Annotated in this window: 55 protein-coding genes and 2 tRNA genes (2 of these 57 cut by a window edge); 35 read left to right on the top strand and 22 right to left on the bottom strand. The window is 59.3% G+C overall.

What is annotated here, in order from left to right:
- Positions 1-112, bottom strand: the 5' end (the start) of a protein-coding gene (locus tag ABJZ52_RS18195) for a site-specific integrase (protein ID WP_348192488.1). 1,577 nt of this gene lie to the left of the window's left edge; the window shows 112 of its 1,689 coding nt (coding positions 1-112); its start codon is at positions 110-112; its stop codon lies beyond the left edge, outside the window.
- A 93-nt stretch (positions 113-205) separates the two neighbouring features.
- Positions 206-280: transfer RNA gene (locus ABJZ52_RS18190), tRNA-Thr, on the bottom strand.
- A gap of 494 nt (positions 281-774) precedes the next feature.
- Here ABJZ52_RS18190 and ABJZ52_RS18185 point away from each other — a divergent pair.
- Positions 775-969: a hypothetical protein gene (locus ABJZ52_RS18185; RefSeq protein ID WP_348192485.1), complete on the top strand. Its 195-nt coding sequence runs from the start codon at positions 775-777 to the stop codon at positions 967-969.
- 176 nt (positions 970-1,145) lie between these two features.
- Positions 1,146-2,435 carry a UDP-N-acetylglucosamine 1-carboxyvinyltransferase gene (gene murA, locus ABJZ52_RS18180; protein ID WP_348192482.1) on the top strand — a complete coding sequence of 430 codons (1,290 nt, stop codon included), beginning with the start codon at positions 1,146-1,148 and terminating at the stop codon, positions 2,433-2,435.
- Positions 2,436-2,437: 2 nt separating this feature from the next.
- Here murA and ABJZ52_RS18175 read toward each other — a convergent pair whose 3' ends face one another.
- Positions 2,438-2,971: a DUF3124 domain-containing protein gene (locus ABJZ52_RS18175; RefSeq protein WP_348192479.1), complete on the bottom strand. Its 534-nt coding sequence runs from the start codon at positions 2,969-2,971 to the stop codon at positions 2,438-2,440.
- A gap of 291 nt (positions 2,972-3,262) precedes the next feature.
- On the opposite strand from ABJZ52_RS18175, the gene ABJZ52_RS18170 reads away from it, so the two are divergent.
- From ABJZ52_RS18170 to ABJZ52_RS18130, 9 genes are all read left to right on the top strand, one after another.
- Positions 3,263-3,700 (top strand): DUF2948 family protein, encoded by a 438-nt coding sequence (locus ABJZ52_RS18170; protein ID WP_348192476.1) that lies wholly within the window; start codon positions 3,263-3,265, stop codon positions 3,698-3,700.
- Positions 3,701-3,750: 50 nt separating this feature from the next.
- Entirely contained in the window at positions 3,751-5,046 is a 1,296-nt protein-coding gene (gene hisD, locus ABJZ52_RS18165) for a histidinol dehydrogenase (protein ID WP_348192473.1), read from the top strand.
- A 17-nt stretch (positions 5,047-5,063) separates the two neighbouring features.
- Entirely contained in the window at positions 5,064-5,558 is a 495-nt protein-coding gene (locus ABJZ52_RS18160) for a UPF0262 family protein (RefSeq protein WP_348192470.1), read from the top strand.
- Between the two features lie 5 nt (positions 5,559-5,563).
- Positions 5,564-6,016 (top strand): protein-tyrosine-phosphatase, encoded by a 453-nt coding sequence (locus ABJZ52_RS18155; protein ID WP_348192467.1) that lies wholly within the window; start codon positions 5,564-5,566, stop codon positions 6,014-6,016.
- 130 nt (positions 6,017-6,146) lie between these two features.
- Entirely contained in the window at positions 6,147-6,365 is a 219-nt protein-coding gene (gene infA / locus ABJZ52_RS18150; protein WP_006939340.1) for a translation initiation factor IF-1, read from the top strand.
- A 41-nt stretch (positions 6,366-6,406) separates the two neighbouring features.
- The gene (locus tag ABJZ52_RS18145) at positions 6,407-7,033 is read left to right on the top strand and encodes a Maf-like protein (RefSeq protein ID WP_348192465.1); all 627 of its coding nucleotides are present in this window, start codon (positions 6,407-6,409) and stop codon (positions 7,031-7,033) included.
- A 46-nt stretch (positions 7,034-7,079) separates the two neighbouring features.
- Positions 7,080-7,283: a DNA gyrase inhibitor YacG gene (gene yacG, locus ABJZ52_RS18140; protein WP_153771088.1), complete on the top strand. Its 204-nt coding sequence runs from the start codon at positions 7,080-7,082 to the stop codon at positions 7,281-7,283.
- A gap of 321 nt (positions 7,284-7,604) precedes the next feature.
- Positions 7,605-9,212 carry a bifunctional metallophosphatase/5'-nucleotidase gene (locus tag ABJZ52_RS18135; RefSeq protein WP_348192461.1) on the top strand — a complete coding sequence of 536 codons (1,608 nt, stop codon included), beginning with the start codon at positions 7,605-7,607 and terminating at the stop codon, positions 9,210-9,212.
- 363 nt (positions 9,213-9,575) lie between these two features.
- Positions 9,576-9,651 (top strand) — tRNA-Phe (locus ABJZ52_RS18130).
- Between the two features lie 181 nt (positions 9,652-9,832).
- Here ABJZ52_RS18130 and ABJZ52_RS18125 read toward each other — a convergent pair.
- Complete coding sequence (locus tag ABJZ52_RS18125) at positions 9,833-10,177, bottom strand: hypothetical protein (RefSeq protein WP_348192458.1); 345 nt, start codon at positions 10,175-10,177, stop codon at positions 9,833-9,835.
- A 241-nt stretch (positions 10,178-10,418) separates the two neighbouring features.
- Complete coding sequence (locus ABJZ52_RS18120; RefSeq protein ID WP_348192455.1) at positions 10,419-10,919, bottom strand: lactoylglutathione lyase family protein; 501 nt, start codon at positions 10,917-10,919, stop codon at positions 10,419-10,421.
- Positions 10,920-11,019: 100 nt separating this feature from the next.
- On the opposite strand from ABJZ52_RS18120, the gene ABJZ52_RS18115 reads away from it, so the two are divergent.
- The 4 genes from ABJZ52_RS18115 to minE all read left to right on the top strand — a co-directional run bounded on the left by ABJZ52_RS18115 (position 11,020) and on the right by minE (position 14,211).
- Positions 11,020-11,919: a LysR family transcriptional regulator gene (locus tag ABJZ52_RS18115; RefSeq protein ID WP_348192452.1), complete on the top strand. Its 900-nt coding sequence runs from the start codon at positions 11,020-11,022 to the stop codon at positions 11,917-11,919.
- A 356-nt stretch (positions 11,920-12,275) separates the two neighbouring features.
- Positions 12,276-13,055 (top strand): septum site-determining protein MinC, encoded by a 780-nt coding sequence (minC, locus tag ABJZ52_RS18110; protein ID WP_348192449.1) that lies wholly within the window; start codon positions 12,276-12,278, stop codon positions 13,053-13,055.
- Between the two features lie 65 nt (positions 13,056-13,120).
- Positions 13,121-13,942 carry a septum site-determining protein MinD gene (gene minD, locus ABJZ52_RS18105; protein ID WP_348192446.1) on the top strand — a complete coding sequence of 274 codons (822 nt, stop codon included), beginning with the start codon at positions 13,121-13,123 and terminating at the stop codon, positions 13,940-13,942.
- Positions 13,939-14,211 (top strand): cell division topological specificity factor MinE, encoded by a 273-nt coding sequence (gene minE, locus ABJZ52_RS18100; protein WP_348192443.1) that lies wholly within the window; start codon positions 13,939-13,941, stop codon positions 14,209-14,211. The genes minD and minE overlap by 4 nt, the downstream gene beginning before the upstream one ends.
- A 228-nt stretch (positions 14,212-14,439) precedes the next feature.
- Here minE and ABJZ52_RS18095 read toward each other — a convergent pair whose 3' ends face one another.
- The 4 genes from ABJZ52_RS18095 to ABJZ52_RS18080 form a co-directional block, all read right to left on the bottom strand.
- Positions 14,440-14,955: a redoxin domain-containing protein gene (locus ABJZ52_RS18095; protein ID WP_348192440.1), complete on the bottom strand. Its 516-nt coding sequence runs from the start codon at positions 14,953-14,955 to the stop codon at positions 14,440-14,442.
- 132 nt (positions 14,956-15,087) lie between these two features.
- Positions 15,088-15,786, bottom strand: coding sequence for a pseudouridine synthase (locus tag ABJZ52_RS18090; protein WP_348192437.1), 699 nt, complete (start codon positions 15,784-15,786; stop codon positions 15,088-15,090).
- Between the two features lies 1 nt (position 15,787).
- Complete coding sequence (locus tag ABJZ52_RS18085) at positions 15,788-16,828, bottom strand: class I SAM-dependent methyltransferase (protein WP_348192435.1); 1,041 nt, start codon at positions 16,826-16,828, stop codon at positions 15,788-15,790.
- A 147-nt stretch (positions 16,829-16,975) separates the two neighbouring features.
- Positions 16,976-17,623 (bottom strand): class I SAM-dependent methyltransferase, encoded by a 648-nt coding sequence (locus ABJZ52_RS18080; protein ID WP_348192432.1) that lies wholly within the window; start codon positions 17,621-17,623, stop codon positions 16,976-16,978.
- A gap of 101 nt (positions 17,624-17,724) precedes the next feature.
- Here ABJZ52_RS18080 and ABJZ52_RS18075 point away from each other — a divergent pair, with 101 nt between their 5' ends.
- Complete coding sequence (locus ABJZ52_RS18075) at positions 17,725-18,672, top strand: LysR family transcriptional regulator (protein ID WP_348192429.1); 948 nt, start codon at positions 17,725-17,727, stop codon at positions 18,670-18,672.
- On the opposite strand, the gene ABJZ52_RS18070 is transcribed toward ABJZ52_RS18075, so the two are convergent.
- Both ABJZ52_RS18070 and ABJZ52_RS18065 read right to left on the bottom strand, forming a co-directional pair.
- Positions 18,650-19,240 carry a GDYXXLXY domain-containing protein gene (locus tag ABJZ52_RS18070; RefSeq protein WP_348192427.1) on the bottom strand — a complete coding sequence of 197 codons (591 nt, stop codon included), beginning with the start codon at positions 19,238-19,240 and terminating at the stop codon, positions 18,650-18,652. The two genes, ABJZ52_RS18075 and ABJZ52_RS18070, sit on opposite strands and share 23 nt — an antisense overlap.
- Positions 19,237-20,589, bottom strand: coding sequence for a DUF2157 domain-containing protein (locus tag ABJZ52_RS18065; RefSeq protein ID WP_348192425.1), 1,353 nt, complete (start codon positions 20,587-20,589; stop codon positions 19,237-19,239). Before ABJZ52_RS18065 ends, ABJZ52_RS18070 begins: the two co-directional genes overlap by 4 nt.
- Positions 20,590-20,720: 131 nt before the next feature.
- On the opposite strand from ABJZ52_RS18065, the gene ABJZ52_RS18060 reads away from it, so the two are divergent.
- From ABJZ52_RS18060 to ABJZ52_RS18045, 4 genes are all read left to right on the top strand, one after another.
- A complete protein-coding gene (locus tag ABJZ52_RS18060; protein WP_348192422.1) occupies positions 20,721-22,058 on the top strand; it encodes a flagellar biosynthesis protein FlgA in 1,338 nt (445 codons plus the stop codon).
- Positions 22,059-22,327: 269 nt separating this feature from the next.
- Positions 22,328-23,338: an ABC transporter substrate-binding protein gene (locus tag ABJZ52_RS18055; RefSeq protein WP_348192419.1), complete on the top strand. Its 1,011-nt coding sequence runs from the start codon at positions 22,328-22,330 to the stop codon at positions 23,336-23,338.
- A 107-nt stretch (positions 23,339-23,445) separates the two neighbouring features.
- Positions 23,446-24,237 (top strand): ABC transporter ATP-binding protein, encoded by a 792-nt coding sequence (locus tag ABJZ52_RS18050; protein ID WP_348192417.1) that lies wholly within the window; start codon positions 23,446-23,448, stop codon positions 24,235-24,237.
- Positions 24,234-25,001, top strand: coding sequence for an ABC transporter permease (locus ABJZ52_RS18045; protein WP_153771129.1), 768 nt, complete (start codon positions 24,234-24,236; stop codon positions 24,999-25,001). The genes ABJZ52_RS18050 and ABJZ52_RS18045 overlap by 4 nt, the downstream gene beginning before the upstream one ends.
- A gap of 76 nt (positions 25,002-25,077) precedes the next feature.
- Here ABJZ52_RS18045 and ABJZ52_RS18040 read toward each other — a convergent pair whose 3' ends face one another.
- Together ABJZ52_RS18040 and ABJZ52_RS18035 are read right to left on the bottom strand one after the other, a co-directional pair.
- Complete coding sequence (locus tag ABJZ52_RS18040; protein ID WP_348192414.1) at positions 25,078-27,606, bottom strand: DUF3141 domain-containing protein; 2,529 nt, start codon at positions 27,604-27,606, stop codon at positions 25,078-25,080.
- 13 nt (positions 27,607-27,619) lie between these two features.
- Positions 27,620-28,312: an SDR family oxidoreductase gene (locus ABJZ52_RS18035; RefSeq protein ID WP_348192412.1), complete on the bottom strand. Its 693-nt coding sequence runs from the start codon at positions 28,310-28,312 to the stop codon at positions 27,620-27,622.
- A 374-nt stretch (positions 28,313-28,686) separates the two neighbouring features.
- Between ABJZ52_RS18035 and ABJZ52_RS18030 the strand changes: the two genes are divergently transcribed.
- Positions 28,687-29,337, top strand: a complete 651-nt coding sequence (locus tag ABJZ52_RS18030) for a pyridoxamine 5'-phosphate oxidase family protein (protein WP_348192409.1) — start codon at positions 28,687-28,689, stop codon at positions 29,335-29,337.
- Between the two features lie 46 nt (positions 29,338-29,383).
- Here ABJZ52_RS18030 and ABJZ52_RS18025 read toward each other — a convergent pair whose 3' ends face one another.
- The gene (locus tag ABJZ52_RS18025; protein ID WP_348192406.1) at positions 29,384-30,304 is read right to left on the bottom strand and encodes an alpha/beta hydrolase; all 921 of its coding nucleotides are present in this window, start codon (positions 30,302-30,304) and stop codon (positions 29,384-29,386) included.
- A gap of 328 nt (positions 30,305-30,632) precedes the next feature.
- On the opposite strand from ABJZ52_RS18025, the gene ABJZ52_RS18020 reads away from it, so the two are divergent.
- Complete coding sequence (locus ABJZ52_RS18020) at positions 30,633-31,337, top strand: ParA family protein (RefSeq protein WP_348192403.1); 705 nt, start codon at positions 30,633-30,635, stop codon at positions 31,335-31,337.
- Between the two features lie 84 nt (positions 31,338-31,421).
- Here the strand turns inward: ABJZ52_RS18020 and ABJZ52_RS18015 are convergent, their stop codons facing one another.
- Positions 31,422-32,924, bottom strand: coding sequence for an aldehyde dehydrogenase family protein (locus ABJZ52_RS18015; RefSeq protein ID WP_348192400.1), 1,503 nt, complete (start codon positions 32,922-32,924; stop codon positions 31,422-31,424).
- A gap of 283 nt (positions 32,925-33,207) precedes the next feature.
- Here ABJZ52_RS18015 and ABJZ52_RS18010 point away from each other — a divergent pair, with 283 nt between their 5' ends.
- The 3 genes from ABJZ52_RS18010 (at position 33,208) to ABJZ52_RS18000 (ending at position 36,402) form a co-directional block, all read left to right on the top strand.
- Complete coding sequence (locus tag ABJZ52_RS18010; protein WP_348192397.1) at positions 33,208-33,729, top strand: isoprenylcysteine carboxylmethyltransferase family protein; 522 nt, start codon at positions 33,208-33,210, stop codon at positions 33,727-33,729.
- A 202-nt stretch (positions 33,730-33,931) separates the two neighbouring features.
- The gene (locus ABJZ52_RS18005; protein WP_348192394.1) at positions 33,932-35,518 is read left to right on the top strand and encodes a peptide chain release factor 3; all 1,587 of its coding nucleotides are present in this window, start codon (positions 33,932-33,934) and stop codon (positions 35,516-35,518) included.
- A 230-nt stretch (positions 35,519-35,748) separates the two neighbouring features.
- On the top strand, positions 35,749-36,402 hold the full coding sequence (locus ABJZ52_RS18000; protein WP_348192392.1) for a class I SAM-dependent methyltransferase: 654 nt from the start codon (positions 35,749-35,751) through the stop codon (positions 36,400-36,402).
- A gap of 1,443 nt (positions 36,403-37,845) precedes the next feature.
- On the opposite strand, the gene ABJZ52_RS17995 is transcribed toward ABJZ52_RS18000, so the two are convergent.
- Together ABJZ52_RS17995 and ABJZ52_RS17990 are read right to left on the bottom strand one after the other, a co-directional pair.
- Positions 37,846-38,508, bottom strand: a complete 663-nt coding sequence (locus ABJZ52_RS17995; protein ID WP_348192389.1) for an FAD-binding oxidoreductase — start codon at positions 38,506-38,508, stop codon at positions 37,846-37,848.
- Between the two features lie 70 nt (positions 38,509-38,578).
- Entirely contained in the window at positions 38,579-40,396 is a 1,818-nt protein-coding gene (locus tag ABJZ52_RS17990; protein ID WP_348192386.1) for an ATP-binding cassette domain-containing protein, read from the bottom strand.
- Positions 40,397-40,607: 211 nt separating this feature from the next.
- Here ABJZ52_RS17990 and ABJZ52_RS17985 point away from each other — a divergent pair, with 211 nt between their 5' ends.
- The 5 genes from ABJZ52_RS17985 (at position 40,608) to ABJZ52_RS17965 (ending at position 46,692) form a co-directional block, all read left to right on the top strand.
- Positions 40,608-41,084, top strand: a complete 477-nt coding sequence (locus tag ABJZ52_RS17985; RefSeq protein WP_348192384.1) for a BA14K family protein — start codon at positions 40,608-40,610, stop codon at positions 41,082-41,084.
- Between the two features lie 210 nt (positions 41,085-41,294).
- Complete coding sequence (locus ABJZ52_RS17980) at positions 41,295-42,881, top strand: peptide ABC transporter substrate-binding protein (RefSeq protein WP_348192382.1); 1,587 nt, start codon at positions 41,295-41,297, stop codon at positions 42,879-42,881.
- A 115-nt stretch (positions 42,882-42,996) separates the two neighbouring features.
- A complete protein-coding gene (gene oppB / locus ABJZ52_RS17975) occupies positions 42,997-43,920 on the top strand; it encodes an oligopeptide ABC transporter permease OppB (protein WP_348192380.1) in 924 nt (307 codons plus the stop codon).
- An 11-nt stretch (positions 43,921-43,931) separates the two neighbouring features.
- Positions 43,932-45,059, top strand: a complete 1,128-nt coding sequence (locus ABJZ52_RS17970; RefSeq protein ID WP_348192378.1) for an ABC transporter permease subunit — start codon at positions 43,932-43,934, stop codon at positions 45,057-45,059.
- 10 nt (positions 45,060-45,069) lie between these two features.
- Positions 45,070-46,692, top strand: a complete 1,623-nt coding sequence (locus ABJZ52_RS17965) for an ABC transporter ATP-binding protein (RefSeq protein WP_348192376.1) — start codon at positions 45,070-45,072, stop codon at positions 46,690-46,692.
- A gap of 41 nt (positions 46,693-46,733) precedes the next feature.
- Here the strand turns inward: ABJZ52_RS17965 and ABJZ52_RS17960 are convergent, their stop codons facing one another.
- Positions 46,734-47,480: a GntR family transcriptional regulator gene (locus ABJZ52_RS17960; RefSeq protein ID WP_348192374.1), complete on the bottom strand. Its 747-nt coding sequence runs from the start codon at positions 47,478-47,480 to the stop codon at positions 46,734-46,736.
- 470 nt (positions 47,481-47,950) lie between these two features.
- Positions 47,951-49,024: a dipeptidase gene (locus ABJZ52_RS17955; RefSeq protein ID WP_348192372.1), complete on the bottom strand. Its 1,074-nt coding sequence runs from the start codon at positions 49,022-49,024 to the stop codon at positions 47,951-47,953.
- Between the two features lie 216 nt (positions 49,025-49,240).
- On the opposite strand from ABJZ52_RS17955, the gene ABJZ52_RS17950 reads away from it, so the two are divergent.
- Positions 49,241-49,996, top strand: a complete 756-nt coding sequence (locus ABJZ52_RS17950; protein WP_348192370.1) for a L,D-transpeptidase — start codon at positions 49,241-49,243, stop codon at positions 49,994-49,996.
- A gap of 118 nt (positions 49,997-50,114) precedes the next feature.
- Here the strand turns inward: ABJZ52_RS17950 and ABJZ52_RS17945 are convergent, their stop codons facing one another.
- Entirely contained in the window at positions 50,115-50,765 is a 651-nt protein-coding gene (locus tag ABJZ52_RS17945) for a hemolysin III family protein (protein WP_348192368.1), read from the bottom strand.
- Positions 50,766-50,954: 189 nt separating this feature from the next.
- Here ABJZ52_RS17945 and ABJZ52_RS17940 point away from each other — a divergent pair, with 189 nt between their 5' ends.
- On the top strand, positions 50,955-52,598 hold the full coding sequence (locus ABJZ52_RS17940; RefSeq protein ID WP_348192365.1) for an AIPR family protein: 1,644 nt from the start codon (positions 50,955-50,957) through the stop codon (positions 52,596-52,598).
- A gap of 169 nt (positions 52,599-52,767) precedes the next feature.
- Here the strand turns inward: ABJZ52_RS17940 and ABJZ52_RS17935 are convergent, their stop codons facing one another.
- A complete protein-coding gene (locus ABJZ52_RS17935) occupies positions 52,768-53,328 on the bottom strand; it encodes a MarR family winged helix-turn-helix transcriptional regulator (protein WP_348192362.1) in 561 nt (186 codons plus the stop codon).
- Positions 53,329-53,385: 57 nt separating this feature from the next.
- Between ABJZ52_RS17935 and ABJZ52_RS17930 the strand changes: the two genes are divergently transcribed.
- From ABJZ52_RS17930 to ABJZ52_RS17920, 3 genes are all read left to right on the top strand, one after another.
- A complete protein-coding gene (locus ABJZ52_RS17930; RefSeq protein WP_348209027.1) occupies positions 53,386-54,666 on the top strand; it encodes a YHYH protein in 1,281 nt (426 codons plus the stop codon).
- 356 nt (positions 54,667-55,022) lie between these two features.
- Entirely contained in the window at positions 55,023-55,442 is a 420-nt protein-coding gene (locus ABJZ52_RS17925; RefSeq protein WP_348192356.1) for a hypothetical protein, read from the top strand.
- A complete protein-coding gene (locus ABJZ52_RS17920) occupies positions 55,439-55,633 on the top strand; it encodes a helix-turn-helix transcriptional regulator (protein WP_348191585.1) in 195 nt (64 codons plus the stop codon). The genes ABJZ52_RS17925 and ABJZ52_RS17920 overlap by 4 nt, the downstream gene beginning before the upstream one ends.
- Positions 55,634-55,728: 95 nt before the next feature.
- On the opposite strand, the gene ABJZ52_RS17915 is transcribed toward ABJZ52_RS17920, so the two are convergent.
- Positions 55,729-55,746: the final stretch of a DUF2867 domain-containing protein gene (locus ABJZ52_RS17915; protein ID WP_348191582.1), read on the bottom strand. The gene runs 474 nt beyond the window's last position; the window shows 18 of its 492 coding nt (coding positions 475-492); the start codon falls outside the window, past its right edge; its stop codon occupies positions 55,729-55,731.

The raw sequence follows: 55,746 nt of genomic DNA, 5'->3' as shown, positions 1-55,746 counted from the left end.
GCAATGAGAAGGTTTCTTCCGCTTTCGGATAGCTGCTCTTGATGTCCACGGGGATTGCCGCGCGGTGATAGAAGGTCGCGCCGCGGCGGTATAGGCGAGGGTGTCCAGACATCTTTTCCATCGCTCCACTGTAACAGTGTGATGGAGCAGCGCGAAGAATAAGTCCTTCGAAACCAACAAGTTATTGATATATCTAGCTTGAAAATGGTGCTGCCGGAGAGATTTGAACTCTCGGCCTCTCCCTTACCAAGGGAGTGCTCTACCCCTGAGCTACGGCAGCATCTGGTGGCAGGCGTCTGGGATGCGGTGCGGTCAGTGTAACTGGAACCGGTTCATGGACGTGTCCAGAACCCCGAATTTCCCAAGGCGCAAGTGCCTGAGCGGTTGATCTTGCCAACCGGAATGCGGGGCTTTTGCCACAGTTGACGGTGGCGTGCAAGCGCCAAGTCGCGGTTTTTAAAAATGCTTCGGCAAAGCGGAAGCTTGTCCTTTGCAGTTGTGTGCCTCCAGCGACGCAAAGGTGGCAATATGGCTGAGGTTTCCAGGTGTCCTGGAGGGCTTTACGTCTTCTGCAACAGCGCTCTTTCCGCCTGTGGAAAGAGCGAAGTGAAGGCGCGCGGCGACGAGCCGGTCATCGCGGGCAATATGAGATGATCCACGACCGCTTTGCGCGCAGCGAGCTCCGCCGTCGGTCTTGTGGCAGGTGCGTCTTGTCATCGTTCCGCATTCAATGGAAAACAGGACCTAAGACCGACGTGATGAGGTGTAGGGAAAATGACCGTGGACAAGTCAGAAAACAGGGATGGAGCCAATCCCGATGCAGAGCCCTCTGAGGGAGCGGACAAGAGTGAGCCGAAAAAGCCCAGGGAGACCAAAGAGGATCGTTTGGCTCAGGCCTTGAGGGCGAACCTGCGCCGGCGAAAGTCCGCCGCCAAGGCGCGCAAGAGCGATGGCAGCGGCAAGGAATAGAAACAGATCCATCGATTCCCGGCGCCTGGCTCTCGAGGTTTTCAGGGGACGGTCGCCTCAAGTTAACCGCCTTGTTGCCTTGCATGGGCCACATCGAGCGTGTAGATGCCGGGTTTCTAGGATTTTCGCGCCACGCGGTAAGGTTTCTGGCGCATATCGATCATCAGGGTGGGACCATGGACAGCATTAAGGTCGTCGGCGGCGCAGAGCTCAACGGCATCATTCCGATTTCCGGCGCCAAGAATGCCGCCCTGCCTTTGATGATTGCATCGTTGCTGACGGACGAAACCCTGACGCTGTCCAATGTCCCGCGCCTGCGCGATGTTGCCCAGCTGACCCAGATCCTGTCCAATCATGGCGTGGACTACTCGGTCAATGGCAAGCGCAGCGGCCAGGACGAGCTGGAAGGTCAGACGCTTCATCTCACGGCCCGCGAGATCGTCGACACGACGGCGCCGTATGAGCTTGTCTCCAAGATGCGCGCCAGTTTCTGGGTCGTCGGCCCACTTGTTGCTCGCATGCATGAAGCACGCGTGTCGCTCCCTGGCGGTTGCGCGATCGGCACGCGTCCGGTTGATTTCTTCATTGATGGTCTGGCAGCGCTTGGCGCTGACATCGAGATCGAGGGTGGCTATGTGGTGGTCAAGGCGCCCGGCGGCCTCAAGGGCAACAGGGTCGAGTTTCCCAAAGTCTCGGTCGGTGCGACACATACCATCATGATGGCGGCAACTCTGGCAGAAGGCGAAACCGAGATCGTCAACGCTGCGTGCGAACCAGAAGTGGCCGATCTTGCGGCTTGCCTGAACGCCATGGGTGCGCAGATCGAAGGGGCTGGCACCTCGACAATCAGGATCCAGGGCGTCAAGCGTCTGCATGGTGCCCATCATGCGGTTGTGGCCGACCGGATCGAGACCGGAACCTATGCCATGGCGGTCGCCATGACCGGCGGCGATGTGCTTTTGAAGGGCGCACGTGCGGATCTTCTGGAGAATGCGCTCAACATTCTGCGTCAGACCGGCGCAGAGATCACTGAGACAAAAGATGGCCTGAAAATCTACCGAAACGGCAATGGCATTCAGCCGGTCGACGTGACGACCGAGCCATTCCCCGGCTTCCCGACCGATCTCCAGGCCCAGTTCATGGCTCTGATGACAAAGGCTGGCGGACAGAGCCGGATCACAGAGACGATCTTCGAAAACCGCTTCATGCACGTGCAGGAGCTGGCGCGGCTGGGCGCACAGATCAGCATCGACGGACGCACCGCCGTCATTGATGGCGTCGGTACATTGCGTGGCGCACCAGTCATGGCGACCGACTTGCGTGCATCTGTTTCTCTTGTGATCGCCGGGCTGGCCGCGGAAGGTGAGACCACCGTCAACCGTGTCTATCACCTTGACCGTGGTTTTGAGCGGCTTGAAGACAAGCTGACCCGCTGCGGAGCGCAGATCGAACGTGTCTCTGGCTGACGTCAGTCGACACTCTGGCGTTCAATGACGCGTCCACGCGATGTGAAGGAGGGGCTGGGTGTGCCCGCCCCACCAGTCATGACGGCTTCTACGATCGGGCTGAGGGCAGGCAGCTCTGACTGCCAGGTCGCAATGAAATTGGCGCCGCGCCCACCAGTCTGGTCATTGATCTGAACCAGAAAATCATGTGAGGCAAAGGGTGCGAGCTTGATGGCCTCGGTGGTCAATACACGCACCTCTTTGCCCGTTTCGTCGTGATAGCTGACTTTCTCGATGAAGATGTCTGTCTGTGGATCCACGTTATGGACGGTCAGCGTTGCGGCAAGCAGGACGGACCGGTCAGAGAAGGTCTGAATGCGCGAATAAGCGGGCACATAGTATGTCTCACCAAGCGAACGGAGGAGCGAGCTGTCCAGGTTCTCTGCCCTGACAGACGGTTCTGAGACGCCGACAGTCATTCCCGCAGCAAGCAAAACCACGCCAAACCAGCGGATCAGCGGCGCAACAGGTTTGCTCATGATGCGTAGCAATTTCATTGTGGCTCTCTGATCATGTGGGTTGATGCCTGTTTTCGACAGGATGGAAGAGGTGTTCTAATCGCAGGTTATGCAAGGTTGAGGCGCGTGTGGAGCACTAATTTGGTGAGAGCCGAGTTTTCCTTTTGCCGGATTGTCAAATCCGGCTTTAGCCGCTAGGTCATCAGATAACTGATGTTCGGTTTGACCGGGCGCTGCAAACCAGTGCAGCCTGGCAGACCAAATGTGGGACAGGCCTAAAGAGGGCCGAAATGGGCCGAAGTGGGCCAAACAGGGAATGTGTCTTTCATCATGGATCAGCTGAAACTTGCCGCTCTGGATGCCGAAGACCTCGAGGTCGTGTCCGCACACATTCAGGACGCGGTTCTGACCGTCGGCGACATTCGCTTTCTTCCCAAGGAGCAGAAAGCGATCTTTGCCATGAATCGCTTCGTCTGGGACAAGGCGGCGGACAAACGCACAAAAGAACATGAACGTCGTCGGGCCGCGCTTGCAGTGTCTCAGGTCAGCTCCATGAAGGCGATCGGCATCCGTCAGGATGCCAAGGCTGCGGTTCTCGAGCTGCTCGCTGTCACCTTCGAGGAAACCGAGGCGCCGGCGGGCCGTCTCCGCCTGGATTTCGCCGGTGGTGGCGTTCTGTTGCTTGAGGTCGCTTGCATTGAGGTGCAGCTCTCTGACTTGGGTGCAGCCTGGGGAACACCCAATCTGCCGACCCACGAACTGGATTAAAAACAACGGTGGCGGCGTCGTCCGTCCCAAAAATGCAAGGAGCTCTGGGCTTGGCGGTACGTCTGTCAGACAAGGATGCGGACTTTGGGGTGCGCTTCCAGACGCTGCTTTCGGGCAAGCGTGAGGTTTCCGAGGACGTCGACCAGGTCGTACGCGCGATCCTCGAGGATGTTCGCGAACGCGGTGATTCAGCGGTTCTGGAATACACGGCAAAATTTGATCGGCTCGATGCGGCTAGCATGGCTGAACTGAAGGTTTCGGAAGCGGAAATCGACGCTGCCATGACTGCGGTGCCGCAGTCGACCATCGACGCACTCATGCTTGCACGCGACCGGATCCAGTCTCATCACGCGCGTCAAATTCCCAAGGACGACCGCTACACTGATCCCATCGGTGTGGAGCTTGGCTCCCGCTGGACGGCGGTTGAGGCGGTCGGGCTCTATGTACCGGGCGGCCTGGCCTCCTATCCAAGCTCTGTTTTGATGAATGCTGTGCCGGCCAGGGTCGCTGGCGTCGAACGCATTGCGATGGTTGTGCCCAGCCCGGATGGGGCGCTTAATCCCCAAGTCCTGGCGGCTGCCCGGATCGCAGGTGTTTCCGAAATTTACAGGATCGGCGGAGCCCAGGCGGTTGCCGCGCTGGCCTACGGGACGAAGACAATTGCTCCCGTCAGCAAGATCGTTGGCCCTGGCAACGCGTTTGTAGCCGCGGCCAAGCGCCGAGTGTTCGGCACGGTCGGGATTGATATGATCGCTGGCCCGTCCGAGGTTCTGGTCGTCGCTGACGCCGACAATGATCCTGATTGGCTGGCGGCCGATCTTCTGGCCCAGGCCGAACATGATGCAGTGGCGCAGTCAATCCTGATCACCGACAGCGCAGATCTTGCGACAGCGGTGGAAGGGGCGGTCGAGCGTCAGCTTAAGACCCTGCCCAAGGCCGAAATCGCCGGTGCCAGTTGGCGTGACTTTGGAGCCGTCATTGTCGTCGAGGACCTGGATGGCGCCATGCCGTTGGTCAATCGGATCGCAGCAGAACATCTGGAGCTCGCCGTGGCTGACCCCGATGCAATGCTGGAAAAGGTTCGCAACGCTGGCGCTGTCTTCCTGGGGCGCTACACACCGGAAGCGGTTGGCGACTATGTTGGTGGCTCGAACCATGTTCTGCCAACGGCCCGATCTGCTCGCTTTTCCTCTGGCCTGTCGGTTCTGGATTTCGTCAAGCGCACCTCAATTTTGAAGTGCAACTCAGAGAACTTGCGGCAAATTGGTCCGGCAGCAATTGCGCTGGGCGAGGCCGAAGGGCTGGATGGACATGCAAGGTCTGTCGCGATACGCCTGAACCTCTAGGGATATGGGGCACACGCATGGCCGAGACGGAAGGTGAAGTCGAAAGTGGCGGAAGGCTGGTGGATGTCGTTCTCGACGAAGCCTCCATCTCCCGTTCGACGCCGGACGTGGAACATGACCGTGCGGTGGCGATCTATGACCTAATCGAGGAGAACAGTTTCTCTCCGGTCGGTCACCCCGCCGGAAACTTCGTTCTGCAGCTTTCTGTTGTCGAAAAGAAGCTTGTCTTCGCCATTGCAGGTGACGATGGCAACCTGCTTGTGACCCATGTTTTGTCGCTGACGCCTCTGCGCAAGATCGTCAAGGACTACGATCTGATCTGCGAGAGTTATTTCGAGGCGATCCGCCATTCGACACCAAGCCAGATCGAGGCCATCGATATGGGGCGGCGAGGGGTTCACAATGAAGGCGCCGAAGTTCTGATGGAGCGGCTGAAAGGCAAGGTTGACGTCGACATGACAACGGCGCGGCGTCTCTTCACGCTGGTCTACGCCCTCCACTGGAAGGGTTGAGCGAAATGGCCGAGCCGGGCATGCGTCCGACTGCGGTGTTGTTTGCTTGCGGCATGAATGCCGTGCGCTCCCCCATGGCCGCAACCATTGCGCGCCATCTTTTCCCCAATCAGATCTATGTCCGCTCCGCTGGTGTTCGTCAGGGTGAACCGGATCCCTTCGTCGATGCGGTCATGGCCGAAATCGGTATGGACACGAGCAGGCATCGGCCCAAAACTTTCGAGGAATTGCAGGAATCCGGTTTCGATCTTGTCTTGACACTGGCACCGGAGGCCCACCACAAGGCGCTTGAGCTGACCAGAACAGAGTCGGTCGATGTCGAGTACTGGCCAACCATGGATCCGACGCTTGCCACCGGAAGCCGGGAGCAGATTCTGGATTCCTACCGAGCGGTCCGCGATCAGCTGATGGCGAAAATCAAGAAGCGCCTTGGCTGGAACCCGCCGCCAAGCGGCTGAATCGGCCTGACCAGACCACGATCTCTGACAGCAGTGATTTAGTTTGAAAAGGCTCAGAAAGAACGGTTCACATTCCTGTCGTGATCCGTTAGGTTCGCCGCTCATCTGAACGCCTTAATCAGGATACCATATGGCCAAGGAAGAAGCTCTGGAGTTTCCGGGCGTCGTCACGGAACTGCTGCCAAACGCGACTTTTCGCGTGAAACTGGAAAATGACCACGAGATCATTGCTCACACTGCGGGGCGCATGCGCAAGAACCGCATTCGTGTTCTCGCAGGCGACAAGGTGCTGGTCGAAATGACCCCTTACGATCTGACCAAGGGTCGTATCACCTACCGCTTCAAGTAAGACGGCCGCGAGCAAGACGGCAGAAAATGGCAGTGGCAGGCATGACGAAAGTTCCCGCACTGATCCTGGCTTCCGCGTCGCCGCGCCGTCTTGGGCTGCTTCAGCAGATCGGTCTCGAGCCTGATCACCTGATGCCGGCCGATATTGATGAGACGCCGAACAAGCTTGAAACGCCGCGCGCGCTCGCCTTGCGTCTTGCAAGGGGCAAGGCGGAGGTCGTGCGCGCCATCGTCGGGCAATCGGAAGATCTCGCCGATTCTGTCATTCTTGCCGCAGATACTGTGGTCGCCGTCGGGCGCCGCTGTCTGCCCAAGGCCGAAATGACCGACCAGGCCCTGGCCTGTCTGTCATTGCTGTCAGGGCGAGGCCATCGCGTCTTTACCGGGGTCGCTGTCATTGCACCCGATGGAAAGCTGCGTTCCAAGGTTGTCGAGACCCGTGTCCGCTTCAAACGCCTGTCGCGCAAGGACATTGACGAATACATGGCGTCGGGCGAATGGCGCGGCAAAGCTGGTGGCTATGCCATTCAGGGTCTGGCGGGGAGCTTTGTTGTCAAACTTGTCGGCTCCTATCCCAGCGTCGTCGGCTTGCCCTTGAGCGAGACCGTCACGCTTTTGTCTGCTGCCGGCTATCCGGTGCACAAGGACTGGCCAACATCGGCGAGCTGACGCAGGATGCGTGGCCGCTGTGTGGCCCACCAAGATGAGCGCTGTCATGAGCGAAACCAAAGAGACATCCAGTCGCCGCATGCGGCCTTGCCCTATCTGCTCCAAGCTGTCGACGGATGCAGATTATCCCTTCTGTTCGCCGCGATGTGCCAAGGTTGATCTCCACCGCTGGTTCTCCGAGGGCTACACCATTCCTGTGGTCGAGACCGACGATCTGGACGATCCCGAGCGAGACAATTTCGACGGCTGATTTCGCCGCCTGTCTCCTCGTCTTGCAAATTTAGCCGACGATGCAATTTGTCATGTTTTTCGCCGTTTAACTGCTGTTTTGATCAAGCAATGGGCAACGTGATAAAAAATATCTCTTGTCGTGAAAAAATATTCACTGCCATAATGATCTCGCAAAACCTGTCATGTACAGGAACCCTGGCGACACCGGGAGGCAGAGGCAGAGATCAGCGCCTCATTCGCCCACCAGGTTTCTGAAGTGACGAAAAACCGTCGCACGGTCGTGTTATTGCGGCGGAACTATACAGGGATCAAGGATCCCGACATCAAAGGCGAGGCACTGATGAGCAAGTTCCTTTTTGGCGCGACTGCGCTGGCCATGACGACGGCGCTGAGCGGCGCTGCAATGGCCGACTACACCCTGACCATCCTGCACACCAACGACGTGCACTCGCGGATCGAGTCGATCAACAAATACGATTCCACCTGTGACGCGGAATCCGAGACCGAAGGCAAGTGTTTCGGCGGCGTCGCCCGGATCAAGGCGAAGATCGACGAGCGTCGCGACGAGCTGTCCGCAGAGGGCGCGAATTTTGTTGTCGTCGATGCTGGCGACCAGTTTCAGGGCTCGCTCTTCTACACGACCTACAAGGGCGCAGCTGCCGCCGACTTCATGAACGGCATTGGCTACGACGTCATGGCCGTGGGCAACCACGAATTCGATGATGGGCCAAAGGCGCTCGCAGGCTTTCTCGACAAGGTGACGTTCCCGGTCATTTCGGGAAACCTTGACCTCGACAACGAGCCGCTTCTCAAGGGCCGCATTCCTGGCACTCTGGTGCTTGAGCGCGGCGGCGAAAAGATCGGTTTCGTCTCCAGCCTTGCTGAAGACACGGCCGAAACCTCATCGCCAGGTGACGGTGTGACTTTCCTGAACTCCGAAGAGGCTCTCAAGGCGCAGGTTGCCGAGCTGGAAGCTGCAGGCGTCAACAAGATCATCGCGCTCACCCATGAAGGCCTGTCCAAGGACAAGATGATCGCGGCGGCCGTGCCCGGTATCGACATTATCGTCGGCGGTCATTCGCACACGCTTCTGTCCAACACGCAGGAGCGTGCTGAAGGTCCGTATCCGGTGCTCGTCAAGAACCCGGACGGCAAGGATGTGCCTATCGTTCAGGCCTATGCCTACAGCAAATATGTCGGCGATCTTGTCGTCACCTGGGATGATGCCGGCAACGTCATCGAGGCCGTTGGAGAGCCGATCCTCCTCGATGCTTCGGTTGAGCCGGACGAAGAGTTTCTGGCGCGTGTCGTCGAAATGGCGGCGCCTCTCGATGAAATCCGCAATGAAGTGGTCGCGCAAACCAGTGGCCTGATCAATGCGGACCGGACGGTCTGTCGTGCCCAGGAATGCGAAATGGGCACCCTGGTTGCAGACGCCATGTTGGCCCGGGTCGCTCCGCAGGGCATCCAGATCGCCATTCAAAATGGCGGCGGGCTGCGCGCGTCGATTGATGCCGGCGAGGTGACCATGGGCGAAGTTCTGACGGTGCTGCCGTTCCAGAACACACTGTCGACGTTCCAGCTCAAGGGGTCCGATGTGATCGCCGCGCTTGAAAACGGTGTGTCCAAACTTGAGGAGGGCGCAGGCCGCTTCCCGCAGGTCGCCGGCCTCAAGTACAGCTTCTCCAAGGCCAAGCCGGCTGGCGAGCGCATCAGCGACGTCGAGGTCATGAACGGCGATGCCTATGCACCGATTGATCCGGACAAGGTCTATGGTGTGGTCTCCAACAACTACATGCGTGGCGGCGGCGACGGCTACAAGGTTTTCGCAACAGCCGGCATGGACGCTTATGACTACGGCCCTGATCTGGCTGACGTGGTTGCCGAGTACCTGGCGACCAAGGGCGATTACACGCCATATGTCGACGGTCGGATCACAGAAAAATAAGACTGGCACCTGTCAGGCGAGGGCCTTTCATCGTCGTGCAAAGTCGAAGCGCGCCGCATCAGCGGCGCACTTTTTTTGGTTCTATCCTTGATGTTGGACCAGGGGAGTGGCGCGCACAGGACGCGGTGTCTCCCTGGTGCAGCGCCAAAGCCATCAAAATGCGCGTCAGGGTAACTTTTCCCCAGCTGATAGAGAGCTGAAAAGCCAAGTAAAACCGGGGTTTTGACAGGGGGTTGGGTGTCTTTGCGAAAAGCCTTGCAAGGGCGGTGAAAAACTTTGCCGGGACGCTGGACAAGCCCGCTTCCAGCTTCTATAAGACCCGAGCTTTCGACGCGGCGACAACATGTCCGCCAGCCGTCAGATGCCCGGATAGCTCAGTTGGTAGAGCAGCGGATTGAAAATCCGCGTGTCGGTGGTTCGAATCCGCCTCCGGGCACCACTCATCTCTTTGAATTGAATAGACTGGAACTCGCGATCCGTATTGCGGACGGGTTGATCGTGACGCGTCTGGGCGAACTGCCGAAACGTCTACATGTTGCGGGCCGGGCGATTGGCCGGCCGGGACAAGGGCATTCAAGTTTGCTGTTCTGAACTGACGCGTGCTTCAGGTCGGAAATAGCCTAGACGAAGACACGCGCCAGAGATGCGACGGCCATTGCCCTTGCTGCACGTTCTGGACCCTTGAGCGGGCAATTGGCGTTTGCCGCCAGCCGGGCAGGTGGAGGGAAGGACAGGCTGTTGAGGTCGGTTGCCTCGAGGTCGTCCAGATCCGTTGCCTTGGCGGCGTCTTCTGCGGCAAAGCGAATGGTGTCGAACAAGGTTACCACCGCCTGCCAGACCTCGATCGGCGGGCTGTCGTTCGTTGTGCACCAGCGAACGATATCGGCAGGTTCAGCCTTCAGATAGGCCGCGGCCTCTTCGGCAGAAAGTCCGAAAAGATCAATAATTGCCTTGAAATTGCTCATGGTTCGCACCGGGTCTCTTCATTCACATTTCAATATTGCACTGCAATATGGCGAAAGTCGAGCCGATAACGGATTGGTGGTTAAGTTGTTCGCTGGTTAAACGCGCCGGAGTGGTCATTTTCACCGCTGAAGACGCCGCCCGTCGGAGCGTCTCCGGGCGATTTGAGGGCGCTGTCCCGAATGTTGGAAAGCCTGGCTCCAAGGCAGGGAGGGGGCCGATGCAGCCAGACATCCAGGTGTCCTAGTGTTCGTAGGCGCCAGCCGAATAGGTCAGCTCGTAACCGTGGCTGTAGATTTCGAACACGATGCCGAACGGATCTTCTACATAGACCATGCGATAGGGCTTCTCATCCGGAAAATACTCGCGCACCGGCATGCGCTGTTTTCCACCTGCCGCGACGATCTTCCTGGTCAGGCCTTCGACATCCGGATCCTGAATGCAGAAGTGAAACAGACCGGTGGTGCGGTAGTCGAGATTGTCAGTGGGCTCCCGGTTTCCCTTGAATTCGAAGATCTCGACCCCGATCCTGTCGGAGGTCGACATATGCGCGATGCGCAGGCTCCCCCAGCCTTCGCCGAAGACGTCGGTGCACATGCGGCCGATGTCGCTGTCGTCTTCCGTGATCTCCGTCGGCGGCATGATCAGGTAGAAGCCGAGTGTTTCTGAGTAGAATTTGACGGCGGCGTCGAGATCTGGAACCGACAGTCCGATGTGTGAAAAGCTCTTTGGATAGGGTGTCATCCTGGACCTCCTTGGCGTTGCGATAACTGCAATTTAGGGATTGAAGATCAGAATAAAAAATTATTATAATTAATGAAAATCATAATAAAAAGTTTTGATCATGCTGAATGCGACCTGGCTCGAAACGTTTGTGGCCCTTGCTGAAGAAGCGAGTTTCACGCGCACGGCGGCGCGCCTGAACATGACCCAGCCCGGGGTCTCCCAACATCTGGCCAAGCTTGAGGCCGCCGTTGGGGTGCCGCTGGTCCAGCGCATCGGCAAGACCATCGTGCTCACGGATGCCGGCAACGCGCTCAGAAACCATGCGCGCGTACGACAGGCGGAAGAGCAGGCGCTGCTGGAACGTATTGGCGAGGACCGCGCGGATGTCGGGTCTGTCGGCATTGGTGCCTCCGGCAGTTTTGCGACCGTGCTCTACCGCCGCTTGCTGCCACATCTGGTCGACGTGCCGGAGCTGATCGTGACCCTCGAAGCTGCGCCCGAGGCACGGGTGATCGAAGCGGTTGCCGCAGGGCGTCTGGACCTTGGGGTGGTGAGCGGGGATCCGCGGCATGCCCGGCTGGAAGCGGAGAAGATCGGAGAGGAAGATCTCTGTCTTGCCTTGCCGGCGGAGACTGGCCCCGCCCAGCCGGATCTTGACGAGTTGCAGGATATGGGCTTCGTCGACCATCCGGATGGTGCCGCTTATGCAGAGATGGTGATGCCGGACAATTTCAAGGGCTTTCAAAGCGCAAAGGCCCTTCGCAGGCGTGGTTTCGTCAACCAGATCAGCCAGATTCCGGCGCTCGTGGCGGCCGGTGCCGGCTATACCATCTTGCCCCGTAGCGGCATCGACGGCTTTGCAGGGGCGGCACCATTGCGGATTGCGGTCTTGCGCCATCCGGTCCATCAGGAGCTGTGGCTGATCCGCAGGGCAGGGCGCCTCATGCCAACGCGGTGCCTCTGGGCCATGACGGAAATCAGAGCCCTCTCCGAAGAGCTTCGCGCCCCGTCGGTCTGATCCTCTCTCGTTTGGCTTTTCGGCGCGCCGATTCCCTGCACGCCGTGCGATTCTTCAGTCTGCGCGTCGTTTCTGGGCAGAACGGCGCGAAAACATGAGGTCGGCGTCCTTCGGCGCTATGCAGTTTGCCGATCGGGCTAGGTGATTGTTGCAGTTGGGTTTCCGCCCACACACCGCCTGTCCAGGGGGCTTTGTTGACAGGTTCCTGATTTGTCCAATTTGCATTCATGTCGGTTTTGCGTCCATTAACAGTGGAAAACAGCGCGCCGCCTAAATGTCCGGCGTCAGGAATGATACCTCTATGGGATCAGAAACAGACCGCGTGTCTCCAGCCTTGAAAGCGCCATGAGCCCCTTATGAAGTTCAAGGGTAAGTCCTTTATCGCCATCGTTCTCACGCCGGAGACGCCCTCCGACGCGTGGTTTGCCGAGCTTGACCGGATCATCTCCCGTACGCCCGGCTTCTTTATCGATCGGCCGATCATTCTGGATGTGCGCGGCCGGAAGATGCCGATCGACGAATTGCAAGACCTGCTTGCAGGTCTTGCTGAACGCTCCATCCAGGTCATGGGGATCGACGGGGTTGCCGGCACGCGTCTGAAACCGGGCATGCCGCCAAGTTTTGGCGGTGGCCGTCTGGCGTCCGACGTCGAGGTGCCCGAGCCTCAACCGGAAGCTTCTGGCGGATCCGAAGAGGGCGAGCCTGAGACGCCAAAGACCAAAGGTGCAAAGGCGCCTGCCAGGAAAGGCAAGAGCGAAGGCAGTTCGGATCAGCCGATCAGAGTGGCGACCGGGCCTGTTCCCGACAGCCAGTCCATCGTTATCACCGAACCCGTGCGCTCGGGCCAGAGTGTCATGCATCCGGCGGGCGATGTGACGATCCTCGGATCGGTCTCCTCCGGAGCGGAGGTCATTGCGGGCGGATCTATCCATGTCTATGGCGCCCTGCGCGGCCGGGCTCTGGCTGGCGTGTCGGGCAACGACAATGCACGGATCTTCTGCTCGAAGCTGGATGCCGAACTGGTCTCGATCAACGGCCTCTACCAGATTGCGGATGATTTTAGCGGCGACGTTCTGAGCAAGGCGGCCCAGATCAGGTTCGAAAACGAGAAGCTGATCTTCGAGCCGCTGGCCTAGGCAGCTGCCGATCAAAGGGTTTTCCGGGGTCGCACCGGGAAAATTGGAAAACAGGAAAGCACACCATGAGCAACGCCACAGTCATCGTGGTCACTTCGGGCAAGGGCGGCGTCGGCAAGACGACCTCGACCGCCGCCATTGCCTCTGCGCTGGCCAAACAGGGATACAAGGTTTGCGCGGTCGATTTTGACGTCGGCCTGCGCAACCTGGATCTGATCATGGGCGCCGAACGCCGGGTGGTCTTTGATCTTGTCAACGTCGTGCGCGGTGAAGCCTCGATCAAGCAGGCGCTGGTCCGCGACAAGAAGCTGGACAATCTCTACCTGCTTCCGGCCTCCCAGACCCGCGACAAGGACGCGCTCACCGACGAAGGCGTTGCCAGCGTCATCAACGAGCTTCGCATGTATTTCGACTGGATCGTTTGCGACAGTCCGGCCGGCATCGAGCGCGGGGCAACCCTGGCCATGCGTTATGCGGATGAGGCGATCATCGTCTCCAACCCGGAAGTCTCTTCCGTGCGCGACTGTGACCGGATCATCGGCCTTCTGGATTCCAAGACCGTGGTTGCCGAAGACGGCGGGCGCATGCCGAAGCACCTTTTGATCACGCGCTACGACGTGGAGCGGGCAAAGCTCGGCGACATGCTTGCGGTTGATGATGTGGTCGACATTCTGTCCGTGCCGCTGATCGGGGTTGTGCCCGAAAGCCGCGACGTCCTGAAAGCGTCCAACGTTGGCCTGCCGGTCACTGTTTCGGACGAGGCATCGCCAGCGTCCAAGGCCTATACAGAGGCCACGCAGCGGCTTCTGGGAGAAGACATTCCGGTCACGATTCCATCCGAAAAGAAGGGTCTGCTCGGCAAACTCTTCAAGGGGAGGGCTGCATGAACATCATGGCCTTCTTCGGCAGGCGCGATGACAGCGCCTCCGTCGCCAAGAACCGACTGAAGATCCTTCTTGAGCACGAACGTGGCGGCAACTCGTCTTCCGACGCCAAGCTGATCTCTTCCTTGCGTGAGGATATCCTTGCCGTCGTTGCGCGCCATATCAACATCGACCCGGACGCGGTGCAGCTGGAGATGGATCGCACCGGCGACACCACGACCCTGGGCATCGACATCGAGCTCCCGGACACCGACATCCGCAAAAGCGCCTGAGCAGAAGCGCCTGAGCAGAGGCGACGAAGCGAGCGGGGCGAAACCTCGCCGCTTTGTCGCGCGATGGCGGTCTTCTGTCATCAAGGCCCGCTCTCCGCTACACCGCCTTCCCGGTTTGCCGCCAAGCGGCAAGACCGCGACACAGTAGCACCTCCGCCCCAAGGGGACGAATGCCTGCGCTGACTGTGCTCCTGCCTGCGCAGGGAAGGCAGAGAAGGTCGGCGTGCGTTACGCCGTGCCTCTGACCGGGCGGTCGTTGGTGATGTTGAAGATCATGCCATCAAGCAGTTCTTCAAGGTCGGGCCGGGCGGCGGGGCCGTTGGAAATATCCACCAGCATGAGCGTTCCATCAGGGCGGATGGCAAAGGCGCCGGGCTCTGCAAAGTTCTCGGTGGTTTCGGCCTCGGACAGCGGTTCGGAGACGTAAAGGCCGAGCGCGCGCATCTGCGCTTCGCTCATGCCGTAGCAGAGCTCGAAATCCCAGCCGAATTCGTCCATATCCGCCCGGGCCTTTTCCTTTGTGTCGGCGGAGACGACGAGGACGTCCATGACCTCGCTCCAGGCAGGAAGGGCGGCGTTGAGCTTGTTCAGGTAGCGCTTGCACCGCGGGCAATGCTTGCCGCGATAGACAAACAGCATGGTCCAGCGGTCCTTGGCTTGGCCGATAGAGATCGTATCTCCCGAAAGAGCCGGAAAGCTGGTCGGTTCAATTGGTGCGCCTACGCGCGGCTTGGACATTGTCATTGCATATCCTTTGGTGCTGGCAAATTCAGATAAAGAGATAGTATCTCTTGACCATCCAGTGCCGCCGCGGACCAGTAACATTTGCGCGAGCTGCCAGCCAGGGAAGTGGACGGCCCCGTCAGGTGAAGAGTTTCAGGCGAAGATTTTCGCGACTTCATCTTCACCCAGCAGCTTCCATTCGCCCTCGGGCACGCCATCTAGGCCAAGCCCGCCGATGTGCGTGCGGGTGAGGGCGGTCACATGGTTGCCGGCGGCGGCGAACATGCGGCGAACCTGGTGATACCGACCCTCGTGCAGGGTGAGGCGCACATGAGTGTCGCTAAGGACTTCAAGCTCAGCCGGTTTCAGCGGCTTGTGCTCGTTTTCCAGCATCATCTCGCCGGAGGCAAAGAGCGCTGCTTCAGAGCCGTTCAGGGGGCGATCAAGCGCAGCCTCGTAGATCTTCGGTACGTCAGCCTTGGGCGAGATCACCCGGTGCAGCAGATCGCCATCGTCGGTGAAGAGCAGGGCGCCCGAGGTTTCCTTGTCGAGCCGTCCGATCGTGGACAGGGCCGGCTTGCGCACCCTGTAGCGGTCCGGCAGCAGGTCATAGACCAGCTTGCCCTGATCCTTCGTCGAGCACGTGTAGCCGAGCGGCTTGTTCATCAGGATCACCATGCCGACGGCCGGGTCCAGAGGTTCATCGTCAAACAGAATATCGTCATGGGCCGTCTTGGCATCGGCCTTGAGCGTGTTGCCGTCCCGGTCGGTCACCCAGCCGTGCTTGATTGCGGTCTGAATTTCCTTGCGGCTGCCGTAGCCGAGGTTCGCGATGAGTTTGACCAGCCGCATGTCACTTCACTTTCCGCTTGATCGCGCGGATGACCTTGTAGCCACCTTCATCTGCGATCATGTCCACCACGCCGAAGACGTCGTTCAGCGTTGCCTCATAGGGCAGGTGCCGGTTGGCGACCATGTAGAAGGTACCGCCGCTGCGCAAACCGCCCGCGGCTGCCCGTATGAAGGCCTGGCCAACGTCGGAACGGTCGGCCTTGCCTGTCTGGTGGAACGGCGGATTGGAGATGATGAAATCATAGGGCCCTTCGATGCCCCTGGTGACATCCGACCAGATGCCGTTGAGCATCTTTTTGCCCTTGAAGCCTGAAAGGTTCTGCTCGGCCAGATCGAGTGCGCGCTTTTCCGCTTCATAGAGGTCCATGGCGGCAACGCCCGGCGCGCGTTCCAGAACGGTGCGAGCGAGATAGCCGAAACCGCAGCCCAGATCAGCTCCCTTGCCCGCGAGTGTCTCCGGCAGGTTGTCGGTCAGGAGTTTGGAGGCCGTATCGATCCGGTCCCAAGCGAAAATACCTGGCCTGCTGACATATGAGCCCTCGAGGATTTCGCGCGGCGCGTCCAGCTGAAGCCATTCGTCGAGCAGTGCAGTGTTGACCGCGTCCGGTGAAACGGTCGCCCAGAAGACGCGACATTTGTTCTTTGACAGTTTGCCGGTCAGACCAGCCAGCGCGCCGAGGTCGGCCTCGGCGGTCTTTGCGCCTTCGGTGTTGGGCGCACAGGCGAGAACTGTGCCACCGGCAGCCGCCTTTTTGACAGCTCGTGCGAGCAAGGCACGCGATTCCTGTCGCTGCCGGGTCGGTAGGGCGAGCACGAGGGCAAAGGCCGTCTCGTCCGTTTCCGCGACGACCTTGTAGCCTGCCTGGTCGAGAGCATCGCGGTCTGGTGCGAAGCTTTGTTCGCACGTGAGCACCGCTGTGGGGATTGCTCTGAGGTCTCTGCCCATCCTCGCGCGCAAGAACAGCGCCTTCGCGCCATCGGCAAGGTCAAGCATGCCTTCTTCAAGAGGCAGCGTCAGGGTTTCAAGCACGGTATCGGTCATTGTCGCCAATCATGATGAGGCGCGCGGACCAGAAGGGCGGCGCGTCCGGGACTTGGCGGAGCTATAGGCATCTTCACCGGCAAGGTCAAAGCCAAGCGGCAAACCGGGCAGAAAAACCGGGCGCTCGGTGCGTTTCAGTCGAAACGCTCATGGGGCAGGCTTGTGCGCGATGATGAATTGGCTCGTAATTTTCGGAAAGGTGATGGTCTCGATGAGCTCCAGGCCATTCTCCGCCATCAGATCATCCACATCGCCGGTGGTCATGAAGCGTACCGTCGTCGGGGCCTTGTTGAAAAGGCGCAGCGCCCAGATCAGAGGGCCGAAAAGGATCTTCTGGTGACCGAGGCAGACGGTCTTTGTGATCAGCAGGCCGCCTGGTCTCACAAGCTGCGTCAGCCGAGAGGTTGTGGCGGCAGGGTCTTCGGCCAGGTGCAGGAAGTTGAAGGCGAGCACAGCGTCGTAGCCACCGTCGGCGCCATTGGCAGCCGGCGCCACGCGCTCGTCGAAGGGATCCGCCTGCACAAAGCGCAGATTGGCCTGAGGGTCCTGCGCGAGCTTCTCGTTGGCGATCTCGATCATCCCGGCGGCAAAGTCGGTGGACAGATAGGACTTCACCGAGGGCGCAAGCAGCAAGGCTGTCGATCCGGTGCCGCAGCCGACTTCCAGAACGTTGCTTTCGGGGCCAACGTGCTCACGCACTCTGGCCAGCCACCGCTCATAGCCGGCCTGATCCCTGATTGGCGTCTTGGCGTAGCGTCGGGCAAGTTTGTCCCAGAAGGGGGCGCTTGAGGTCATGGGGGCTCGGCTCACAGGCTGGTCATAAGATATTGAATAGATAGCTGAGGCGATTTTCTCGGAAAATTGCTAAAAAATGAAGAAGTGATATACATATTTGCATGAATTGGCAGGCGATCTCTTTTGACTGGAACAACGCGCGGGCATTCCTTGCCACCGCCGAAGAGGGGTCTTTTTCGGCTGCTGCCCGCGTGCTTGGGTCGACCCAGCCCACACTTGGACGGCAGGTGGCAGCGCTTGAGACGGAGTTGGGCGTCGTCCTGTTCGAGAGGGTGGGCAGGTCGCTGAAATTGACACCTTTTGGCGCCGATCTGCTGGATCACGTCCGGGGCATGGCGGAAGCGGCGCGTTGTCTCTCGCTGGCCGCCTCAGGTCAGGCCCAGTCGAGCGAGGGCAAGGTCTGCATTTCCGCCAGCGACCTGATGGCGGCCTACCTGTTGCCGGAGCTGATCAGCGAACTGCGCCGACAACAACCGGGCATCCACATCGAGGTGTTGGCGTCCAATGCGCTGAGTGACTTGCGCCAGCGCGAAGCGGACATCGCCCTGCGCCATGTGCGTCCGGATCATCCCGAATTGATTGCCCGTCTGATCCGGGAGATGTCTGCCAGCTTCTATGCCTCGCCGCGGTATTTGGCCGAACATGGACGCCCGGAAACCTTCGACGACATGGCGTCCCATGCGTTGGTGGGGTTTGTCGACGATGGCGTGTTGCTTGACCACCTCAACCGCAGCGGCGTGCCGGTGACTGCTGCCAACATCATCTGCAATTCGGCTGACGGCAATGTTGCCTGGCAGATGGTGCGCGAAGGCCTGGGCATTGGCATCATGGCCGACGATATCGCCGGGCGTTGCCCGGATGTCGAGCGCCTGTTTCCCGGGACCGACCCTTTCCGCTATCCTCTTTGGCTTGTCACGCACCGCGAGCTGAACACCAGCCGCCGGATCCGGCTGGTGTTTGATTTCCTGGCCGATGCCTTCAAGCAACCACGGCCCGTGAAACGCCCCGCGGCTGACAGCGGGAACCTTAAAACGCCTGCTCGGAGTTGAAGGGTTTACCGTCAACAAGCAGCCGGACAGGCAAGGATCGGCCATCGTCGGCGACACGCGCCACAAGCCTGATGCGGGAACTGTCCATGCGTTCGATCTCAAGCCCCGTGCCTTCGGGCACATAAAAGGCATCCAGACCGTAGTCGACCACGATCATGTCCTCGAACACGGAGCGGACGATACCGGCAATGGCCAATGGACCTGCCACGGAGCGGTCTGCCGTGATCAGGGTCGGTTGAGCGGGCTCATCCCCATCTGCTTCCACACCCACATAGACTGTGTCGCCTGGGGAAAGGACTTCGCCGGGGGCAACAAGGCGAACGCCCAGACGGGTGATCGCAAGGTTGATGATGACGTAGTCGCCACGCAGAAGGTCGCGTGGATCGACAGGCCGAACCTCAAGCGTCACTTCACTGCCCGTCATCTGCACATTCAGGCGATCGGCAAGGGGAAATGCGATGAGCGCCAGCTGAAACAGGGCGAGGATCCCCCACTTCAGCCAAGGTGAATGCCACAGAGAGCGGTGAGCCAGGTGATCGGGCGCGTTTGCCATGGATGCGCTGGTCATGACCTTGCCTCCTGCGCTGTGGATTGCTGTGGCGTTCGACGCCGCAACATGCGTGTGACGGCAAAGGCGAGGCCCAGCAGAACCACGCCTGCGATCAGGAAGAAGACCGACTGTCCGAGGAGGCTCCCGACCGTGACGTCGAGGAGCCAGAGAACGGCAGCTGCCAAACCGGCGTAGCCGCACAGCGTCCAGAAACTGTTGTTGTGGAGGGTGCCCATCAGACTGATTGCCACCAGTGCCGCAATGTTCAGGGCGGCGACAAGGATGATATTTGGCGAAATGAGCGGGATCAGAACCGCCAGAAGGGCAAGGAGAACGGCAGCAAACAAGACCCTTGCCTTGCCTGTCTTGAAGGAGAGGAGGAAACCGGCTGCGCTCATGACAACGGCCAGCCCGATCGTCAAGGCAACCGGCGCAGTCGTCAGCGGGGCCTGCAGCCGAGCAGGGTCGAACTCCGAGTGGAAGAGCAGCACAAAGACCAGCAAGCCACAGAGCAGCGCAACGCCCACATCCTGTAAGCAGCTTGCCAGCAGCCAGCGGCCGTGGCTCCTTTGCGGATAGTAGTCCGACCATTTGACCAGAAGTTCGCCGATCTGGCCAAGCTGAACAAGTGAGGCGGCCAGTCCGGCAAAGCCGGTAACCACCATGGCAAACAGGATCGCATCTCCGCCCTGGAGGGTTTCTCCCGTGTCCGCAAGCCAGCGTCCAAAGGTGATCAGCAGCAGGGATGTTGCGGCCCAGCGGCAAAGGCGGTTCGGGTGGACGACCGGATGCAAAAGGATAGCGAGCAGCAATGCGAGCCCGATCAGGCTTTCCAGCAAGGGTGCCGCTCCAATATCCGAGCGCCCGATCTGCCAGGAGATGGCTGCAACGGCTGCAACGATCAGAGAGGTTCTGGAGCCTGCAATCCATGCAGCAGCCAGCGCGCCGAGGCAGACGAGGAAAGCACCGCCCGGCCAATTGGTCGGCAGATGGAAAATCTGGCCAACGAGAGCCAGCGCGCCGACGAAGACGAGAGTTGCGAAGGCCGTTGCCAGATCGGCCAGACCCTTGCGTCCCGAAGCTGAGGACCATGCCGCCAGACCATGGGAGCCGAGTACGCAGAAAACGATGCCGATGAGCTTCACGTTGCGCGGGATCGCGCCCCAATTGGCGGCGATGAAGGCCGCCAGGGCAAGCGCGATGCACAGAACCCCGATGCCGCCAAGCATCATGGGGACCTTCGAACGACCATCTTCAGTCGCTGTGGAGGCAAGGATGTGGGCTGCACCATCAGATGTGAGCCAGCCTTTTTCCACCCAGGTTTCAACGTCGTCGCGCAGGCGCTTCTTGTAAATCAGGTCGAACATCTATTGGGCCATCTTTGTTTTTCGATCGAAGACATACCTCAGTGCCGATCATGTTGACAGCCAAGTTTGTTGAGAGTTCGATGGGGTTGGAGGAATAGGGTTCCGTCCTCCGGAGCCCGGGAGGATAACACATGAACCTATCACGCATGCTTGGTCGTCGGGCCGAGGATGGCCGTCCTGTTCGCGTCGGCCTGATCGGAGGCGGCAAGTTCGGCTCCATGTATCTGACTCAGGCGCGTCTGACGAAGGGCATCCAGATCCTTGGCATTGCCGATCTTGATCCCCAGCGCCTGCGTACCACCTTGAAACGCGCCGGGTGGCCCGAGGAGCAGACCGACACGTCGTCCTTTGCAGCAGCCTATCAGTCCGGCCGGACCTATATCACCGACAGTGCTGATGATCTGATCGCAGCCGACGGCCTGGACGTTCTGATCGATGCGACCGGTGATCCCGCTGCTGGCATTCGCCACTGCCTGGCCGCGTTTCAGCACGGACGTCATATCGTCATGGTCAATGTCGAGGCCGATGCGCTGGCTGGCCCATTGCTGGCAAAGCACGCAGATGCAGCCGGCCTCGTCTATTCGCTGGCCTGGGGCGACCAGCCTGCGCTGATCGCCGAACACGTGGATTGGGCCCGCACCTGCGGTTTCAAGGTGGTCTGCGCGGGGAAGGGGACGCGGTATCTTCCAGGTTACCATCATCTGACACCGGACACGGTCTGGGACACGCTGCGCACCTATCTGGCTCTTGATCATCCTGACCAGATCAACCTCAAGATGTTCAATTCCTTTCTGGATGGCACCAAGTCGGGCATCGAGATGACGGCGGTCTGCAACGCCACCGGCCTGACGCCGCAAGAGGATGGCCTGGCCTTTCCGCCGGCGACGCGCTTCGAGCTGTCTTCCGTCTGCAAGCCACGGGAAAACGGCGGAACATTGAGCCGCAGCGGCACGACGGAAGTCACCTCGTCGCTCTACCGCGATGGCACGGATGTTCCCCATCATCTGGCCATGGGCACCTATGTGGTGATTGAGGGCGAGACCGACTACGCCCGTCAGTGCTTCACCGAGTATCACATGCTTGAAGATGACAGCGGGCAGTTCGCGGCGCTTTACCGGCCGACCCACATGATCGGAATGGAGCTGGGTGTCTCCGTTGCATCTGCTGCCCTGCGCCGGGAGCCGACCGGTGCTCCCGTGGGGTTTCATTCAGATGTCGTGGCAACCACCAAGAAGGCGATGAAGGCCGGTGAAATGCTCGACGGCGAGGGCGGCTTTACCGTCTGGGGGCGTCAGTGCCCGGCGACGGCATCTCTGGCAGCAGGCTACCTGCCGCTGGGTCTTGCAAGTCAGGTGGCTTTGACCCGCGATGTGGCAGAGGGGCAGATGCTGACCTGGGCCGATGTTGCGCTGGACGCCGACGACCCGGCCTATCTGTTTCGCAGGGAAATGGAGCAGACCTTCGGCTGATTAGGCAGCATGCGGCCTGCTGTCTGCTTCAATTTTTGGCTGCGTGGTCAAAAAATAGCGGAGCTACAGGCTGATTTTCCGTCAATGCGCGAAAACGGGCTCGATCAAAGCCCCAAGGTTTCATGGCCTTATATCCATTTAAATTGGCATTGCTCAATTGATGAGCAGTGGTATGGTGATTTTGTGGGCGGCTGGAAAACGTGTTTGCTTTTTGAGCAATTGCCTCTCAGAAATTGAAACCAACAGTAATCCAACCAAGGGGCAATTTCATGCGTCGTATTCTGGGCATGGCCGCAGCCATCGCTATGTCGGCAACCTCCGCGCTGGCGGCAACGGACATCAAGTTCACTCTGGACTGGAAATTCGAAGGCCCGGCAGCTCCCTTCTTTATCGCGCTCGACAAGGGCTATTTCGCTGACGAAGGTCTGAACGTCACGATCGACACCGGTGCCGGATCGCGTGAATCCATTCCCCGGGTTGCGACCGGAACCTACCAGATGGGTTTTGGTGACATCAACGCGCTGATCAAGCTCATGGACGATCAGCCGGATCTTGGCGTCAAGGCTGTCATGATGGCCTACGAGCGTCCGCCGTTCGCCGTTATCGGCCGCAAGAGCCTCGGCATCACCGATGATCCCAAGTCCCTGGAAGGCAAGACGCTTGGTGCTCCCCCGCCCGATGCTGCCTTCGGTCAGTGGCCGGCCTTCGCCCAGGAAGCGGGTCTCGACACATCCAAGATCACCATCGAAAACGTCGGCTTCCCCGTGCGCGAGCCGATGCTGGCTCAGGGCAAGGTTGACGCCATCTTCGGCTATTCCTTCTCTTCCGTCCTGAACCTAAAGGCCCAGGGCATTGCCGACGACGAGATCGTTACCCTGCTGATGGCTGAAAACGGTCTCGACATGTATGGCAACGTCGTCATGGTCAACACCGCTTTCGCCGAGGAAAACCCGGATGCGGTCAAGGGCTTCATCAAGGCCTTGATAAAGGGATATCTGGAAGCCATCGCGGATCCGGCAGCTGCTGTTCCCTTCGTGCTTGAGCACAATGAAGTTCTCGACAAGGACCTTGAGACTGCTCGTCTTCAGATGGCTGTCGAGGGCTCGATCGCAACTCCGGCGGCCAAGGCCAACGGTTTCGGTGGCGTCGACATGGACAAGCTCGCCAAGTCCATGGAGTTCCTGAAGATCTCCATGGGTGTCAGCGACACGCCGCCAGCACCGGCAAAGGTCTTTGATCCGAGCTACCTGCCGCCTGCAGAAGAGCGCATGATCAAGTAATCGGCCCGTCGGGATATCGACAGACTTGCCGGATCGGGCCATGTGCCCGGTCCGGCACACAAGATGAATGCGATAAAAGGCGGCAAAGCCGTCATAAGGACATTTGAGTGACCGGATTTGTTGAACTGAGAGATGTCCGGCTGACCTATGGTGGGAAAGCGGATGGAACGCTGGCCCTCGACGGGCTCAGCATGAGTGTCAAGAAGGGCGAATTTGCTGCGGTTGTCGGACCATCCGGCTGCGGCAAGTCCACCTTGATGAAGCTGGCGACGGGGCTGATCAATCCCCAGTCTGGAACCGTGGAAGTCGCTAACAAGGAAGTTGCCGGCCCCGTGTCCATTGCTGGCATGGCCTTCCAGAACCCGTCCATGCTGCCCTGGCGCACGACGCTAGAGAACGTCATGCTGCCGCTCGAAATCGTTCAGCCGCATCGCTCGAAACTCAAGTCTGAAAAGAAGGCCTACGTGGAAAAGGCCGAGGCTCTTCTGGAACTCGTCGGACTGAAAGGCTTCGGCGACAAGTTTCCCTGGCAGCTGTCTGGCGGCATGCAGCAACGCGCCAATCTTTGCCGGGCTCTGGTGCACGATCCAGCACTCCTGATGCTCGACGAACCGTTCGGGGCACTCGATGCCTTCACCCGGGAAGAGCTCTGGCAGGTGATGCGCGATCTGCACGGCGAAAAGCAATTCACCGTGGTTCTTGTGACCCATGACCTGCGTGAAGCGGTGTATCTCGCCGACCGTGTTTTCGTCATGAGTGCGCGTCCGGGCAAGATGATCAATGAGCGTCATGTCGAATTTGCCCGTCCGAGGCCCATCGATCTGACCTATGAAGCTGCCTTCAACGACATCGTCCACGAATTGCGTGGCCAGATAGCTGATGCGAGGGCTGCAGCATGACCAACGAACGCTGGATCAAGGCAGCTCCCTGGCTGTGGTCAATCGGCCTTTTTGTGGTTTGGGAAGCGGCGGTTCATATCTTCGAGTTTCCGGTCTATATCCTGCCCGCGCCGAGTGACATCTGGGGTGCCATTGTCAAATACTGGTCGCCGATCTGGAAAAACTCGCTCCAGACCATGTTCACCACCGTGCTCGGCTTCCTGCTGGCCGTTGTTGGCGGGCTGGCACTTGGACTTGCCATCGGCTGGAGCCGGGCCATCTATGCCGGGCTTTATCCGCTGATGATCGGCTTCAACTCGGTGCCGAAAGTGGCGGTCGTACCGATCCTGGTGATCTGGTTCGGCATCGGCACGGTACCTGCCGTGCTCACGGCCTTTCTCATCGCCTTCTTTCCGATTGTCGTGAATGTGGCCACCGGCCTTGCCACGATCGAGCCGGAGATGGAGGACGTCCTGAGAGCGCTGGGCGCCAAGAAGATGGACATCATGCTGAAAGTCGGGATCCCCCGCTCGATGCCGTATTTCTTCGGCTCTCTGAAGGTGGCGATCACCCTGGCTTTCGTCGGATCCGTCATTTCCGAGACGGTCGCAGCGAACTCCGGCATCGGCCACATGATGCTGTCGGCTCAGTCGCAGTTCAACGTGCCACTGGTCTGGGCCGGGCTCTTCGCCCTCGCTGTGCTCGGCATCGTCATGTATGCGATCATGGCCTGGCTGGAAATGCGCATGACCGGGTGGGCGCACCGCTCCGGCAATCGTCCGTAAACGTCGAGGCGTCTCGCTGGCGCCCATATCTGGAATTGAAAAAGGGCGGCCAGGTGCCGCCCTTTTTGTTTTGCAATCAGTCAGCAGCCGGCGTCGTTTTCCGTGCCGCAGGGCGTTTGGTGCTGGTCCTGCGCCGCGCTGTTACCGCTTTTGGCTTGGCTGGCTTGTCGGAGAACTCCCGCTCATCATTGTCAGGTGAGGCATCGATCAGGCCTTTGACAGCAAGCGGGTCTTCGGTGATGTCTTCGGTCAGGGGCGGCAGATCGAGAACCTCGCGGAACCGTTGCAGCATGTCCAGCGTATGCGGGGCCATTTCGTCGATGGCTCCGGGTACATATTGCACCACCTCTGCGGCCAGCCTTCGCTCTTCCTCGGTCTTGAGCAGCTTCGGCAAGGTGGTGATTGCGTCCTCCGGCGAGAACTCTATGACCAGGTTCTGTTCGTGAAGGATCAGCGAGCGTTCGTCGACGGTCAGCGACTTGAACGGCTCATCCTTGGTCAGCACTCTGGCCGAGCGCTCGAGGCGGTCGCGGCGGACACTGCCACGCGAATCCGCCAGAAGGATCAACATGCGGATCACCGCTTCACAGAAGCCGCCCTGCTCGATATGGCGGAGCGCGAGACGAACGGCGGGCAACGTTTTGAGTTCGTCCTTGTCCTTCAGGGTTCTGCCTGGCTGGTGTGTCCGTCCGAACCAGCGCGCATAGGGCGTTCCCCAAAGGCTGTAGAAGCTCATTTCATAGGCCGTGTCGCGAAGATCCCGGAACATGTCGAGAGACTGTTCGAACAACTCCGCTCCGATGCGCTCTGCCTGCACGAAGGGATTGTCTGCTTCCGCAGGCTGGCGCGCGGCACGGGTTCTTTCGGCAAGATCGGCAAGCGGGGCCACGACCGGGTTCTGGCTGGAGAACAAGGCTCGCTGCATGCGCAAGGGATGGGTTCGGCGCCGGAAGTCAGCGCTTTGCTCGGTGACGAAGGCCTGAACGAAGGGGCGCACGGCCACGTCATAGATCTCTGCCTGATGTTCCGAGTGACGCGCAACAGCTGCAAAGGGCACCTCGTCGGCGCGGCCATCGTCCAGCTCGGCAATGTCTTCCATCTTGCGTTCGTGGAAACTGACCGTGAACGTGCGCTCCGCCAGCGGGCCTTCGAAGTCATCGATCTTCATCTCGTAGAGACCAGGTGCCAGCGCCTCGATTGTCTTCAGCGTGGAGGTGACTTCCGTATGCTCCTTGCGGGCGATCTTGGAGGAGACAAAGATGCCCAGATGCCCGACCTGTTCGTGCACCATGTAGACAATGCGCTGCCCGCGGATCGCGATTTCGCGCTCGTCCGTATAGGTGTCGATGATCCAGTTCAGGGCCTGTTGCGGCGGGGTGATGTTGTCGCCGTGGCTGGCAAAGACGATGATCGGGGAACGGATGGCCTTGAGGTCCACATGGCGCCCGGTTTCCAGGTTCGCCTCGTTCTTGGAAAGCCGGTTGCCGACGAACAATTGTTCGACGATCCAGCGCATTTCCGCTTCGTTGAGTAGGAAGTATCCGCCCCACCAGCGTTCGAACTCCAGGAAACGTTCCGGTTCCGTGTCTGCCTTTGCGTAGAGGTCGAAATACTTGCCGAAGAAATTCCGCGACGGGTTCAGCATTTCGAAATTCTGCACGATGTCCGCGCCATCAAAGACCCCGTGGCCGAGATCGGAGTAGAACATTGCGTTGCTCGTGCCGCCCAGGATGCCACCATTGTAGCGCATCGGGTTTTCGCCAACCCGGCCCGCCCAGGTCTGGACCGGAGCGCCATTGAGCAGGATCGGGCCGGTCAGGTCCGGGTTCATGGCCGCCAGCAGCAAGGTCGCCCAGCCGCCCTGGCAATTGCCGGTGATGATCGGGTGCGCAGCGTCCGGATGCAGTTCCATGACCTTGCGCACAAAGGCCGCTTCCGCGCGCGTGACATCGGCCAGTGTCTGGCCTTTTTCCGGCATCCGTCGGAAGCTGACGAAATAGACAGGGTGGCCGTCGTGCATGGCAACCCCGACCTGGCTGTCCGGCTTGAACCCTCCGATTCCTGCGCCATGGCCGGCACGAGGGTCGATAATGATGTAGGGGCGCTTCCAGGATTTGACCTCGACGCCTTCCGGCGGAAGGATCTTCAACAGCATGTAGTTGCAGGGACGCGGCAGGTCCTTGCCGTCGACGGTCACCTCATAGTCGTAGATGAGGACAGGGGGGCAATCTGCTTCTTCATGTTCGATGAAGTTGTCGCCGCGCCGCCGCAGGGTGTCGAGGGTCAGGACCATGCGCTGGGCGCTGTCGGTGAGGTAAGTCTGCCAGGCATCGAACAGCCCGCCGGCTTCCGGCTTGTCGTTGAACGACTGCGTGACCTCGGTCATCTGGGCGAAACTCTTGCGGGTCCGTGCGCCATGGGTCGCGGAAATGTTGTCCAGATGCTTGGACAGGCCGCGGAGCATCATCTCGCTCGTGGCCGATATCTCGGAGAACTGTGCCTGATAGGCGGTCATCCGGTCGCTGGGCGACCAGGCCGTGGCATCGGTAAGCCGTTTTAGAAGTTCGTTCTGGCCTGCTTGCAGGGCGTCGAAGATGTCCTTCATCTTGGTCTTCCTCTTATCCGATGATGCTGTAACCGCCGTCGATGGGATGGATCCCGCCGGTCACATTTGCTGCCTCGCGGCTGGCAAGGAACGCGGCATAGGCACCGACGTCCTCGATAGTGGCTAGGTGATGGGTGGGCGCGCGCTCAGCTGCGTCATTCAACAGAGTGTCAAACGCATCGATGCCGGAGGCCGCGCGGGTCTGAAGCGGGCCGGGCGACAGCGCGTGCACGGAAATGCCTTTCGGCCCCAGTTCCGCCGCTGCATAGCGCGTCGCCGCCTCGAGAGCGGCTTTCACCGGGCCCATGATGTTGTAATGCTCGACAACCCTTTGTGCGCCCATGAAGGAGACGGTCATGCAGGTGCCGCCATTTGGCATCAGGGGCTCGGCGCGCCGGATCAGCCGCAGGAACGAATGCACTGAAATGTCCATGGCAAGGCCAAAGCCTTCGGCTGAGCAATCGACGACACGGCCATGCAGATCATCCTTCAGGGAGAAGGCAATGGAATGCACCAGCGTGTCGAGCTTGCCCCACCGTTCCGTGATTTGGCCAAAGAGCGCGTCGGCATCGGCCTCGCTGCGCACGTCCAAAGGCGCGATGATCTCAGCGCCCTGTGCCTTCAGCGCTTTGGCACAGCCCCAGGCGATGGATTGGTCATTGGCCACACCCACAACGAGGGCTTTCTGGCCGGTCAGATCGAACATCGGCAGCTCCCGGCTTCCCTCCGGCGGCGCCGAAGGTCTTTCCAGGAGTTATATTGCGCTGCAATATTGTCTTTATGAAGGTCTGAAGTCTTTTTGCAGGGTCGGTAGTGCTACGGATAGGAGAAAGCCTAATGGGTAGAGGCGTAGAATGAACGCCCAGCGTTTCGCTGAACATTGACAGTTTATCAATAGATGAGGTGCGTACCTCAAATATGGGTGACTGACCTTTTTCAAGTGCTGCAGCACGACTGATTGCAGCTGAGCGTCGAGAATCCTGGGTCCGCTGGCTCGAGGGCCTGAACAGAGCCGATAAGAAACCGGGATGTGCGAGTGCAGCAACGTCGCCAGCGTTACTTTCGGGGAAGGGGGAGAGCATGACGGAATTCGAAATCAAGCCGGAATTCACGGTCACAGACGAGCAAGCGCTTCGAAGTTTGTTTGGCCCCACGCACGAGCTGGCTCTTCAGAAGTGTCAAACCTCGCTCGACAAACATGCGCAAGCTTTTATCGGACGTTCGCCATTTCTGTGTATCGGCACCCAAGGAGCCGAGGGAAAGGCTGATGTCAGCCCACGCGGAGACCCGGTCGGCTTTGTCAAAATCCTTGACCAACATACGATCGCCATACCTGAGCGGCCCGGCAACAACCGTCTCGACAGTTTGGTCAATATCCTGTCGAACCCGAGCGTTGGCCTATTCTTTATAATACCCGGATTTGATGACACTTTGCGTGTGAACGGCCAGGCCAGCCTGTCGACTGACCCGGAAGTCCTTCAAGATATGCGTGTGAATGGCCGCGATGCCAAGCTGGCGATTGTGGTCACGGTGGACACAGTGTTCCTGCATTGTGCCAAGGCGTTTCGGCGGTCCCGGTTATGGGATCCCGAACTTTTTCAGGATCGAGGCCAGATGCCGTCTCTTATGCACATGATCTTGGATCAGTCTTCCGGTGCACCCGACAATGAGGGGGACATGCGCAAGTTGGATGAAGACCTCGAGGCAACGTACAAAAAGACGCTGTATTAGGTGCGAAGAGCAGGGTGGCGGGGAGCCGCAGTCCTGATTTGTGAAGTTATCGAGCCAGCATCCAGTTCAGCACCAGCCGCCAGTCGGTCATCCGGATCGGGGTGCCGTGGGTGCCTGTGTCAAACAGGGTGAAGCGGATCGGATAGCCCGACGCGGCCCCACGGATCTGCTTGAAGAATTTGGCCTGTGTCTCCCAATTGTAGACACTGTCGTCGCTGCCATAACCCATGTAGACCGGCACCCGGCGTGAGAGCGCACCCGAGGAGAGGAAGCCGGGATCCTTTGGCGCGCCGAGCAGCATGATGCCGCTGAGCATTGAGGCGTAGGTCCGGCTCTTCAAAAGGTTCCAGCAGATGATGCCGCCCATGGAGCCGCAAGCCACGACAACCTTCGCGCCAGGCGAAACCTGCTTCTGCTGCTGAATGAGCGCTGCAATGTCCTGGGTGCCCTTGTCACCAAAGCTGGAAAACTCGGGCGACAGATAGGCGCCGCCGTTGCGCACCATCAGGTTCTTGATGCGGTTGAAGTTGCCGCCGAAGCTGACATCGTTCATGCCCTGAAAGCGGTTGCCGCCCTGGCCGTGAATGTAGATGACGACCGCCTTGGCGCCGCCCTTGGCCTTGCCGACGCCCATGTAGCGGATCGAGCGGCCATTGGCCTGGAGCGTGTAGTCCTTCTGGCTGCGGCGCGGCTTGTAGGAGACGTAGTGGCCGAAGACTTCGCGCTCGTCGACTTTGTCCCGGTCCCGAAGGTCTCTCTGCTTGGAGTATTCGACCACCGTGAAGTCGCCGTTGAAAAGCGTCTCGGTCACCTTTGGGTAACGGAACAGCTTGTCCTTGTAAGGCGCAAGCACCTCGGCACTGACTGTGCTCGTCGCACCACTCAGCGTGGCGGCGGTCGCAAGTGCCAGGCAAAGAGCCGTGCCAGCGGCGCAAAGCAACTGTCCGAAACTGGTCTTTTGAGACATTGCGGGGTTCCCTCAAGGCGTGTCGAACAAGGTGCACGTGCATTTTCCACGAGCCTAACGTGGGCGTGCTCGCCTCGCAATCGCCCACAGATGCGGGTCAACAGGGATCTTGATCCTTTTGGAGCCGGGATGGGTGGTTTGGGCAGATCCCGAGAAACCTCGTCAATTCTCTCGAGGAGCTTTTGCCTGGAAACGCTCGACAGACTAAGCGATTGAAGCAAAACGCATTATGCAACGGTGATTAAGGGATTGGTAACCATAAACTGGAGACAATCCAAGCAACACATCGGACCAGAAGGACCGGTTGTTTGAAACCAGGAGAGACAAGATGCCAGTGATTTCCTTCGCGAATGCAAAAGGTGGAGCGGGCAAGACCACCGCGGCCCTTTTGCTGGCAACGGAAGTTGCCGATCGTGGGAAAAGCGTGACCATCTTTGATGCCGATCCGCAGAAGTGGATTTCGCATTGGGCAGACCTGCCGGGCCGTCCCGCCAAAATCGATGTGGTCAGCCAGATCACGCCCGCCTCGATCACCGAGCAAATCTTGGATGCAGGCGAGAAAGCTGACTATGTCATCGTCGATCTGGAGGGGACAGAGAACCTCGTTGTTGCCAACGCCCTGTCCGTCTCGGATCTGGTCGTGGTGCCGATCCAGGGCTCCAGCATGGATGCCAGGGGCGGGGCGAAAATCCTGTCGCTGATTGCCAAGCTGGAAAAGGTGGTCAAGCACGACATTCGCCACTGCGTGGCGCTGACCCGCACCAATGCTGCCGTCACCACGCGGGCGCTCAAGGCGGTGCAGGAGTTCCTTTCCGTCAAGGGCATTGACGTGCTGATGACCCCGATCGTGGAGCGGGCTGCCTATCGTGACCTGTTCGAATTTGGCGGCGGATTGAAGGCGCAAGACCCCAAGACCATCACCAATCTGGAAAAGGCGCGGGAAAACGCGGCCATGTTTGCCGCCGAAATCCTGGAACGCGCCGAAGTTCAGCCGCGCCGCAAGTGGTATCAGGTCTTCAAGAAGGCATCCTGATCAGCCTGAAGACAGACGTGGCAGCAGACAGGGCGACCGGGCCCTGTCTGCTGTTTTCTCTCTGCGGATCTTCGGGACCCCGCCTTAGAACGGATAGTCCCGAGGGGTCGACTGGACCGTCACCCAATGGGTGCGGGTGAATTCCTCCAGAACCCATTCGCCGTTGAAGCGGCCAAGTCCGGAGTTCTTCTCTCCGCCGAAGGGCGCTTCCGGTTCGTCCGCCACCGTGATGTCATTCACATGGGTCATGCCGGCGCGAATGCCGCGGGCAAAGGCCACTCCGCGTGCACGGTCGCCCGAGAAGACGGCGCTCGACAGGCCGAATTCCGTGTCATTGGCCAGCTCCAGCGCATGTGCCTCGTCCCGAGCCTTGAGGATCGGCAGGACGGGCCCAAAACTCTCGTCCCGTGCAATCGACCACTCCGGACGCACATCCGTAAAGACATGCGGCGGAACGACGTTGCCTTCGGTCTCACCGCTGAGCACATCGGTGGCACCGTCTTCGCGGGCCTTGCGGATTACCTCCTGAACGCTCTTGACCTGGCTGTCGTTGATGATCGGTCCGACGACGGTCTCGGGGTCCTGCGGATCTCCGACCTTCAGCGCTCTGGTCCGTTTGACGACGGCTTCCACGAAAGCATCATGAATGCTCGCGTCGACAATGGCCCGGTTGGTGCTCATGCAGATCTGGCCCTGGTGAAGAAAGCGGCCGACGACGGTCGCATGCGCGGCCTGTTCGATATCCGCATCATCAAGAACGACGATCGGTCCGTTGCCTCCCAGTTCCAGCGCAATCCGCTTGAGCCATTCGCCCCCGGTTGCCAGCTTGGCAATGTTGCGGCCGACCGGCGTCGAACCTGTAAAGGAAATCAGCTGCGGGATCTTGTGTTCGACAAAATGGTCGCCGATCTCGCGGCTCGGGCCGGTCACGACGCTCAGAAGTGCCTTGGGCAGACCTGCTTCCTCGAAAATCTTGCCGAGCAGAAGCCCACCGGTTACCGGCGTGTCACTGGCCGGCTTGAGCACGACCGCATTGCCGAGTGCCAGGGCCGGGGCGACTGAGCGCATGCTCAGGTGGAGCGGAAAGTTCCAGGGGCTGATCACGCCAATGACGCCAAGCGCCTCTCGGTAGACCCGGCTCTCTTTACCCGGAATATCTGACGGGATCAGCTTTCCTTCCGCCCGCTGCGGGAAGGTTGCGGAAGCACGCATGATGCCGATGGTCGCCTGGACTTCCATGACGGCCTTGATCACGGTGCTGCCCGATTCCGTCACCAGCCAGTTGATGATTTCCTGTCGGCGGGCCTCGACGATATCGGCTGCGCGGTCAAGCACGCTGGAACGCTCCAGGGCGGGTTTCGCAGCCCACGCCTTTTGTGCCTCTGCGGCTGCTTCATAGGCCTTGTCGACGTCATCGGCATTCGCACCGGCAATTTCCAGGAGGGTTTCACCGGTGAAGGGATTGGTATTTGCCCGCATATCGCCGGACGCGCCCTTGCGCCATTCGCCTGCAATCGGCTGCAGGTCAAAATCGGAGTAGGGCGCCGGGACCCAGTTGGAATGATCGTAAATCGTGGGAGCGTCCATGGTGGTTGCCTTCCTGGTTGTCTTTGCCTGACTGTACGGTCGCACCGGGGCATCTGGGCCCGGTGCGCGATCTTGGCTGGCAAACGGGATCAGCGGACGACAGTTCCATCGCCGCATTCAGACAAGGGGTCACGCTCTGGTGAACACCTCATGGACCAGCGGCTGTCGCCGGGCGTGCCGCCAGATCACGTCGACAAATGACAACTGCGGCGTGAACGTGTAGGGAGCGCGGGTGCTGCTTGTCGGAATTGTCAGGTAACGGGATCAGGTAGGGATGGTCTGGATGCCGAGCGTCATGATTGCTTTCGTCGCTTTGGCCATTGCCTTGCGCCTTGGTTCGCTGGCGATCTCCATGCGCAATGAAAAGCGTCTGAAACAGCAAGGCGCGGTGGAATACTGCGCGCGGACATCCGCGATCCTTGCCCTCACGCATATCACCTTTTACCTGGCAGCCATCACCGAAGGTTTCTGGCGCGCCGCACCGCTGTCGGGTGTATCCGTCCTTGGCATGGCGCTCTATGGCCTTGCCATGTGCGCCCTGGTCTGGGTGATTGTGGTGCTCGGCCGTTTCTGGACGGTCAAGGTCATTGTCGCAAGAGACCACGCGCTGGTGACGAACCGGTTTTTCAACCTGATCCGCCATCCCAATTATTTCCTCAACATCCTGCCCGAGTTGATCGGTTTCGCCCTGGCGCTCCAGGCTTGTGTCACCCTGCTCGTGGTATTGCCGGTCTGTCTTTTCGTTCTCTTCCTCCGCATTCGTCAGGAGCAAAAGGTGATGCGGGACAGGTTTCCGGAGTACTGATGTCCTGATTGCACATGTCGTTGCGGGCCGCATTGCGCCGCGATCGCATTCTTTTCTGGCCTTTTTCCCCTTGTCCTTCTATGACCTTGCGCCAACGAACCATCAATCCGAACCGCGGGCGAAGACAATGTGCGCCCGGAGTGAAAGCTCCGACGAGCGCCGTTTCCCGCGCCCCGGTTCAAGGCTTTCCGAGGAGCCCTGAATGAGCGCCAGCTACGAAAACCGCCGCACCTTTGCGATCATCTCGCACCCGGATGCCGGTAAGACAACCCTGACCGAAAAGCTGCTGCTGTCGGGCGGCGCGATCCGGGCTGCCGGTCAGGTGCGCGCCCGTGGCGAGCGTCGCCGTGCGCGCTCTGACTGGATGAAGATCGAACAGGAACGCGGCATCTCGGTGTCGTCCTCGGTCATGACCTTCGAGCGGGGCGGGGTGATCTACAACCTGCTCGACACGCCGGGCCACGAAGACTTTTCCGAAGACACCTACCGCACGCTGACGGCCGTCGATGCGGCCATCATGGTGGTCGATGCCGCCAAGGGCATCGAGGCACAGACCCGCAAGCTGTTCGAGGTCTGCCGCCTCCGGGACATTCCGATCATCACCTTCGTCAACAAGATTGACCGCGAGGGCCGCCACGCGCTGGAGATCCTCGACGAGGTGCAGGAAGCTCTGGCGCTGGACGTCTCGCCCCAGACCTGGCCGGTCGGCATGGGGTCGGATTTCTTCGGCGTCTACGACTGGCAGGCCAAGAAATTTCACACCTCCGACGGCGAGCGTGGCGGACCTTACACCCAGACGAAGGATGTTACCGGTCTGGATGATCCGATCCTGACGGAGTTTGCCTTCGACCGGATCATGGAAGAGCTTGAGGAAAATGTTGAGCTCGGCGCGGAAGGCTATGCCGCATTCGATCACGAGAGTTTTCTGGAAGGTCATCTGACGCCCGTGTTCTTCGGCTCGGCCCTGCGCGACTACGGCATCGAGGAGCTGCTCGACTTCATCGCCAGGTTCGCGCCGCCGCCCCATTCCCAGTCCGCGACCGGCGGTCGCACGATCACGCCTGACGAAAACAAGGTCACCGGTTTTGTTTTCAAGGTCCAGGCCAACATGGATCCCAAGCACCGGGACCGCATTGCCTTCTTCCGTCTGTGCTCCGGCACCTTCCGGCGGGGCATGAAGTTGAAGCACGTGCGTGCCGGCAAGCAGATCGCCGTCACGGCTCCGATCCTGTTCTTCGCAGAAGAGCGTGAGATCGCCGAAGAGGCCTTCCCGGGCGACGTCATCGGGATCCCCAACCACGGCCAGCTGCGCGTCGGTGACACGCTCACCGAGGGCGAGGACATTCACGTCACCGGTCTGCCGGCCTTTGCGCCTGAAATCCTGCGCCGCGTACGTCTGGGCGATACCATGAAGGTCAAGCAGATGCGCCAGGGTCTGCAGGATCTTGCCGAGGAAGGTTTGGTCCAGATCTTCAAGCCGGACCTTGGATCCAACTGGATCGTCGGCGTCGTCGGCGTTCTGCAGCTCGATGTTGTGGTCGACCGCTTGAAGGCGGAATATGGTGCGGAGATCGGCTTCGAACCTGTCAATGTCTCTACGGCCCGCTGGATCGAGACCGACCCGGCAACGCTGCAAAAAATGATCGAAACCCACCGCATGTCCATCGCCAATGACCGCGATGACCGGCCCGTGTTTCTGTTCAAGAACGCCTGGGAAGTCGGCTACATTGGTGAGAAATACCCTGATGTGAAGTTCCGCGAGACCCGCGAGATCGTCCATACGGCATAAGGTGAGGGCGGGTTTCCTGGCCGTTTCCATTGCGGCCGGTGAGCAAGCTGCACCACGCTTGTCCAATTATGCCCGGTCTTGCCCTTGCATGACCCCTCGGCGCTGTTAGTCTAGAGGCCTCAGCCCCTTGATGCGTTGGAAGACACTGTCTGATGTCAGACGGTGCCTTTTCGCTGCGCTTGGGCTGGTGCGCGACCAGAGACACCCAGGACACAGCCCGAGGATTTGGCATGACAAGCGACAGCAACTCAGAACCGGACGGCTTTGTCTCCCTGAAGCAGGGCATGAGCGACCCTGCAGCCATCGGGGAATACTACAACAAATGGGCGGGGTCCTATGACGAGACGCTGGCCACCTGGGACTACGCAGCGCCGGAGGAAGTGGCCGCTCTGACCGTGCCGCATCTGGCAACGGGGGCCGCCATCCTGGATGTTGGATGCGGCACCGGGTTGGTGTCAGAGGCGCTTGCGCGTCACGGCCGCTTTGACATTCATGGCATTGATCTGTCCGAAGCGTCGCTGAAACAGGCCAAGGCGCGCGGCACATATGCCAGGCTCACCTGCTACAACATGAACAACCTTCCTCTGCCGTTTGAGGATGAGGCCTTTGATGGAGCGCTTTCGGTCGGTGTTCTGACCTACATCGAGGACGCTGAACCCCTGCTGCGCGATCTGTGCCGCTGTGTCCGCTCCGGCGGCGTCATTGCCTTCACCCAGCGCACGGACCTCTGGCAAACGCGCAACTTCAGCGCCTTGCTCGAGCGACTCGTGAAGGACGGTCTTTGGACCGTGCTGCACAAGAGCGGGCCACGCAGCTACCTGCCCGGCCACGAGGACTTCACAGACGAGATCAAGGTCATCCATACGCTCTGCCAGGTCGTGTAACGAACATTGTTCGCGCTTGGGGCATTCTGACGGGGGCGCCCGCGCCGCTGAACACACCCTCTCCTTCGTCATTGTCGGGCTTGTCCCGGCAATCCAGCAAGGTTCGCCAAGCATACCGTAAGAGTGGATCCTCGGGACACGCCCGAGGATGACGGTCGAGAGTTTGGCGTGACCGGGCCGCGTTCAACGCGCCTTCCAGGACGAGCTCTCCCTGAATGACACAACAGCCAAAGGCTAACCCTCTCATCCCCTCCGTCATGCCATGGCTTGACCATGGCATCCATGCCGTGACCTTGCCACGCAGAACCACTTCGATCTGGAGTGCTGGAACGGCATGGATTGTAGGATCAGGTCCTGCAATGACGGCGGGGAGGTATGGTGGACAATTGTGAAGTTTCAGATGCCCGCATGTCCCCCCGAACCGCCGACGGTCATCCCCGCCCTGTGCGGGGATCCAAGCCACATAGCTGCCAGCCGGACGTTTGCGACCAGGCCGGAAACTGCCGCGCGTTCTCTGCTTTGATTCCAGCGCCTCGGGCACCAATCGATCCCCGCAAAAGGCGGGGACGACGGCCGAGAGAATGGTGCAGCCTTGCGGCTGAACAGACCTCCGCGTTCGTCATTGTCGGGCTTGTCCCGGCAATCCAGGAAGGTTCGCCACGGATACCGTAAGAGTGGATCCTCGGGACACGCCCGAGGATGACGGCGGTGGGTGTGGTAGGGCCTTCGCCAATTGCGTCTGCCACCACGCGCGCTCTCTTCCCGAGTGACATCAGAGCCAAGACGAAGCCCCTTCCCACACTCCGTCATGCCATGGCTTGACCATGGCATCCATGCCGTGACCTTGCCACGCAGGACCACCTCGATCTGGAGACACGAAACGGCATGGATTGCAGGATCAGGTCCTGCAATGACGGCTGAGCGTTGAACAGACCTTATCCCTCATTTCGGTGGGGATAGGCCCCTCTCAAGGCATTGAAAACACAGCCACAGCCTATGACTAGCCGAAACTTATCCTCACCCTCGGAACCTGTCGTATCATCCATGGTGTTCCTGCCATCACGGGGCCGAGTGCGGACCGTCCGTTCGCGGTGGCGGGGACCGGGTTTCGAGGATGAGGGCGGGTGTAACGGACCAGCCCCTATCCGGTGACTGGCAGCCTGGGTTTGCAGCGGGGAGTGACGCCGCTTCTTTCAGGCGCGTCTCGTATCTGGCAAACCGGAGGACGCTCTACGTCCGGCGCGCAGAAAAGAGAAAGGCGCACGTTCAGTCATTTGGGACACGAAGCTTGGGCAGGCGTGACGGCCTTGCACATCCCACATTCCCAATACCGCCCGGCAAGTCCGGAGCGCCTGCCATCCCGTTTCTAACGGGAAACAGAACAGCCAAAACGCCGGGGAGACATCCTGCGGCGGGATTGGTGCTGGCCGAACGGGAAAGAACTCAGTCGCTCAGGTCAACCGCGTCTGCTTCGACCCCAAGGTCGGACAAGGCCGTCTGGACCGCATCCATCATGGGTGGCGGACCGCAGAGGTAAAAGCGCTGGTCGAGATCATCGACGACGGAGCGGATCAACTCGGCATTTACATGGCCGTGACGCATGCCCGGCTGGCGCTCCTGCGACAGGACGTGGGTGACGGTCAAACCGCTCATGGCCTCTAGCTCGTCCCGGCAGATGATGTCGTGGGCGCAGCTGTTCGCAAAGATCAGGTGGTAGCCGGCCAAGCGGCCTTTCCGGTCCAGGTCGCGCAGGATCGCCAGGAAGGGCGTGATACCCGCGCCGCCGGCGATGAAAACGCCTCTGCCCTCGTCGCGGAAGGTCTTGAAGGGGGCGTCGATCAGAACCGTGTCGCCGACCTTCAGGTCGTGCAGGCGCGTGGTCACGCCATCATGGGCTGGGTAGCCCTTGATGGTGAATTCGAGCGCAGCGTCATCCGGTCCGGAGGTCATGGTGAAGGGGCGTTTTTCGTCGCGCCATCCCTCCATGTCGAGCGCCAGTTCGGTGGCATCGCCCACCTGATAATCGAATTCCGCCGGTCGTTTGAAGCGGAAGCGCTTGACGTCATGGGTCACCGGATCGCACGCAAGCAGGGTCGTCTTGTGCATGGCTCGTCTCCTTGTCTTGGTGAAGGAGAACGTGAGGACTGCGCAAGAGTTCCCGGAAGGAAGGGGCCGCTCACCCCTCGTTCAGCATCTCCAGCTCGAGCCACTGTTCTTCGGCTGCGTCTTTCTCTGTGGCGAGATCAGATATTTGCGCGGAGATCTTGGCAAACTTATCCGGATTTTTCGCGTAAAGCTGCGGGTCGTTCATGTCCAGCTGAAGCTGCTCAAGTTTTGCTTCAAGTTTTGCGATCGTGTCTGGCAGGGTCTTCAAAAGGTGCTGCTGCGTGAAAGAGAGCTTTGACTTCGCAGCAGGCTTGGCCGCTGGCTTTTCGCCCGGCAGTCCGTCCTTCTGTTTCAACGCCGCCTGCTTGGCAGCCTTCTCGGTCTTGCGGGCGGTCACGCCTTCACCGCGCTGTGCCAGCATGTCGGAATAGCCACCGGCATACTCGCGCCAAAGGCCGTCGCCTTCAGAGATGATGGTCGAGGTCGCAACCCGGTCGAGGAAGTCACGATCATGCGAGACGATCAGGGCTGTGCCTGGATAATCAGCCAGGAGTTCCTGCAGGAGGTCGAGGGTCTCAAGGTCGAGATCGTTGGTCGGCTCATCGAGCACCATCAGGTTGGACCGGTTGGCCAGAGCCCTGGCCAGCATCACTCGGGCGCGCTCGCCCCCCGAAAGCACGCCGACCGGTGTCCTTGCCTGTTCCGGGGAGAACAGGAAATCCTTCATGTAGCCGATGACGTGCTTGGTTTCGTCGCCGATCACCACCGTGTCGCCGCGCCCGCCGGTCAGGACGGAGGACAGCGTGTCATTGGGGTCAAGGTTCTCGCGCTTCTGGTCGAGGGTCACCATCTCAAGGTTCGTGCCCAGCTTGATGGTACCGGTATCGGGCGCAAGCTCTCCGGTCAGCATCTTGAGCAGCGTCGTCTTGCCGGCGCCGTTTGCCCCCACCAGACCGATGCGATCGCCGCGCTGGATACGGGTCGAGAAGTCGGTGACGATGGATCGATCGCCATAAGTCTTGGCAACATGCTTGGCCTCGATCACCAGCTTGCCGGAGACCTCGGCTTCGGTGGCCGCCAGCTTGGCTGTGCCTTGCGGCCCGCGGTGCTCACGCTTCTGCTTGCGCAGGTCCGCCAGTTCGCGCACCCGGCGCATGTTGCGCTTGCGCCGGGCCGTGACCCCATAGGTCATCCAGTGCTCTTCACGCTTGATCTTCTGGGCAAGCTTGTGCTGGTCCTGCTCTTCCTGTTCCAGCACCTCGTCGCGCCAGGCCTCGAACTTGCCGAAGCCCTGATCCATGCGCCGCGCCGTGCCCCTGTCGATCCAGACCGTTGCCCGTGACAGGTTTTCCAGAAAACGCCTGTCGTGCGAAATGATGACCATGGCGGACTTCAGGCTTTTCAGCTCGCTTTCAAGCCACTCGATCGCGGGAAGGTCCAGATGGTTCGTCGGTTCGTCGAGCAGAAGAATATCGGGTTCCGGCGCGAGGGTGCGGGCCAGGGCTGCCCGGCGTGCCTCGCCGCCCGAAAGGTTCGACGGTTTTTCCTTGCCGGTCAGCCCGAGAACGTCGAGGAGGTATTGGGCCCGGTAAGGGTCATCGCCTGCGGTCAGGCCCTCGTTCACATAGTCAAGGGTCGTTGCATAGGCGCTGAGGTCCGGCTCCTGCGGCAGGTAGCGGATTGTGCGGCCCGGCTGAAAGAAGCGTTCGCCACTGTCGGCTTCAACAATGCCGGCTGCGATCTTCAGCAGTGTCGACTTGCCCGACCCGTTGCGGCCCACGAGACAGATGCGTTCGCCCTCGGACACCGACAGCTCGGCGCCGGTCAAAAGCGGTGTGCCGCCGAAGGTCAGGTGAATGTCGCGCAGGATCAGAAGCGGTGGGGCCATTATGGATCTTTGACTGTCTTGTGATGTGCCGTCCGGGCGGGGCCGGGTGCGGGCAGGGTATGAGTTTGCGACAGGAAAACGATCCGCTCGCCAGTTGCAAGCCTTTTTGATCGTAAGTGATCCAGATTTTGGCACGATTTTCAGTTAAGATGGCAATCTGCGCTCGAGGAAGCGGCAGCGGGGTTCGGGGGCGAACCGCGGGAGTGAGCGAATGACACGGCAGTTAGAGTCAGGGAAAGTCGCACCAAAATTCATGCGCGTGAAGGCTGCTTTTGTGGCGGCGATCGCCAGCGCAGGCCTCATGTTGACGGCCATTCAGACGGCCGATGCCGGTGGTCGACATCACCATCATCGCGGCTATCACGGCGGGTTTTATGTCGGAAATGGCGCTGCAGTCGCGGGCGTGATCGGTCTGGCTGCTGGCGCCATCGTCGGGTCGACGCTGGCCGCCCCGCGCTACTATGGCGGTCCGGTCTATTATGCTCCGCGCCGTTATGCCTATCCCTCCAGGGTCTATGTCGCCCCGCGTCCGCGCTACCGGGCGCCGGTTTACGCGCCGCCGGTGCGCTACGGCGCTGCGCCGTTCACACCTGAGTGGATTGCCTATTGCGCTCGCAAATACAAATCCTTCAATCCGAGAACCGGAACCTATCTGGCCTACAGCGGCAAGGTCCGTATGTGCCGCTAAGGTTGTGTCGCGGTTGAATTGATCGGGTAATATTTCCGATAGCACCCGTATGATCGAAATTATTTTCCGATCTGTAATATTGCAGTGCATTATTTTCGTTATCGACGCTTAAGTTGTGGAAGATTTCCTTACGGAACTGTTGCTAACGCGCAGCGACCATGGAATCGTGCTGCATCGTTTCAGATGTCAAAACAATGAGGGGAGATCGAAATGATGAAGTCCTTGCGCATGTCCGCATTGGCCGCGGTTCTCATGGCCACCACATCCGTCGCTGCCATGGCGGAAGTTGTCTATCACCGTGGCAACGCCGCGGATCCGGAAACGCTTGATCAGCACAAGACCTCAACCGTCTATGAAGCGCATATCCTGCGTGATCTCTATGAGGGTCTCGTTGCCTACGGCGCCGATGGCAAGGTCATTCCCGGGGTCGCCACCGACTGGGCGGTCTCCGACGACGGCACGACCTACACATTCACCCTGCGAGATGATGCCAAGTGGTCCAATGGCGACCCGGTCGTCGCTGGCGATTTCGTCTATTCCCTGAAGCGGATCATGTCGCCTGAAACCGGCGCGAAATACGCGACGGTGCTCTATCCGATCCTCAATGCGGAGGCGATCAACAAGGGCGAGAAGCCGGTTGATGAACTCGGCGTCAAGGCGATCGACGACAAGACGCTGGAGATCAAGCTGGCCTCCGCGACGCCCTATTTCATTGACCTTCTGGGTCATCAGACCGGACTGCCGGTGCATCCTGCCACAGTCGAGAAATTCGGCACGGATTTCGTCAAGCCAGGCAATATCGTCACCAACGGCGCCTTTACGCTGACCGAGTTCATTCCGAACGCCCACGTCAAGGCGGAAAAGAACGCGAACTTCCACAGTGCCGCGGATGTGGCTATCGACACGGTCTATTACTATCCGACCGAGGATCGCGGCGCTGCGCTGCGTCGTTTCCAGGCCGGTGAGCTTCACACCAACAATGATGCGCCGACCGAACAGGTCGACTTCATGCGCAAGGAGCTTGGCGATCAGTTCCGCGTCGCGCCTTATCTGGGAACCTACTATTACGCCCTGAACCATGAGGATGAGGCGCTGTCCAATCCGGACGTGCGTCAGGCACTCTCCATGGCGATTGATCGGGAGTTCCTGGCCGATGAGATCTGGGGCTCGACCATGGTCGCCGGCTATTCCTTCGTGCCGCCGGGCATCGGCAACTACGGCGAACCGGCTTTCGCCGACTACAAGGACATGTCCATCATCGATCGTGAAGACAAGGCGATCGAACTGCTGACCAAGGCCGGTTACGGCCCGGACAACCCGATCACGCTGACCATCAACTACAACACGTCCGAAAACCACAAGAACACGGCCGTTGCCATCGCCGATATGTGGAAGCCTCTCGGGGTCGAGGTCGAGATGATCAACACCGACACCAAGACCCACTACGCCATGCTGCGCGACCGGGGAGACTTTGACGTCGCCCGTGCCGGCTGGATCGGTGATTATTCGGACCCGCAGAACTTCCTGTTCATGGTGGAAAGCGACAACGACGGCTTCAACTATGCCCGCTACAACAATCCGGAATACGACAAGCTGATGGATGATGCAGCGGCAACTGTCGATCTGGAAAAGCGCGCTGACATGCTCAAGCAGGCCGAAGCGATCTTCATGCGCGACCTGCCGTTCATCCCGCTGATGTACTACGGCTCCATGAACCTGGTTTCGGACAAGGTTGCCGGTTTTGAGGACAATCTCCTCAACATTCATCCGAGCCGCTGGATGAGCATTTCCGAGTAAGGCATGATAGCAAGCCGGCGGGGCGCTCCCGCCGGCTTTTATGCCGGCAGCTTTGAGGCAAGGTGGCGTCAGACCGCCGAAAACAACAAGAACGTAAGGTATCAGGGGCCAGGTCATGCACCGCTATGTGCTGGGACGACTGTTGGGGGCGATCCCGACCCTCTTTCTCATTGTCACGATTTCATTTTTCCTCATCCGCATAGCTCCCGGAGGCCCCTTCGATCTGGAGCGGCCGCTTGAAGCCAAGGTGATGGAAAATCTCAATCGGATCTATCATCTGGATCAGCCGCTCTGGAACCAGTATCTGCTCTACCTGAAGAGCATTGCCGCGCTCGATTTTGGCCCGAGTTTTTATTTTCGCGACTTCACGATCAATGAGCTTTTCGCCCAGAGCCTGCCGATCTCCATTCAGTTGGGACTGACTGCTCTGTGCGTTGCGCTTGTTGTCGGCGGCGTGCTTGGGATCATCGCAGCTCTGCGTCAGAACCAGGCCACTGACTACACCGTCATGACCGCAGCAACCTTGGGCGTGACCATTCCCAATTTCGTCATTGCCCCGATCTTGACGCTCACCCTGGGCGTCTGGCTCGGCTGGCTTCCGGTCGGCGGCTGGAACGGCGGCGCATTCCTCAATGTGATCCTGCCGGTGGTCACATTGGCTCTGCCTCAGGTGGCGGTGGTCGCGCGCCTGACCCGGGGGTCGATGATCGAGGCCTTGAGGTCAAATCATGTGCGCACGGCAAGGGCCTATGGCCTGACCAACTACATGGTCATCGTCGTCCACGCCCTGCGCGGCGCGGTCCTGCCTGTGGTGTCTTATCTGGGTCCTGCAGCCGCGGCCCTTCTGACCGGCTCCGTCGTGGTCGAAACCATCTTCGGCATTCCCGGCATTGGACGCTATTTCGTCCAGGGGGCGCTCAACCGTGACTACACCCTCGTCATGGGTACTGTCGTTGTCGTCGCCTGTTTCGTCATCCTGTTCAACCTCATCGTGGATCTGCTCTATGCGCTGCTCGATCCGCGTGTGCGCTACGATTGAGGAGAGCCGGCATGACCACACCTTTGCTAGAGACCGGCAAGACCCCGGCCCAGGGACGCTCGCTTTGGGATGACGCCCGCGACCGCCTGCTTGCCAACCGGGCCGCTGTCGCCAGCATGATTGTCCTTTCGGCCATCACCCTGATTTCGATCCTTGGCCCGATGCTGTCGCCTCATTCCTTCGACAAGGTCTATCGCGGCTACGTCAAGGTCCCGGCCAGCCTGTCGGCCTATCCCAAGCCTGACGAGATCGAACCGGCGTTTCGGGCCCTCCTGAAGCGCGCAAGGGTCACCATCGTCGACTATGCCCGTGAAGGCGATGAGGTTGTCGTGGACATCGCCTCCAAACGCGAGATTGATCCGCGAACCGTCCGCTACGTCGACCGCAGCGACATGTTTGAAAATGCCGTGCTCGAAGGCTTTTCGACGGACAAGAAGTCAGCCGTGCTCAGAGCAGATATCAACTTCGTGCATTTCTACTTCGGCACGGATGCAAACGGCCGGGACATGATGACCCGAACCTTCATTGCCGGGCGCGTCTCCCTGACAATCGGTCTTCTGGCGACAGTGGTGGCCATCACCATCGGCGTCATTTATGGGGCGACGTCCGGCTATCTCGGCGGGCGCATTGACCAGATGATGATGCGGGTTGTCGATGTGCTTTATTCGCTGCCCTTCATCTTCTTCGTCATTATGCTCGTGGTCTTCTTCGGCCGGAATTTCATTCTGATGTTCATCGCAGTCGGCGCGGTGGAATGGCTGGATATGGCGCGTATCGTGCGCGGCCAGACGCTGACCATCAAGCGTCAGGAGTATGTTCAGGCAGCGGAAGCCATGGGCGTCAGCGATGGCGGTATCCTGAAACGGCATATTATTCCCAACACGCTCGGACCGGTCGTTGTTTACATGACGCTGCTGGTGCCAAAGGTCATTCTTCTGGAAAGTTTCCTGTCCTTCCTCGGCCTTGGCGTGCAAGAGCCGATGACCAGCTGGGGCGTCCTGATTTCCGAGGGCGCGCGGAACCTTCAAGGCGCGCCCTGGATGTTGATCTTCCCGTCGATCTTCCTGACCTCAACGCTGTTTGCGTTGAATTTCATCGGTGATGGTCTGCGCGATGCGCTGGATCCCAAGGACAGGTGAGGGGAAGACGATGACCGAAGCAGACACCAATCCGGTTCTCACGATCAGCGGCCTGACCGTGGATTTCGAAACCCCGACCGGACCAGTTCACGCGGTGCGCGGCGTGGATATCAACGTCAATGCTGGCGAGACAGTCGCCATTGTCGGCGAGAGCGGCTCGGGCAAGAGCCAGACCATGATGGCCGCAATGGGGCTGCTCGCCTCAAACGGGCGGACGGCGGGTGAAGTGACCTATCAGGATCGGAACATCCTCGGGATGGCGGTCCGAGAACTCAACCAGGTGCGCGGCAGAAAGATCACCATGATCTTTCAGGAGCCAATGACCTCGCTGGATCCGCTTTACACGATCGGTCGCCAGCTCGCAGAGCCCATGGTGGTTCACGGCGGACTGTCCTGGAAGGCGGCACAGGCGAAGGCGCTCGAGCTGCTGACGCTCGTCAATATTCCCGAGCCGGATCGCAAGATAAAGGCCTACCCTTACGAACTCTCTGGCGGCCAACGTCAGCGTGTGATGATTGCCATGGCGCTGGCCAATGACCCGGATGTGCTGATCGCCGATGAGCCCACGACCGCGCTTGATGTCACCACGCAGGCTCAGATCCTCGAGCTGCTGGCCGATCTGCAACAACGCCTCGGCATGGCGATCATCTTCATCACCCACGACCTGGGCATCGTCCGCAAGATCGCCGACCGCGTTTACGTCATGAAAGACGGTGAAGTTGTCGAGAAAGGCGAAACCGGGCCGATTTTCGAGACGCCAGCCCACGCCTATACCCGTATGCTTTTGGACGCCGAACCGACCGGATCCAAAGCGGTCGTGGGGCCAAAAGCACCCATCCTTCTGGAGGCGCAAAAGGTTCAGGTGGCCTTCGCGCTTGATTCTGGATTTCTGACGCCTTCGCATGTCTTGAAGGCGGTCGATGATGTTTCCTTTTCCCTGCGCCGTGGACAGACACTCGGCATCGTTGGGGAGAGTGGATCGGGTAAATCGACACTTGGCCGCGCTGTCCTCAATCTGTTGCCCTCGTCAGGCCGGGTGGTTTTTGACGGTGAGCTGATTTCTGGCAAGAACCGCGCCTCCATGCGGGCTCTGCGTCGCAATATGCAGCTGGTGTTCCAGGACCCTTTCGGCTCTCTCAGCCCGCGGCTGACCGTTGGCCAAATCATCTCCGAGGGCCTGTTGGTGCATGAGCCGTCCCTCTCTGCCCGCGAGCGGGACGAGAGAGCCTGCCAGGCTTTGGAAGAGGTCGCTCTCGATCCGGTCATGCGCAACCGCTATCCGCATGAGTTTTCTGGCGGGCAGCGCCAGCGCATTGCCATTGCGCGGACCATGGTGCTGAAGCCTGACCTTGTGGTGCTTGATGAGCCGACGTCGGCCCTCGACCGGACCATTCAAAAGCAGATCGTGGACCTGCTTCGCGACCTCCAGGCCGCCCATGGTCTGACCTACCTTTTCATCAGTCATGACCTTGCCGTGGTTCGTGCAATTGCCGACACGGTGATGGTCATGCAGAGAGGCAAGGTGGTCGAAGCCGGACAGACGGAAGACATCTTCGAGGCACCGCAAAGCCCCTACACCAGGGAACTGATCGGAGCAGCGTTGTTGACCCAGAGCCATTTGGCCGGCGGCTAGCGCGCGCCGCCCCGCGTTGCAGGCTGAAACATCAAGGCAGCTCAGCTGATCCCGAGCGGCAGATGAGCCACTGCGTTGTCTCGAAACACAACTTTGTGGACTTCCGGCGCAAGATTCGCCAGGGACAGGCCGATGTGATCGGTCAACACCCGTTGGGCGCTAGCGGCCTCGCGTTGCTCCATCGCATCGACAATCTTGCCGTGAGGGTCTGTCTGAAGTTCGTCCCGGAGAATGTTGCCCTGGTGCCTGGAGACCACAAAGCGGTGCAACTGGACCAGGGTGCGATGCAGGATCGGTTCGAGCATCGGCATATCGGCAATCTTGAAGATGCTCATGTGAAAGGCCCGATCGACCTCGGAGCAGGCAAAGATATCGTCCTCTGACCGGCATGTCAGATAGAGTTCCGCCAGCTCACGCAGCCGCTCGCAATCGTTGCCTGAGGCCCGGGCGACCGCCCTTTCCATGCCGGCATATTCCAGATTAAAGCGGATCCTGGCCAAAACGGCGGCTTCCGCGTCGGTGGTCCGGGTGACATAGGTTCCCTCATAGCCGCGGCGGTCGACAAGGCCGTTTTCCTGCAGCGACAGCAGGGCCTCGCGGACCGTCCCCTGGGAGCAGTCAAACTCCGCGGCAAGGGATTGCTCGGTGATCGGACTGTCGGGCGTCAAAATGCCCAGCAGGATCTGCCGTTTGAGCGATCTGTAGACCACTCTGGATTTACGCGCACCTTTTGGCACTGCGAAAGGATCCGTTCCAACCTCGGCTGCCCGGGCCTCGGATAATGTCATCTGCCTGCTGTCCCCCCAGCAAAGGCACGACACATCTCTGTGCATGTCAGGGCACCAGCTTCCTACCCAAAAGGCAGGTGCCCTGACGTTCTAGCCACGGTTTGAGGCAATGCCTCAACCAGTGGCAACAGCGCTGTCGATGGGGTCGTGCGTGTTCCCTTGCCCTGTCTGCGGCGTATCCGGTTGCGTGCCTTTTCTCTCAAACGGACCATTGCCCAACGGCATGTACCCGACAGTGACCTGTTTCGGCCTTTGAGGTTGGCATCTTCTCCCGGCATTGCCGCAGGTTGTGTTTCGTTCGTGACGCTCGACCGGTTTGTCCCAAAAGGCGATGTATCTGGAAACGCGACTACACTTGAACCGATTAGCATCGTCGCAAAAGTGTAACAAAGGCGGTTCCAAAATCTTCCGAAACTTTCCGAAACCGGCAATGTATAAGATCACAAATGCGCGAGCAGAGGCGTTTTTGATCAATTTTGCGTGCGCTCAAGGACGGAGAGCCAATTTTTATACGCAATTTTTACAATAAGTTCTTCGCCGAACCCAGCCGTGCGAAAGGCTTCGATCAGGGTCGGCAGCTTGGCCGAGTCGGAAACCGCACTGGGCGTCATGCAGCCGTCGAAGTCCGAGCCGAGAGCGACCCCGTCCTCTCCCAGCCTCTCTACCAGATAAGCCACATGCCGGACCATGACCTCCACAGGCGTATCGCGCTTGTAGGCGCCGTCCTCGCGCAGGAAGGCAACATGGAAATTCAGTCCGACTAGCCCCTTGCTCTCGCGGATTGCATCCAGCTGCTTGTCCGTGAGGTTGCGCGCATTCTGGCACAGGGCATGGACATTGGAGTGACTGGCGACCAGCGGTGCGTCGCTGAGACGGGCCACGTCCCAGAAACCCTTCTCATTCAGGTGGGACAGGTCGATCAGGACACGCAGATCATTACAGGCGGAAACCAGTGCCTTGCCCGCATCCGTCAGACCGGGGCCAATGTCGGGGGAGGCAGGGAACTGCATCGGCACCCCATGGGCAAATACGTTGTTCCGGCTCCAGACTGGTCCAAGTGAGCGCAGGCCCGCGCCGTGGAGAACCTCCAGCGCGTCGAAATCCGTGTCGATGGCCTCTGCCCCTTCAATGTGAAGGGAGATTGCAAGAATACCGCGCTCGATACAGTCCCGGATCTCGGGCACGGACCGGCAGACGCGGATCTGACCTTTCGACTGGCGCTCCAGCCGGTAGGCCTCTGATGCCATCTTCATCGTGAAGCCGAGCGCCTCGGGCTGGCCGATCTCGGCATAGTTCTTGGGGTCATTCGGATTGTAGGGCTTGGAGAAATCCTGGTGAATGTTGGAGGGCACAAACATGGCAAACAGCCCACCTGCAAATCCGCCTTCGCGTGCCCGAGGCAGATCCAGATGGCCGGTCTCTGCACGCTGAAAGAAATCGGTCTCGCGGTCGGTACCCCGGGCAACGACGTGTTTCAGCAGCGTGTCGTTATGGCCGTCGAAAATGGGAACAGTGGCAGAGGCAGACGGGGAGGTGACGGTCATGGGATATCCGGCAAGAGAGGAGGGCTCATAAAAGAGCAGGGTAAAAACAGGAGGGACACTCAGGTTGACCCTTTTTGAGCGCGCTGAAAAGCCTTGTTTATCGAAAATGTGACCACGGGGCAGAGCCCTGCGCCACAAAGCACCTTGCCAAGACGCGCCCTTCTGGCCCATGACAGGGGCATTGCTGCATCTTTTTATAAAATTATCGGAGTTTTTATGCCGAGGAAGTTGAACGATCCATCTCCACTGGACTTTCCTGCGGGCGATGCGCCCCGGTCAGGCGATGGGTCTCATGTGTCACGCCGCCTGTTCACGCTGGGTGGCCTGGCGGGTCTCGCTCTGCCGCTGGCCGGCTGCTACACCGTGGGCCTTCCGGGCCAGCCGCCCCTGCCGGACGAAACCTTCGACTATGACGCCGCCTATGCGGCGCTGCCCGATGGCGAGTACACCTGGCCGGCGATCAACTACAAGGCCTTCGACCCCAAGTTTCTCCGCCAGGTGGTGGACTACAAGTCCCGCGAAAAGCCGGGCACGATCATTGTCGATCCCTACAATAATTTCCTCTACTGGACCTTGAGCCCGAAAAAGGCCCTGCGCTACGGCATCGGCGTCGGCCGGGCCGGCTTTGCCTGGTCGGGCGAGGCGCTGATCCGGGTCAAGCGCGAACATCCGATCTGGCGCCCTCCACGGGAAATGATCGCCCGCAAGCCATCTCTGGAGCGCTACTGGAAAGACGGCTATCCCGCAGGCCTCAAGAACCCGCTCGGCGCAAGGGCAATGGATCTGTGGCAGGGGTCGGTGGACACGCTCTATCGCATCCACGGCACGAACCAGCCCAGGAGCATTGGCACGAGTGCCTCCTCCGGCTGCATCCGCATGTGGCAGCAGGATGTGATCGACCTGTTCGAGCGCGTGCCGCTCAGAACAAAGGTCATCGTGCTGAAAAAGGACGAGGACGACAGTGAGGCCTGAGAAGGCACACTTATAGAGCGAACGCGATGGCGCGACCGAACATGGCGGGCGCTGCCTGGACCCTCAAGAACCTGAGGGACATGGGCGGCGCCCGTTTTGTTTGAACGTCATCTGAAAGTCAGCTGCCGGAAACCGGCCCCAGCGCCACGTCGTTCAGCACCGCAGAGAAATGGCAGACGGCGGCGGCCAGAACGAAGGCGTGCCAGATGGCGTTCTGGAACGGCAGCCGCTTCCAGGCGTAAAACGCCGTGCCGACCGTATAGAGCAGGCCGCCGGCGATGATCATCCAGAAGCCGAAATTCGACGCATTGTCCATCAGCGGCTTGAAGGCGAAGACGACGACCCAGCCCAGAGCAAGGCACAGCGGCACGGTGATCCTCTCGACACCTTGAAGCTTGGTCAGTTTCAGGAAGGCGCCGGTCAGCGCGCCGGTCCAGATCACCGCCAGAAGGATGCCGCCGGTCCAGCCGCCGATGATCATGGAGGCCAGTGGCGTATAGGTGCCGGCAATCAGGAGAAAGATCGCCGCATGGTCCAGCTTGCGCAGGATGCCGGTCTTGTTGTCCTTGGCCAGCATGTTGTAGAGCGCCGAGCAGATCAGCATGGCCAGCAGGCAGCCCGCATAGATGAAGACCGACACCTGCCGCCCCAGATCCTGAGTGTTCCACAAGACGGCCACAAGGGTGATCAGGGCCGCAATCCCCAGACAGATCCCGATCACATGAATGGTCCCGTCGGCAATTTTCTCCGGCATGGTCTGAACGCGCAAAGGTCCGATCCCTTCCTTTTACGTCAAGGTGAACCAAGGGTGCCTCAAGCGGCGCCGAACTTCAAGATGGGGTGTGGAGGGAATGGACATAACTCATTCAATTCTGCCGCTACCAACATGTCGATGAAATAGTATAAAAAAGTGCGAAAAGGTTGTCGCGATTTCAGGATCATTCGGAGGAAACTGGTTTTGGCGAACTCATTCGATTGGAACGCACTTGATCAAAAAATTACTGCGACATTGATGGATAATGAAGAGCTGGATCGAACGAAGGCTCTGACCGTGGTTGCCGTCTCAGCTATTATGGAGATCGATATAGATGAAGCTATTGATGCAATAACAGATGGCGGCAACGATAGAGGTGCAGACGCGCTTTTTATCGACGATCGCGACACAAGAAAAGATATTCATATCTTCCAAACAAAATGCGTCGGTGACTTCTCTAAATCCAAAAATCATTTCCCCAGTTCAGAGATCGACAAACTAGCTTCTCTCGTAACCGACTTAACTGGTCACGATTCTGATGCGCTCGGAAGCGTGAACGATCTTTTGAAAGCCAAAATTGCTGACGCACTTGAAATACTGAAGGAGTCAAATGCGACGATCACGGTGCACTTTGTTGGAAATACTGCACCTTTGATCGATACCGAAATGAAGAGGATCCAAACTGCCTTCTCAAGATACAAAGCTATTGAGTTTAGGATGCATGATCTGGACGCACTTTCGGACTTTTTCATTGAAAAGAAAACGCCAGCGTTGGTGCGTGAAATAACGGTAATTGATACGAATTTTTTTGATAGAACCGATCAAAATCTTCGGGGCATAGTTTGTTCTGTCGCTGCTTTGGATATCGTTGACGCTATAAAATCAGACGTTGACCCGGAGCAAGTGGAAACCGGGATTTTCGATCAAAATGTACGTGTCTATTTGAAGCGAAAGAACCGTATCAATCGGCGGATTATCGAGTCTGCTCTCTCTGACGAGAACCATATGTTTTGGTATCAAAACAATGGGATTACCATGACCTGCGATAAAGTTGAGCTTGGCCCGTCGCGACGATCGCCGAAGATAAAACTTACAAACGTGCAGATTGTCAACGGTGGGCAGACTTCAAATTGTCTCTTTGAAGCGGCAAAAGAAGATAGATCGAGAATTGATGATGTCATTCTACTTGTCAGAATAATTGAGACTTCATCGGAAGACGTAAAATTGTCTATAGCCGAAACGACAAATAGCCAGACGCCAATCAATGTTCGAGATCTCCGCTCTAATGACCGGCAACAAAGGCAGCTCGAAGATGCATTTGCTGATCTTGGGTATCATTACGAAAGAAAAGCTGGGCAACACGCCGATAAGCCACTTGCCAAACGGGTGGACGCACTTTCAGCAGGTCAAGCGTATTTAGCCTATGGTATTGGTCTGCCAGAAACCGCCAAGAAGGACCGCGGTCGCGTCTTTGGCGACCTCTATGATACTGTATTCGCCGAGGATCTTACTGCAGTCCGGCTGCTCACTTCTTTTAAATTGGCTCAGCGTCTCAATGACAAGAAGAAAGAAGTACGAAAGAAAATCAGAGAAGGTTTACAGTTGAGGCTTGGTGAAATGTCACTGATCGATGGGGCTTTTCACGCACTGTTTGCAATCCGGCAGATCTGCGGTCGAGATGATGTTGATTTGTGGGACTTCGACTTGGTCGAGAAATGTGTGGAAGAGGCTATTTTAGACGTCTCAAAATTATATCATGATGCTCAAGAAGCGGATGCAAACTTCTCGTCTAATCGCTACTTTAAAGACGCACGAACGAAAGATCTGATTACGAAATTGGTGGGTTGATCTAAATAAGAGGTCTACCAGTCTTAGTTACTATTCGAGTGAAATATTCTCTTATGTGAGCCGAAGTGGTCAGCGAGTTTGGCGCGTAAGATGTATTAGCATCGACGGCTAGCTTGGCTTCAGTGTAGGGCTCACTAGACTTGATGCGCCTCACTTCACGCCCTTTGTCCTACTCGTCGGCGCCGACCCCCGTGGGCTTTGTTCCCGGGGCGCGGCCACCCAGCGCGTCGCGCAGGTTTCGGCTGTTGGTGAAAAGCTGTTCGGCGTGGTCGGCGCCGATTTCTGCGATGATGATCTGGTCGATCTGGTCCCAGACGGCAAACACCCTGGTCAGCAGGTCCTGGCCTTTGGCGGTCAGCGAGAGAATGCTGGTCCGCCGGTCGTCCGGGTCGCTGTGAACCTCGATGAAGCCGTTGTTGATCAGGCGCTTGGTCATCTGGCTCATGCTTGCGGGCGTGACATTGAACTCGTCGGCCAGTTGTCTTTGCGAGGCCTTGCCCATGCGGTTGAGGGCGTGGAGAACACGCGCCTGACCCGCGTGCAGTCCGAGCGGTTTCAGCAACACGCGCAGACGCTCGTCCAGGAGATGTGCGCAATGCGCCAGCAGCAGGAACCCCGGGCCCTTCTTGCCTGTGCGCTGCCAGCCCGGCGCGTCGCGATCCGAAGCCTGCCGATCCGCAACTGGCTGACCCACCTCCAGTCTGTCTGAATCTTGCTCGATTGCATCCATGTGGTTAGGGTCCTAATTAAAGTAACATGAAGCTGTTGTAAGGTCTGTGTGCGGGCGGTGCAATGCCAGGCCGACGCGCCAGACGCAGGCTTTGAAACACACCGGCCTTGCCGGAATGGAATGCAGGAGACCAACCGAATGCCGCTGATCCCGTCGCTGCTCACACAGACGGACGTCCCGTACAAGACCCTGATGCTGTCTGTCGTCTGCACATTGCCCCTGTCGACAAGCGCTTTTGGGCATGCCGGTGCGCATTCGGTCGAAAAGGCCGCCCTTGCCGCGCCGAGCGAGGTCGTGGACTGCACGTTGGAGAACGGCGATGCAGCGCAATGTGCCAAATATGTCGTGAAATATCTGCCCGACAACCTCGAGATCGGCCCCTTCTGCCCGGCGACGCTGGACGATGACGGCGGCATCTGGAACTGGGATGGCGACGAGGCCGGCTTGTACCGGATCGACGGCGCTTTTCTGAAGATGCTGGACGCCCAGGGCTACACGTTTTTCAACGAGGCCGGTGAGGTCTACTCCTTCGACATTCGCGTCGAGGGGCCGACCGAGCCCAACGAGTGCATCTCCGGCTCGGTGGACACGGACGTCGAGATGACGGTTCTCATTCCGATCACCCCGGTGATGGCGGAGGAACCGGCCATGCTTGGAACGGTCTCGAAGATCGGGATCGGGCTTGACGGTGTGCCGATCTTTGCCGACGCGCCTTCCGTGCTGCACACCGGCCACATGCCGGCGCTCGACACCTGTGGCGGCCACGTCGACCCGGGTGGATGGTATCACTGGCACGCCACGGCCACGGATGTGAATGCGCTCTTTGACAAGGAAGGCGTCGACGCGGATTGCGTCAATGTCGAGCAGGATCAGACGGCCCAGTTCGGCTATGCCTTTGACGGTTTCGCCATGTACGGCTCGCGCGAACATGATGGCTCGGTGCCGGTCGGTCTGGACGACTGCGGCGGACATGTCGGTCTCACCGGGGAGGGCGGCGAGCCGGTCTATCACTACCACGCCAGCGAGAGCTTCCCCAACCTGCCGGCCTGTCTGGTCGGGGTCGTGGCTCGGGAGAATTTCTCCACGACCGCAAGCAACGGCATCGGCTCCGCCTCGGCGCCCGGCGGTCCCGGAGGACCCGGCGGCGCAGGAGGACCCGGTCGGCCGGGTGGCCCTGACTTTGCCGCGGTGGCCAAAGTCTTGGGCGTGGATGCCGATCTGCTGCGCCGGACATTGACGGAAGCCGGTGGCCCGCATGCTGATCTGAACGAGGTCGCGGGCAAACTCGGCGTTACGGTCGACGCCCTTCAGGCAGCGCTGCCCCGGCCCCGTCACTAGGGACGGAAAAGCCGCCAGCGCGTATCGCTCTCAACCCTCAGTCGGCGTCTTCGGGCGCTGACTTGGGTGAAACTTGGGGTTCTGACCGGGGCGTGCGACGGTCCGTTCCGGGGATCTTGCCGCCTAGAACGTCGCGGAGCTGGCGTTCAGAAGAATGCTGAGCGAGCGTTGGAGCGGCGATTGATTGCCTCAGGCCAACCCTCACGCAGTGCACCGACAAACATCTGGCCGAGTATCTCAGCGATCATTTTTGCCCCTTTCTTAGCCCTTGCCGAGCTACGTCGCCAGTTGTTGAAGCTTTACATCACATGCGAATCGTGACAAGTAAACTTTGCAAATTGACAAGGAAACTTGATATGACTTTGAGCAGACCAACCCAAATTTCGATGTTCGTCCTGATCGTACTCGGCACCAGCTATTTCATGATTGCAGAAACCTCATTTACCGCTCAGGTTCTATTCGTCCTGTTCTGTATCTCGTATGCGGCCTTGTGCTTCATGTCTGTTCTTGGCGGGACCGATGAAGTGGTTGCCGCCAGCATCAGGTATGCCCTTGCCTTCGCCAGCGGCATCGGGGTGCCTCTTGTTTGTCTCTTTGTCTTGTTGATGAAGGTAGTGCCGGACATTCAGGGCTGGATTTCCTACTTTGCCGCTTTGTCTGCCAACGATGTGCTTCCCGCCGCCGCAGGGTTCGGTCTGGGTATTGTCTTCGCCATGTTTACGTTGGTTTGCGTTTTCATCGCCGGGCTCATGGTCTGGTGGGTGTCAATGCGATGAAGAATGCAATTCGTGTCCTGCGCGCCGAACGAAGCTGGACCCAGGCGGATCTCGCAGAAAAGCTTGGTGTTTCAAGAAATTCGATCAACGCGATTGAAAACGGAAAATTTGATCCCTCGTTGCCCCTGGCGTTCCAGATTGCGAGGCTCTTTGAAAAATCGATTGAAGAGATTTTTGATGACGAAGGGTGAGCCATCGCATCACGCTCTTGCTGACGGCTGCAATCGAGCCACTGAGACCCAGATGTCGGTTTGTGCGAACATCCGGATCTCAGCGGGAGTCGTCGTCAATAAATGCGCCGTTG

Origin of the sequence: Roseibium sp. (assembly GCF_039982295.1) — a bacterium.
GTDB lineage: Bacteria > Pseudomonadota > Alphaproteobacteria > Rhizobiales > Stappiaceae > Roseibium.
This window is presented reverse-complemented; position numbering and strand designations above follow the sequence as displayed.

Coding starts and splice junctions, on each gene's coding strand:
- ABJZ52_RS18185 (WP_348192485.1), top strand. CDS start 775: ATGACCGTGGACAAGTCAGAAAACAGGGATGGAGCCAATCCCGATGCA.
- murA (WP_348192482.1), top strand. CDS start 1,146: ATGGACAGCATTAAGGTCGTCGGCGGCGCAGAGCTCAACGGCATCATT.
- ABJZ52_RS18175 (WP_348192479.1), bottom strand. CDS start 2,971: ATGAAATTGCTACGCATCATGAGCAAACCTGTTGCGCCGCTGATCCGC.
- ABJZ52_RS18170 (WP_348192476.1), top strand. CDS start 3,263: ATGGATCAGCTGAAACTTGCCGCTCTGGATGCCGAAGACCTCGAGGTC.
- ABJZ52_RS18160 (WP_348192470.1), top strand. CDS start 5,064: ATGGCCGAGACGGAAGGTGAAGTCGAAAGTGGCGGAAGGCTGGTGGAT.
- ABJZ52_RS18155 (WP_348192467.1), top strand. CDS start 5,564: ATGGCCGAGCCGGGCATGCGTCCGACTGCGGTGTTGTTTGCTTGCGGC.
- infA (WP_006939340.1), top strand. CDS start 6,147: ATGGCCAAGGAAGAAGCTCTGGAGTTTCCGGGCGTCGTCACGGAACTG.
- ABJZ52_RS18145 (WP_348192465.1), top strand. CDS start 6,407: ATGACGAAAGTTCCCGCACTGATCCTGGCTTCCGCGTCGCCGCGCCGT.
- yacG (WP_153771088.1), top strand. CDS start 7,080: ATGAGCGAAACCAAAGAGACATCCAGTCGCCGCATGCGGCCTTGCCCT.
- ABJZ52_RS18135 (WP_348192461.1), top strand. CDS start 7,605: ATGAGCAAGTTCCTTTTTGGCGCGACTGCGCTGGCCATGACGACGGCG.
- ABJZ52_RS18125 (WP_348192458.1), bottom strand. CDS start 10,177: ATGAGCAATTTCAAGGCAATTATTGATCTTTTCGGACTTTCTGCCGAA.
- ABJZ52_RS18120 (WP_348192455.1), bottom strand. CDS start 10,919: ATGACACCCTATCCAAAGAGCTTTTCACACATCGGACTGTCGGTTCCA.
- ABJZ52_RS18115 (WP_348192452.1), top strand. CDS start 11,020: ATGCTGAATGCGACCTGGCTCGAAACGTTTGTGGCCCTTGCTGAAGAA.
- minC (WP_348192449.1), top strand. CDS start 12,276: ATGAAGTTCAAGGGTAAGTCCTTTATCGCCATCGTTCTCACGCCGGAG.
- minD (WP_348192446.1), top strand. CDS start 13,121: ATGAGCAACGCCACAGTCATCGTGGTCACTTCGGGCAAGGGCGGCGTC.
- minE (WP_348192443.1), top strand. CDS start 13,939: ATGAACATCATGGCCTTCTTCGGCAGGCGCGATGACAGCGCCTCCGTC.
- ABJZ52_RS18095 (WP_348192440.1), bottom strand. CDS start 14,955: ATGACAATGTCCAAGCCGCGCGTAGGCGCACCAATTGAACCGACCAGC.
- ABJZ52_RS18090 (WP_348192437.1), bottom strand. CDS start 15,786: ATGCGGCTGGTCAAACTCATCGCGAACCTCGGCTACGGCAGCCGCAAG.
- ABJZ52_RS18085 (WP_348192435.1), bottom strand. CDS start 16,828: ATGACCGATACCGTGCTTGAAACCCTGACGCTGCCTCTTGAAGAAGGC.
- ABJZ52_RS18080 (WP_348192432.1), bottom strand. CDS start 17,623: ATGACCTCAAGCGCCCCCTTCTGGGACAAACTTGCCCGACGCTACGCC.
- ABJZ52_RS18075 (WP_348192429.1), top strand. CDS start 17,725: ATGAATTGGCAGGCGATCTCTTTTGACTGGAACAACGCGCGGGCATTC.
- ABJZ52_RS18070 (WP_348192427.1), bottom strand. CDS start 19,240: ATGACCAGCGCATCCATGGCAAACGCGCCCGATCACCTGGCTCACCGC.
- ABJZ52_RS18065 (WP_348192425.1), bottom strand. CDS start 20,589: ATGTTCGACCTGATTTACAAGAAGCGCCTGCGCGACGACGTTGAAACC.
- ABJZ52_RS18060 (WP_348192422.1), top strand. CDS start 20,721: ATGAACCTATCACGCATGCTTGGTCGTCGGGCCGAGGATGGCCGTCCT.
- ABJZ52_RS18055 (WP_348192419.1), top strand. CDS start 22,328: ATGCGTCGTATTCTGGGCATGGCCGCAGCCATCGCTATGTCGGCAACC.
- ABJZ52_RS18045 (WP_153771129.1), top strand. CDS start 24,234: ATGACCAACGAACGCTGGATCAAGGCAGCTCCCTGGCTGTGGTCAATC.
- ABJZ52_RS18040 (WP_348192414.1), bottom strand. CDS start 27,606: ATGAAGGACATCTTCGACGCCCTGCAAGCAGGCCAGAACGAACTTCTA.
- ABJZ52_RS18035 (WP_348192412.1), bottom strand. CDS start 28,312: ATGTTCGATCTGACCGGCCAGAAAGCCCTCGTTGTGGGTGTGGCCAAT.
- ABJZ52_RS18030 (WP_348192409.1), top strand. CDS start 28,687: ATGACGGAATTCGAAATCAAGCCGGAATTCACGGTCACAGACGAGCAA.
- ABJZ52_RS18025 (WP_348192406.1), bottom strand. CDS start 30,304: ATGTCTCAAAAGACCAGTTTCGGACAGTTGCTTTGCGCCGCTGGCACG.
- ABJZ52_RS18020 (WP_348192403.1), top strand. CDS start 30,633: ATGCCAGTGATTTCCTTCGCGAATGCAAAAGGTGGAGCGGGCAAGACC.
- ABJZ52_RS18015 (WP_348192400.1), bottom strand. CDS start 32,924: ATGGACGCTCCCACGATTTACGATCATTCCAACTGGGTCCCGGCGCCC.
- ABJZ52_RS18010 (WP_348192397.1), top strand. CDS start 33,208: ATGCCGAGCGTCATGATTGCTTTCGTCGCTTTGGCCATTGCCTTGCGC.
- ABJZ52_RS18005 (WP_348192394.1), top strand. CDS start 33,932: ATGAGCGCCAGCTACGAAAACCGCCGCACCTTTGCGATCATCTCGCAC.
- ABJZ52_RS18000 (WP_348192392.1), top strand. CDS start 35,749: ATGACAAGCGACAGCAACTCAGAACCGGACGGCTTTGTCTCCCTGAAG.
- ABJZ52_RS17995 (WP_348192389.1), bottom strand. CDS start 38,508: ATGCACAAGACGACCCTGCTTGCGTGCGATCCGGTGACCCATGACGTC.
- ABJZ52_RS17990 (WP_348192386.1), bottom strand. CDS start 40,396: ATGGCCCCACCGCTTCTGATCCTGCGCGACATTCACCTGACCTTCGGC.
- ABJZ52_RS17985 (WP_348192384.1), top strand. CDS start 40,608: ATGACACGGCAGTTAGAGTCAGGGAAAGTCGCACCAAAATTCATGCGC.
- ABJZ52_RS17980 (WP_348192382.1), top strand. CDS start 41,295: ATGATGAAGTCCTTGCGCATGTCCGCATTGGCCGCGGTTCTCATGGCC.
- oppB (WP_348192380.1), top strand. CDS start 42,997: ATGCACCGCTATGTGCTGGGACGACTGTTGGGGGCGATCCCGACCCTC.
- ABJZ52_RS17970 (WP_348192378.1), top strand. CDS start 43,932: ATGACCACACCTTTGCTAGAGACCGGCAAGACCCCGGCCCAGGGACGC.
- ABJZ52_RS17965 (WP_348192376.1), top strand. CDS start 45,070: ATGACCGAAGCAGACACCAATCCGGTTCTCACGATCAGCGGCCTGACC.
- ABJZ52_RS17960 (WP_348192374.1), bottom strand. CDS start 47,480: ATGACATTATCCGAGGCCCGGGCAGCCGAGGTTGGAACGGATCCTTTC.
- ABJZ52_RS17955 (WP_348192372.1), bottom strand. CDS start 49,024: ATGACCGTCACCTCCCCGTCTGCCTCTGCCACTGTTCCCATTTTCGAC.
- ABJZ52_RS17950 (WP_348192370.1), top strand. CDS start 49,241: ATGCCGAGGAAGTTGAACGATCCATCTCCACTGGACTTTCCTGCGGGC.
- ABJZ52_RS17935 (WP_348192362.1), bottom strand. CDS start 53,328: ATGGATGCAATCGAGCAAGATTCAGACAGACTGGAGGTGGGTCAGCCA.
- ABJZ52_RS17925 (WP_348192356.1), top strand. CDS start 55,023: ATGACTTTGAGCAGACCAACCCAAATTTCGATGTTCGTCCTGATCGTA.
- ABJZ52_RS17920 (WP_348191585.1), top strand. CDS start 55,439: ATGAAGAATGCAATTCGTGTCCTGCGCGCCGAACGAAGCTGGACCCAG.